Source organism: Longitalea arenae (assembly GCF_016924755.1).
Taxonomy (GTDB): Bacteria; Bacteroidota; Bacteroidia; order Chitinophagales; family Chitinophagaceae; genus Niastella; species Niastella arenae.
In genome coordinates this window covers 1-57,671 of sequence record NZ_JAFFJX010000004.1, presented here as the reverse complement: position 1 = coordinate 57,671, position 57,671 = coordinate 1, and the positions used below count along the sequence as shown (strand labels likewise).

The 57,671-nt window shown below is 45.3% G+C and carries 46 protein-coding genes and 1 tRNA gene (1 of these 47 running past the window's edge); 19 read left to right on the top strand and 28 right to left on the bottom strand.

Going from position 1 to position 57,671, the window contains the following annotated elements; genetic code table 11:
• Positions 1-84, top strand: partial view of a glycosyl hydrolase family 18 protein gene (locus JT717_RS11070; RefSeq protein ID WP_205510535.1) — the final stretch only. It extends 4,002 nt beyond the left edge of the window; the window shows 84 of its 4,086 coding nt (coding positions 4,003-4,086); the start codon falls outside the window, past its left edge; it ends in the stop codon at positions 82-84.
• Between the two features lie 315 nt (positions 85-399).
• On the opposite strand, the gene JT717_RS11065 is transcribed toward JT717_RS11070, so the two are convergent.
• Positions 400-1,554 carry an MFS transporter gene (locus tag JT717_RS11065; protein ID WP_205510534.1) on the bottom strand — a complete coding sequence of 385 codons (1,155 nt, stop codon included), beginning with the start codon at positions 1,552-1,554 and terminating at the stop codon, positions 400-402.
• 112 nt (positions 1,555-1,666) lie between these two features.
• Positions 1,667-2,557: an AraC family transcriptional regulator gene (locus JT717_RS11060; protein WP_205510533.1), complete on the bottom strand. Its 891-nt coding sequence runs from the start codon at positions 2,555-2,557 to the stop codon at positions 1,667-1,669.
• A 314-nt stretch (positions 2,558-2,871) separates the two neighbouring features.
• Between JT717_RS11060 and JT717_RS11055 the strand changes: the two genes are divergently transcribed.
• The 3 genes from JT717_RS11055 to JT717_RS11045 all read left to right on the top strand — a co-directional run bounded on the left by JT717_RS11055 (position 2,872) and on the right by JT717_RS11045 (position 8,896).
• Positions 2,872-4,278 carry a TolC family protein gene (locus tag JT717_RS11055; protein WP_205510532.1) on the top strand — a complete coding sequence of 469 codons (1,407 nt, stop codon included), beginning with the start codon at positions 2,872-2,874 and terminating at the stop codon, positions 4,276-4,278.
• A 121-nt stretch (positions 4,279-4,399) separates the two neighbouring features.
• The gene (locus JT717_RS11050) at positions 4,400-7,627 is read left to right on the top strand and encodes an efflux RND transporter permease subunit (protein ID WP_205510531.1); all 3,228 of its coding nucleotides are present in this window, start codon (positions 4,400-4,402) and stop codon (positions 7,625-7,627) included.
• A gap of 99 nt (positions 7,628-7,726) precedes the next feature.
• Positions 7,727-8,896 (top strand): efflux RND transporter periplasmic adaptor subunit, encoded by a 1,170-nt coding sequence (locus tag JT717_RS11045; RefSeq protein ID WP_205510530.1) that lies wholly within the window; start codon positions 7,727-7,729, stop codon positions 8,894-8,896.
• Between the two features lie 131 nt (positions 8,897-9,027).
• Here the strand turns inward: JT717_RS11045 and JT717_RS11040 are convergent, their stop codons facing one another.
• The 6 genes from JT717_RS11040 to JT717_RS11015 all read right to left on the bottom strand — a co-directional run bounded on the left by JT717_RS11040 (position 9,028) and on the right by JT717_RS11015 (position 14,224).
• Complete coding sequence (locus JT717_RS11040; RefSeq protein ID WP_205510529.1) at positions 9,028-9,651, bottom strand: alpha/beta hydrolase; 624 nt, start codon at positions 9,649-9,651, stop codon at positions 9,028-9,030.
• A 4-nt stretch (positions 9,652-9,655) separates the two neighbouring features.
• Positions 9,656-10,594: a ring-cleaving dioxygenase gene (locus JT717_RS11035; RefSeq protein WP_205510528.1), complete on the bottom strand. Its 939-nt coding sequence runs from the start codon at positions 10,592-10,594 to the stop codon at positions 9,656-9,658.
• Between the two features lie 107 nt (positions 10,595-10,701).
• Positions 10,702-11,238 carry a YceI family protein gene (locus JT717_RS11030; protein ID WP_205510527.1) on the bottom strand — a complete coding sequence of 179 codons (537 nt, stop codon included), beginning with the start codon at positions 11,236-11,238 and terminating at the stop codon, positions 10,702-10,704.
• Positions 11,239-11,506: 268 nt separating this feature from the next.
• Positions 11,507-12,049 (bottom strand): YceI family protein, encoded by a 543-nt coding sequence (locus JT717_RS11025; protein WP_205510526.1) that lies wholly within the window; start codon positions 12,047-12,049, stop codon positions 11,507-11,509.
• 125 nt (positions 12,050-12,174) lie between these two features.
• On the bottom strand, positions 12,175-13,275 hold the full coding sequence (locus JT717_RS11020) for a serine hydrolase domain-containing protein (protein WP_205510525.1): 1,101 nt from the start codon (positions 13,273-13,275) through the stop codon (positions 12,175-12,177).
• A gap of 76 nt (positions 13,276-13,351) precedes the next feature.
• On the bottom strand, positions 13,352-14,224 hold the full coding sequence (locus JT717_RS11015; protein WP_205510524.1) for an AraC family transcriptional regulator: 873 nt from the start codon (positions 14,222-14,224) through the stop codon (positions 13,352-13,354).
• A gap of 193 nt (positions 14,225-14,417) precedes the next feature.
• Between JT717_RS11015 and JT717_RS11010 the strand changes: the two genes are divergently transcribed.
• Positions 14,418-14,996: a dihydrofolate reductase family protein gene (locus tag JT717_RS11010; RefSeq protein ID WP_205510523.1), complete on the top strand. Its 579-nt coding sequence runs from the start codon at positions 14,418-14,420 to the stop codon at positions 14,994-14,996.
• Between the two features lie 65 nt (positions 14,997-15,061).
• On the opposite strand, the gene JT717_RS11005 is transcribed toward JT717_RS11010, so the two are convergent.
• Positions 15,062-16,294, bottom strand: coding sequence for an exo-beta-N-acetylmuramidase NamZ family protein (locus JT717_RS11005; protein WP_205510522.1), 1,233 nt, complete (start codon positions 16,292-16,294; stop codon positions 15,062-15,064).
• Between the two features lie 267 nt (positions 16,295-16,561).
• Between JT717_RS11005 and JT717_RS11000 the strand changes: the two genes are divergently transcribed.
• The 6 genes from JT717_RS11000 (at position 16,562) to JT717_RS10975 (ending at position 24,802) form a co-directional block, all read left to right on the top strand.
• Positions 16,562-17,071 carry a DUF488 domain-containing protein gene (locus JT717_RS11000; RefSeq protein ID WP_240348009.1) on the top strand — a complete coding sequence of 170 codons (510 nt, stop codon included), beginning with the start codon at positions 16,562-16,564 and terminating at the stop codon, positions 17,069-17,071.
• 14 nt (positions 17,072-17,085) lie between these two features.
• The gene (locus JT717_RS10995; protein ID WP_205510520.1) at positions 17,086-17,433 is read left to right on the top strand and encodes a hypothetical protein; all 348 of its coding nucleotides are present in this window, start codon (positions 17,086-17,088) and stop codon (positions 17,431-17,433) included.
• Positions 17,434-17,697: 264 nt separating this feature from the next.
• A complete protein-coding gene (locus JT717_RS10990; RefSeq protein ID WP_205510519.1) occupies positions 17,698-20,637 on the top strand; it encodes a M16 family metallopeptidase in 2,940 nt (979 codons plus the stop codon).
• 206 nt (positions 20,638-20,843) lie between these two features.
• The gene (locus JT717_RS10985; RefSeq protein ID WP_205510518.1) at positions 20,844-22,838 is read left to right on the top strand and encodes an alpha-L-arabinofuranosidase family protein; all 1,995 of its coding nucleotides are present in this window, start codon (positions 20,844-20,846) and stop codon (positions 22,836-22,838) included.
• Positions 22,839-23,029: 191 nt separating this feature from the next.
• Positions 23,030-23,857, top strand: a complete 828-nt coding sequence (locus JT717_RS10980) for an MBL fold metallo-hydrolase (protein WP_205510395.1) — start codon at positions 23,030-23,032, stop codon at positions 23,855-23,857.
• A 201-nt stretch (positions 23,858-24,058) separates the two neighbouring features.
• Positions 24,059-24,802: a class I SAM-dependent methyltransferase gene (locus JT717_RS10975; protein ID WP_205510392.1), complete on the top strand. Its 744-nt coding sequence runs from the start codon at positions 24,059-24,061 to the stop codon at positions 24,800-24,802.
• Here the strand turns inward: JT717_RS10975 and JT717_RS10970 are convergent.
• The 14 genes from JT717_RS10970 to JT717_RS10910 form a co-directional block, all read right to left on the bottom strand.
• A complete protein-coding gene (locus tag JT717_RS10970; RefSeq protein WP_205510390.1) occupies positions 24,796-25,914 on the bottom strand; it encodes a lanthionine synthetase LanC family protein in 1,119 nt (372 codons plus the stop codon). The two genes, JT717_RS10975 and JT717_RS10970, sit on opposite strands and share 7 nt — an antisense overlap.
• Before the next feature lie 7 nt (positions 25,915-25,921).
• The gene (locus JT717_RS10965) at positions 25,922-27,670 is read right to left on the bottom strand and encodes a galactosyltransferase-related protein (protein WP_205510388.1); all 1,749 of its coding nucleotides are present in this window, start codon (positions 27,668-27,670) and stop codon (positions 25,922-25,924) included.
• 18 nt (positions 27,671-27,688) lie between these two features.
• A complete protein-coding gene (locus tag JT717_RS10960; protein WP_205510386.1) occupies positions 27,689-28,174 on the bottom strand; it encodes a hypothetical protein in 486 nt (161 codons plus the stop codon).
• A gap of 6 nt (positions 28,175-28,180) precedes the next feature.
• A complete protein-coding gene (locus JT717_RS10955; RefSeq protein ID WP_240348007.1) occupies positions 28,181-29,959 on the bottom strand; it encodes a peptidase domain-containing ABC transporter in 1,779 nt (592 codons plus the stop codon).
• A gap of 68 nt (positions 29,960-30,027) precedes the next feature.
• On the bottom strand, positions 30,028-30,360 hold the full coding sequence (locus tag JT717_RS28385) for a cysteine peptidase family C39 domain-containing protein (protein WP_240348005.1): 333 nt from the start codon (positions 30,358-30,360) through the stop codon (positions 30,028-30,030).
• On the bottom strand, positions 30,360-31,652 hold the full coding sequence (locus tag JT717_RS10950) for a radical SAM/SPASM domain-containing protein (protein WP_205510384.1): 1,293 nt from the start codon (positions 31,650-31,652) through the stop codon (positions 30,360-30,362). The genes JT717_RS28385 and JT717_RS10950 overlap by 1 nt, the downstream gene beginning before the upstream one ends.
• A 191-nt stretch (positions 31,653-31,843) precedes the next feature.
• Entirely contained in the window at positions 31,844-32,056 is a 213-nt protein-coding gene (locus JT717_RS10945) for a hypothetical protein (RefSeq protein WP_205510376.1), read from the bottom strand.
• Positions 32,057-32,084: 28 nt separating this feature from the next.
• The gene (locus JT717_RS10940; protein WP_205510374.1) at positions 32,085-32,300 is read right to left on the bottom strand and encodes a hypothetical protein; all 216 of its coding nucleotides are present in this window, start codon (positions 32,298-32,300) and stop codon (positions 32,085-32,087) included.
• Between the two features lie 29 nt (positions 32,301-32,329).
• The gene (locus tag JT717_RS10935) at positions 32,330-32,545 is read right to left on the bottom strand and encodes a hypothetical protein (RefSeq protein WP_205510371.1); all 216 of its coding nucleotides are present in this window, start codon (positions 32,543-32,545) and stop codon (positions 32,330-32,332) included.
• 73 nt (positions 32,546-32,618) lie between these two features.
• Positions 32,619-32,828: a hypothetical protein gene (locus JT717_RS10930; protein WP_205510369.1), complete on the bottom strand. Its 210-nt coding sequence runs from the start codon at positions 32,826-32,828 to the stop codon at positions 32,619-32,621.
• A gap of 105 nt (positions 32,829-32,933) precedes the next feature.
• Positions 32,934-33,134, bottom strand: a complete 201-nt coding sequence (locus tag JT717_RS10925; RefSeq protein ID WP_205510367.1) for a hypothetical protein — start codon at positions 33,132-33,134, stop codon at positions 32,934-32,936.
• A 30-nt stretch (positions 33,135-33,164) separates the two neighbouring features.
• Positions 33,165-33,371, bottom strand: a complete 207-nt coding sequence (locus JT717_RS10920; protein WP_205510365.1) for a hypothetical protein — start codon at positions 33,369-33,371, stop codon at positions 33,165-33,167.
• A gap of 58 nt (positions 33,372-33,429) precedes the next feature.
• Entirely contained in the window at positions 33,430-34,305 is an 876-nt protein-coding gene (locus tag JT717_RS10915) for a hypothetical protein (RefSeq protein WP_205510363.1), read from the bottom strand.
• A gap of 14 nt (positions 34,306-34,319) precedes the next feature.
• Positions 34,320-36,710: an outer membrane beta-barrel family protein gene (locus tag JT717_RS10910; protein ID WP_205510361.1), complete on the bottom strand. Its 2,391-nt coding sequence runs from the start codon at positions 36,708-36,710 to the stop codon at positions 34,320-34,322.
• Positions 36,711-36,970: 260 nt separating this feature from the next.
• Between JT717_RS10910 and JT717_RS10905 the strand changes: the two genes are divergently transcribed.
• Together JT717_RS10905 and JT717_RS10900 are read left to right on the top strand one after the other, a co-directional pair.
• Positions 36,971-37,627 carry a response regulator transcription factor gene (locus tag JT717_RS10905; RefSeq protein ID WP_205510359.1) on the top strand — a complete coding sequence of 219 codons (657 nt, stop codon included), beginning with the start codon at positions 36,971-36,973 and terminating at the stop codon, positions 37,625-37,627.
• Positions 37,628-37,643: 16 nt separating this feature from the next.
• Positions 37,644-38,534, top strand: coding sequence for a beta-1,6-N-acetylglucosaminyltransferase (locus JT717_RS10900; RefSeq protein WP_205510357.1), 891 nt, complete (start codon positions 37,644-37,646; stop codon positions 38,532-38,534).
• Between the two features lie 7 nt (positions 38,535-38,541).
• Here the strand turns inward: JT717_RS10900 and JT717_RS10895 are convergent, their stop codons facing one another.
• From JT717_RS10895 to JT717_RS10885, 3 genes are all read right to left on the bottom strand, one after another.
• Positions 38,542-39,318 (bottom strand): hypothetical protein, encoded by a 777-nt coding sequence (locus tag JT717_RS10895; RefSeq protein ID WP_205510356.1) that lies wholly within the window; start codon positions 39,316-39,318, stop codon positions 38,542-38,544.
• Positions 39,319-39,354: 36 nt separating this feature from the next.
• Entirely contained in the window at positions 39,355-40,122 is a 768-nt protein-coding gene (locus tag JT717_RS10890; protein ID WP_205510354.1) for a hypothetical protein, read from the bottom strand.
• A 116-nt stretch (positions 40,123-40,238) separates the two neighbouring features.
• Positions 40,239-40,311: transfer RNA gene (locus JT717_RS10885), tRNA-Lys, on the bottom strand.
• A gap of 1,320 nt (positions 40,312-41,631) precedes the next feature.
• On the opposite strand from JT717_RS10885, the gene JT717_RS10880 reads away from it, so the two are divergent.
• The gene (locus tag JT717_RS10880; RefSeq protein WP_205510352.1) at positions 41,632-43,830 is read left to right on the top strand and encodes a T9SS type A sorting domain-containing protein; all 2,199 of its coding nucleotides are present in this window, start codon (positions 41,632-41,634) and stop codon (positions 43,828-43,830) included.
• Between the two features lie 561 nt (positions 43,831-44,391).
• On the top strand, positions 44,392-46,689 hold the full coding sequence (locus tag JT717_RS10875; RefSeq protein WP_205510350.1) for a family 20 glycosylhydrolase: 2,298 nt from the start codon (positions 44,392-44,394) through the stop codon (positions 46,687-46,689).
• Between the two features lie 68 nt (positions 46,690-46,757).
• Here the strand turns inward: JT717_RS10875 and JT717_RS10870 are convergent, their stop codons facing one another.
• Complete coding sequence (locus tag JT717_RS10870; RefSeq protein WP_205510349.1) at positions 46,758-47,075, bottom strand: peptidase associated/transthyretin-like domain-containing protein; 318 nt, start codon at positions 47,073-47,075, stop codon at positions 46,758-46,760.
• Positions 47,076-47,572: 497 nt separating this feature from the next.
• Between JT717_RS10870 and JT717_RS10865 the strand changes: the two genes are divergently transcribed.
• On the top strand, positions 47,573-49,711 hold the full coding sequence (locus tag JT717_RS10865; RefSeq protein ID WP_205510347.1) for a M43 family zinc metalloprotease: 2,139 nt from the start codon (positions 47,573-47,575) through the stop codon (positions 49,709-49,711).
• A 280-nt stretch (positions 49,712-49,991) separates the two neighbouring features.
• Here JT717_RS10865 and JT717_RS10860 read toward each other — a convergent pair whose 3' ends face one another.
• On the bottom strand, positions 49,992-51,440 hold the full coding sequence (locus JT717_RS10860; protein ID WP_205510345.1) for an ATP-binding cassette domain-containing protein: 1,449 nt from the start codon (positions 51,438-51,440) through the stop codon (positions 49,992-49,994).
• Positions 51,441-51,895: 455 nt separating this feature from the next.
• On the opposite strand from JT717_RS10860, the gene JT717_RS10855 reads away from it, so the two are divergent.
• The 3 genes from JT717_RS10855 (at position 51,896) to JT717_RS10845 (ending at position 57,477) form a co-directional block, all read left to right on the top strand.
• A complete protein-coding gene (locus JT717_RS10855) occupies positions 51,896-53,800 on the top strand; it encodes a DNA topoisomerase IV subunit B (protein ID WP_205510343.1) in 1,905 nt (634 codons plus the stop codon).
• 190 nt (positions 53,801-53,990) lie between these two features.
• Positions 53,991-54,836 (top strand): DUF1835 domain-containing protein, encoded by an 846-nt coding sequence (locus JT717_RS10850; protein ID WP_205510342.1) that lies wholly within the window; start codon positions 53,991-53,993, stop codon positions 54,834-54,836.
• A 115-nt stretch (positions 54,837-54,951) separates the two neighbouring features.
• Complete coding sequence (locus JT717_RS10845; protein ID WP_205510340.1) at positions 54,952-57,477, top strand: DNA gyrase/topoisomerase IV subunit A; 2,526 nt, start codon at positions 54,952-54,954, stop codon at positions 57,475-57,477.
• Positions 57,478-57,671 lie beyond the last annotated feature (194 nt).

Below are 57,671 nucleotides of genomic sequence, written 5' to 3'. Positions count from 1 at the left end.
GGATTGGCTAAAGGCATCTGGATCGTTCGCATTACCAATAAGAACACAGGCAATGTGAGTACAACGCGGTTGGTGAAACTATAGGATCCCGAACTGTGTGTGGCCAAAGCGATGTGTAGTGAAGTATTGGAGTGATTCCTGGTTTCACGCCATAACACAGGTTATTGGAAAACCAAAGTAGAAGGTCCAGGGGTCGGGATCTCAGGTTCAAGCTGAATGCTTGGCCCGGGTCCTGCACCCCGGGCCTTTACTTTTTAATTGTATTGCTGTTGGTTCTACATGCCGCCGCGTGGAGTTCTATTCATTATCCCATTTGCACATTGTCGAATTTGCTATTGGGCTTTTGCTCATTGCTGCCGCGTGGAGGTGTATTCATTATCACATTATCACATTGATCTTCTACTCCTTCATTTCACTCACCAGCCAGGTGATAAGGGCGCCGAATAAAGCGATCAATGCAATGGACCAGCGCAGGTTGAACGCTTCGGCAATAAAACCAACGGCTGGCGGAACAATCAAAAAGCCAAAATAACCAATGGTAGAAACACCTGCAATGGCGGGCCCGCCGCTCATGTGTTTGATCTTACCCGCCATGCTGAAGACCATGGGCACTACACATGAGAGTCCAAAGCCAGTCATCATAAAACCCAATGCGGTTGTAATGGTATAAGGAAAAACAGCCGCCAGCAACAGGCCGGTCAGTATTAACAGACCACTGTATTTGAGCATATTTTTTACGCCGATGGTATTAGACAGTTTATCACCGGTCAAACGGCCGATGGTAATAGCAACCATATAAATAGCATAGCCAGCCGTTGCCATTTCCTTGGAAGCAAACACCGCTTTTCTCAGGTAGATAGCGCTCCAGTCATACATGGTGCCTTCACAGGCCATGGCCGCAAAACAAATGAATCCCAGTTTCAGCAGGGCTTTATCGGGCATCCTGAACTTTGTTTTTTGTAAGCGCTCATGGGGTTGCGGTTGCTGGTGTACAGTGTCTTTAAAGAAATATACACACAAGCTCGTTAATATAACGCACACGCCGAGGAAATGCCAGGAGGGGGGAATGCTATAGCTCACCAGCAGCGAACCGATGGCCGCTGCGGCAAAACCGGCAATACTCCAGATGCCATGAAAGGTGGTAATGATACTGCGCTCATACATGGCCTGTACACCGATGGATTGTGCATTCGCCGAGATATTGAACAGGTTGCGGGAACAGCCGAAGAAGAACAAGACCAGCACGAGCTGCCAGGTTTCTGTAGTAAAACCTACCAGGCATAACATGATGTTGAAAATGACGGCCCCGGTAAACATCGTATACCTGCTGCTGATGCGGCGCAACAGATAACCCGTTACCGGTAATGTGCACATGAGACCGGCAGGCAGGGCGAACAACACGGCGCCCAGTTTACCTTCACTTAAATGTAAATTTTGTTGAATGGTTGGAATACGGGAAGCCCAGGAAGAAAACCCAAAACCCGACACGAAAAAGAATACCGCCGTAGCAATTCTGGATTTTCGGGGGGAAACATTGATCGGTGCACTACTCATAGATAAAACAACGAGATTAATATTCAATCAATTTAGCTGTTGCCGGTTACCGGATGCCGGTTACCCGTTTTCGCGGCAACCGGTAACACCTGACCGGGAACTGGTGACAGTTTTAAGCGGTCGCCGTTACTATCATTTTCCGGTCGAACATAACCTGTTTGCGGTAGCCGGTAGGGCTTACGCCTTTGTACTTTTTAAAGATGCGGTTCAAATGGCTTTCGTCGGTAAAATGTAATTCAAAGGCAATCTCGTTAATGCGCATATCGCTGTGCAGCAATCTTGTTTCTACCAGTTTCAGTTTATAGTTGGTAATATATTGTTGCAGGGTTTCATCGGTATGTTTTTTAAAATACTCGCTGAGGTAGTTCACCGATATCTTGAAGGTGTTGGCAATTTGTTCCGCCTTCAAAAGTTCAGGTTTATAAATATTGGCCTGTACATAATGAATGATCTTATAAATGGTTTCATCGTTGTGAGAATCATACTTCTTTTTTTGGGGCGCCTTTATATACAGGTTGCGGGCAACAATAGAGATCACGGTGTTCACCATTTGATGAATGATCTCCTGGTGATAGGGGTCTTTATTGATATGTTCTTTAATTAAACCTTCTATCAATGCCTTGACTAACACCCGGTCGTTCATCCCTTTTAATATACAGCCGGGTGAATGCGTGGTATTATGGAAAATGAACTCCAGCTTTTTGATCCATTCATTCTGTTGACTGCTGGCCTGCTCATTCTGTGATTTAAAATAAATGTCATTAAAACGGATCAGGAAAAATTTAGTAGTTGTCCTGACCGTCAGCTTATGGGAGTCCTGGGGCGTGAGCAGGAAAAGATGGCCGTTACTGTATTCGAATTTATTCTTGTTAATGCAATGGGTGCCGGCGCCATCGATGATATATACCAGTTCAAAGAAGTTGTGCTTATGGGTTGGTTTGAGGCACTCGTCTGTTTCTTTATAAAGTATCTCAAAAGGCTGATGGAGATTCTCCGTGTTCATGCCTGTAAAAGTACAGAATAAACCCAAAATTGTACAACAGATTATCGAACTGGAATTTGCATTTTTACATTCCTATTATAACTTGTGCAGTCTGGTAAATGCTGATCATTGATTACCTGCTAAATGAACGTTGAGCAAACATACTGTCTCTGCAACGATGCTTTCCATTAAAAACAGATTAAAAAGGTGAAGGGTGAAATCTTCCGGCGGGGAAGGACTGTTTCACCGATAACGTTCAATTAACAACCATGGTCTTACGCGAAAGAATTTACGGGTTATATTTTCTAATTACCGCAAGAACCCCAAAAAGTACTATGCGTGTTACTACACTACCGGTGATCATTATGGTGCTGTTATTGTTTGAATTGTACAATTCTGCAAGGGCCCAGTCTTCTTCACCGCTGTTATTATCCGAAGCGATCAATACCGGATTAAAAAATTATCAAAGCATAAAGGCGAAGAAGAACTACCTCGATGCTTCCGCTGCATTGGTGCAAAATACCCGCAATGAATATTTGCCCAACGTGATTGCTTCGGTGCAACAGGATTATGGCACCATCAACGGACAGTATGGTCCGCTGGGCGCCGTAGGTGTGCCCGGCCTTGCATCCAGTGGTCCGGTCAGTGCTTCACAGAACTGGAATGCGTCCTTTGGTTCCCTGTATTTTATAAATACCAACTGGGAGTTCTTTACATTCGGGCGCCTTCGGTCGAAGATCAACCTGGCCAATGCGCAGGTGCAACGGGATTCCGCTGACCTGGTGCAGGAACAATTCGTTCATAGTGTAAAGATCGCCAGCGCTTACCTGAACTTACTCACTACGCAGAAGCTGGTGCAGAATGCACAGGCCAACCTCGACCGGGCCCTGTCGGTAAAACAGGTGGTGACCGCAAGAACCCGCACCGGATTAAATGCCGGGGTTGACTCTGCCATTGCCAATGCCGAAGTCTCCCGCGCCCGCCTGGCCCTGATCGATGCAAGGAACAACGAATTGCAGGTGCGCAACCAGCTGGCGCAATTCCTGAATGTGGCGCCTGCCGCTTTTGCGCTTGACACCAGCTTTTTTGCAGCCATCCCTGCCGAGACAAAAACGAATGCGGCGGTTACGCAAAATCCGCAAATAAAGTTTTTCCAGTCGCGCATCAATCAAAGCGATGTAACGACAGCCTATTTGAAAAGAAGCATTCTGCCGGGCGTGAATTTGTTTGGTGTTTTTCAAACCCGCGGATCAGGATTCGATCATACCTATTCACCGGCCAACAATCCAAAGTATTCACAAGATTACCTGGATGGTATTAAACCAACCCGCAGCAATTATGTGGCGGGACTGGCCATTACCTGGAATATTACCAGTATCGCTAAAATAAAACAACAGGTAAAGGCACAACAGTTCATTACCGAGGCCTACCGGAATGAGTACGACCAGGTGAACACGCAATTGCAGGATCAACTTATCCTGGCCGATCAGCGCATGGAGAACAGCCTGGAAAGTGTGCAGGAGGTGCCGCAACAATACCAGGCCGCTGCCGATGCCTTTTTACAAAAAAGTGTTTTATACAAGAATGGGTTAACCAATATTGTTGACCTGCAGCAGGCGCTGTTTGCGCTGAACCGGGCTGAGACCGATCGCAGTGTGGCATATATTAATGTGTGGCAGTCATTGTTGTTGAAAGCTGCGGCTTCAGGCGATTTTGATCTGTTTCTAAGACAGGTTAAATAGTTTATAGTTTATGGTTTATGGTTTATAGTTTTTAGTTCTTTATCTCTAAGCCGACAATTAAGCATTTCCGCTAAACTTTTAAGCATCAAGTGTTCAGCGTTTAGCGTTTTAAATAAAATTTATGAATCTGATTCGATTAGCATTACGGAAACCCATAACGATACTGGTGCTGGTAGCCGGTTTGTGTTTTTTTGGGGTAAGCGCAGTGCGCAGCATTAAAATAGACATCTTCCCCAAGCTCGACCTGCCGGTCATTTATATTTCCCATCCCTTTGGTGGTTATACACCTACTCAAATGGAAGCCTTTTTTGGGAAACAGTATGTGAACCTCTTATTGTATGTATCCGGTGTAAAGAGCATTGAAACCAAGAATATCCAGGGGCTAACGTTAATGAAGCTGTCTTTTTATCCAGGCACCAATATGGCCCAGGCAGCAGCGGAGGTCAGCGCCTATTGTAATCGGGCCCAGGCAATATTCCCCCAGGGCTCGCAGCCGCCATTTATTCTACGCTTTGATGCCTCTACGCTGCCGGTGGGGCAGCTGGTATTGAGCAGTGCGGTTCGCAGCAATAACGAACTGATGGACCTGGCCAATGTGTATGTGCGTTCTTCCTTTACTTCCATTCCCGGCCTGGTTTCACCTGCACCTTTTGGTGGTAACGTGCGTACAGTGGTGATCAAAGCCGACCCTGAATTGCTGCGTGCACACAATATGACACCCGATCAGCTGGTAGCGGCCATACGCATCAACAACCAAACCTCTCCTTCCGGTAATGTGCGCATCAACGATAAGAACTATATAACACCTACCAATACGACCATCAAGACCATAAAAGACTTCGAGAATATTCCTTTGTTCAAAGGCGGTGTGCAGAACCTTTACCTGCGGGATGTAGCGACAGTTGAAGATGGCGCCGATATTACTTCAGGTTATGCCTTGGTGAATGGCAAACGGTCGGTATACCTGCCGATCACCAAATCGGCCGATGCCAGTACCTGGGAAGTGGTGCAGAACCTCAAAAAAGCCATTCCAAAATTCCAGGCCCAGTTACCCGATGATGTAAAGCTGTCGTATGAGTTCGACCAGTCGGTATATGTGATCAATGCAGTAAAGAGCCTGATCTCGGAAGGCGCTATTGGCGCTATTCTCACGGGGTTGATGGTGTTGTTGTTCCTGGGTGATGCCAGGGGCGCTTTGATCGTAATATTAACTATTCCTACCTCCATCATTTCAGGTGTTTTGTTCCTGTCGCTGTTCGGGCAAACGATTAATATCATGACCTTAAGCGGTCTTTCATTGGCCATTGGCATCCTGGTCGATGAATCCACGGTAACCATTGAGAATATCCACCAGCACTTTGCGATGGGAAAACCGAAGGCGCTGGCCATCTGGGATGCATGTAAGGAGATCGCTTTTCCCAAGCTGCTTATTCTCTTGTGTATTTTGGCGGTTTTTGCGCCGGCCTTCACCATGGGGGGTATACCCGGCTCATTGTTCCTGCCCCTGGCATTGGCGATCGCATTCTCCATGATCACTTCTTATTTCCTGGCGCAAACCTTTGTACCGATCATGGCCAACTGGATCATGAAGGCGCATCCTGCCAATCATAATACCCTGCAACAGGTAAACGCCACGGTAGCACATGACAAGGATACCTGGGATCAAAAAAAGGTACTCCTGGAAAAAACCGGTAAAAATGCTACCCGCTTTGAAAAAGTACGTGCCCGCTTCCTGCGCTTCCTGCAACGGGTATTGCCCTACCGCAAACCTATAGTAGTGGCCTACCTGGTATTGGTGAGTGGCGCTGCCGTTCTGTTATTGTCGAACATTGGGCGCGACGTATTGCCACGTACCAGTTCCGGCCAATTCCAATTGCGGATAAAAGCGCCTGAGGGAACCCGTATTGAGCGTACCGAAGGGTTTATGCTCAAAACACTGGGGGCATTGGACGAGCTGATCGGTAAAGAGAATATCTCTGTAACCTCTGCTTACGTCGGCCAGCACCCGGCTTTATTCAGCACCAGCCCGATCTACCTCTTCATGCCAGGACCTAATGAGGCGGTGGTGCAGGTTCAGTTAAGCGAAGAGTTTGAAGAAGACCTGGATGAACTGAAGGAAAAGATCAGGGCGAAACTGGCTGCTGCCATGCCCGAAGTAAAATTGTCTTTTGAACCTATTCAACTGACCGATAAGATCCTGAGCCAGGGATCGCCCACGCCGGTGGAGATCCGCATTTCGGGCAGAAATAAAAAGCTGAATGAGGAGTATGCCAACAAGGTGATCGATAAATTGAAAACGATCCCTTACCTGCGGGATGTGCAATTGGGCCAGTCGACCAAATACCCGGCTATCAATATCAATATCGATAGAACCCGGGCTGCGCAGTTGGGGGTCGATATCAATGATATTTCCCGTTCACTGATCACTTCTACTTCTTCATCGCGTTATACCGAGAAGAATGTGTGGGTGGATGAAAAGTCGAACCTCTCGTACAGCGTCATGGTATATGTGCCGGAAAACAAAATGACCAGCCTGGAGAACATCGGCGAAATTCCGATCTTAAGCAATTCACCACGGCCGGTACTGAGCGATGTAGCATCCATTACACCCGATACCACTTATGGCGAGAATGACAACGTAGGTGCCATGCCGATGTTGAGTGTTACAGCCAATCTAAATAATAAAGACCTGGGTACCGCTACGGCGGATATTAAAAAAGCCCTGCAATCGATGGGGGAATTGCCTCGCGGACTCACCGTTGAACCAAAAGGTTTGAGTGAGGTGTTGACCGAAACGCTCGATAGCCTGCAGGGTGGTTTGCTGGTGGCTATTGTGGTGATCTTTTTGATGCTGGCGGCAAATTTCCAGTCATTCAAAGTGTCGGCGGTTATCCTTGCGACAATACCTGCGGTGGTATTCGGGTCGCTGGTGATGTTGAAGCTGACTGGTTCTACCCTGAACCTGCAATCGTATATGGGTATCATTATGTCGGTGGGTGTGTCTATCGCCAACTCGGTGCTGCTCGTTACCAATGCGGAGCAATTGCGCTTACATAATGGCAATGCCTGGGAATCGGCCCGGGAAGCAGCAGCGCTGCGCTTGCGGCCTATCCTGATGACCACTATTGCGATGGTGGCAGGGATGATACCCATGGCTTCGGGTTTTGGCGAAGGCGGCGACCAGGCATCCCCTTTGGGCCGTGCCGTGATTGGCGGTTTGATCGCTTCTACCGTTGCGGCTTTATTCATTCTGCCCCTGGTATTTGCCTGGGTGCAGGGCAAAGCGTCTACCCAATCTGTATCGCTTGATCCGGAGGATAAAGAAAGCAAATATTATCAAGGCGAATAGAAATCATGGTGTGCCGCATTTTCCGCAGCGTCAAAAGCAAATGTGGCATACCTCACAAGACAATAATAATTTTGTAAAGAACATATAGAAAAAGCGCATATGCAACTGAAAAATCTAATACACCGGGATCCTGCACAACAACCGGTTTTCAACCGGCTGATAAAAGCGAGCACCGGATTTGTGCTGGGGGGGCTTGGCCTGCTGGTCTTAATGCAAAGCTGTAAATCAACCAACGGAGAAGAACCAACCAATAAAACCAAAGCTGCTCCGGTGGTTGTATCTACCGAAGTTGTGCCCCTGCAAAAAGGCATGTTATCTACTTCTTTGCAGATACCGGGTGAACTGGTGGCTTTTCAGCAGGTTGACCTGTATGCCAAGGAAAACAGCTTTGTACGCAAGTTGTATGTAGATGTGGGTTCTGAAGTAAAAACGGGCCAGTTACTGGTAACTATGGAAGCGCCTGAGCTGAGCTCATTGGAAGCAGCAGCACAATCGCGCCTGAAATCGCAGGAAGCCCTCTACATTGCCAGCAAATCAAATTATGAACGCCTGCTGGAGACCAGTAAAACGCCCGGCACCATTTCGCAAAACGACCTCGACCAGGCCCTGGCCAAAAAGAATTCAGACTATGCACAATGGGATGCGGCCAAAGCGCAGTCCCGCGAAATTGCTAACAGGCGCGGATACCTGGAGATCAGGGCGCCTTTCAATGGTGTGATCACCGCCCGCAACGTGAATCCTGGTGCTTACGTGGGACCATCAGGAAAAGGTTCCGAGTTTCCCTTATTCACCCTGCAGGAGCAAAAGAAATTGCGTCTTGTGATCTATGTGCCTGAAGCCTATACCGGTTTCCTGAACCAGCAGGACAAAGTGCATTTTGCCGTAAATGCATTTCCAAATGAAAAGTTCTCGGCACAGGTAAAAAGGCTGGCGGGCGCCCTGGACAGCAGGCTGCGCTCGCAGCGGATTGAAATGGATGTAACCAATGCGAACAAGCGATTGTTGCCAGGCATGATCGCCAATGTGATGATCCCTTTGTCAACGAAAGACAGTTCCTTCATTCTGCCCAAAACGGCCGTGGTGAGCTCACAGGAGCGGGTGTTTGTAATAAAGGTAGTGAATAATAAGGCGGAATGGGTAGACGTAAAGAAAGGCCGTGAAAACGATGGCAAAGTGGAAGTGTTTGGTGCATTGAATGCCGGTGACCTGATCGTAAAGCAGGGGAGTGAGGAGCTGAGGGATGGTTCTGCTGTTAATGTAAAACAATAACTCACAGTGCACAGTTAATACTTATAGTTCAAAGTTTGTAGTTTACAGTTAGCATAGAAAAAAGCAGAAAGCCGTGCTGTGAAGCGCGGCTTTTAACATTTATCAACAGTATAAAGCTTTTAACTATTTAACTATGATTTATTAAAGATCAGTTCACGCACCAGGTTGATCTCGTCCTGGTTAATGGTATGACCCATGTTTTTATAGATCTTTTTTGTTACCTGAGCATGTAATCCAGACAATATTTCAGCAGAAGCGTGTACCCTTTCTACCGGCACGTGCGGATCGGGATCGCTGGTGCCAATGAAGATGGGTGTTCCGGCAAAATCGCCTGAATAATTCTGCTCATATATTTTATCGCCGATCAATCCACCGGTAAAGGCAACCGCCCCGCCATAACGGCTGGCGTTGCGGCTTACAAATTCCAGCGTTAAACAGGCGCCTTGTGAAAATCCCAGAAAATAAATATTTTCTTTTTTTATGCCTGTGGCCTCTACATCTGCTACTACTTCTTTCAACAGGTCGAGGGCGCTGGATAACCAGGGCTCATTGTCTTTGGGCACTGCCAGGAAGGAGTAGGGATACCAGGTATTGTTAGTGGCCTGGGGCGCAAACAGCGCGAAGTCGTTCACCGGCAAATACTCCGCAAGCCCCAGAATATCTTCTGCACTGCCGCCTCGTCCATGGATCATAATTAATGCTTTCGTCGCTTCGCCTGTTTGCTTTCCAGTCCGTATAACTTGTTTTGTATGCATGATCTTATTGTATCAGTTTGGGTAATACTCTTTCTATCGTAGCACGTTCCGGTTCGTATTGTACCGGCAGTTTCAAATGGGTACCCAATTCATTGACCGGTTCATCGATGGCAAAACCCGGATTATCGGTCGCCAGTTCAAACAATACACCGCCCGGTTCGCGGAAGTATAATGAGTAGAAATAATTTCGGTCTATTTTCGGTGTTATATTATAACCTTTGCTTTCAATAATTTCGCGGAAATGCATAAGCTGTTCCTCGTTCTTCACGCGGAAGGCTACGTGGTGATTGGTACCGCCAGCTACCAGTCCGTGCGTTACTTCAGGTTCTTCTACCAGGTCAACGATCGCGGCATTTTCAATGGCATCGGTTACAAAACGGTAACGATTGCCTTCCTGCTGCAATAATTTATAACCGAAGATATCGGTAAGGATGCTGGCTGTAGGTTTAATATTCCGCAAGGCCAGTACTACATTGTGAAATCCTTTGATGGCGACATCTTTATTAATATCACTGGTTACCCAGGGTGCGCGGTTATCTGCTTTGGCTGGAACCACCAGTTGAATACGCAAGCCATCGGGGTCTTCAAAACGAAGGATCTGTTCGCCGAACTGTTCGTCTATTTGTCCGAACCGTACCTGGTGTTTTTCAAAATGGTTGCTCCAGAAATCGAGGCTGCCTGCGGGTACCGCATAACCTATGTCGGTAGCCATGCCGGTGCCTACGCGGCCTGGTTTTACATGTGTCCAGGGAAAGAAGGTGAGAATGGTGCCGGGGGTGCCGGTCTCATTGCCAAAATAGAAGTGATAGGTACCCGGATCATCGAAGTTCACGGTTTTCTTTACTAATCTTAATCCAAGCACTTTGGTATAAAAGTCATAATTGCGCTGGGCTTCACCGGCTATCGCCGTAATGTGATGGATGCCCAAAATTTTATCTTCCATAATTGTAAATTCTAATGTGAAGCTGAGATAAGGTTTTGGTTATGTGAGCCGGTCAGGGTATTATACCATGTCCGGCTCTTCGCATGCAAACCGTGCCGGGGCTTACCTTAAGCGGCTTGTTTAATGAGCTGTATTTCTGCAGTGAATTTTATATCATCGCCTACAACTACATTACCAGCTTCGGTCACGGCGTTCCAGGTTAAGCCAAACTCTTTTCTGCTTACCTTACCGGTTACGGTAAAACCCGCTTTTGTTTGTCCGTATGGATCAACTACCACACCACCAACTTCTACATTCAGTACTACGGGTTTGGTAACGCCCTTAATGGTAAGTTCGCCATGTAATTTGCCTTCATCACCATTAACGTCAAGCTTGTTACCTTTAAAGACGATCTGATTATGATTGCTGGCGCCGAAGAAATCATCACTTTTCAGGTGACCATCTCTTTGCTCATTGTTGGTATCGATAGATGATACATCGATAGTTGCTTCCACATGGCCGGGCTGGCTGAAATCGTCACCTGCGGTTTCTGCTACTACATTGAATTTGCGGAACTGTCCTGTAACCGTGCTGATCATCAGGTGTTTTACTTTGAAAGTTATTTCGCTGTGCATTGGGTCGAGTGTCCATTTAACTTGTGCCATTGTTTTATTTTTTTGTTTTGTTACTAATTATTGACATCACAAATGTCGCTCAGAAACCGGGGCCGGGGAATAGTGATATAATGGAATCTGTTGTACATTTTACGGGTAAGGCCAATCTGTTGATCGGCTGAGGTGCTAATATGTTAATTGGAAGGCAGTTAGAAAGTGCGATAAAGCAAAAAGGTCAGTAGAACACGTCTACTGACCTTTTATAATTGTCTTACCTGACTAAATTTCTGCCTTTAGCGTTCGCCTGCTGCCTGAGCCTTTAAGAAAGCTTTAACAATTGCAGGTCGCAATGCACCCTTACCTCGTCGCTAAGTAAGAGGCCGTTCCGGTCGAACAACTGGTTCCAGGTGATATTGAGATCTTTGCGATTTAAGACGGTATTCATTTCAAAACCAGCTTTTGTATTACCCATAGGATCGGCGCACATGCCCAGAAAAGTGGCGGTAAAGCTGAATGGATGTTCAATGCCCTTTACCGTTAATCTGCCGGTTACCCGGATATTCTTTTCCTGCATGGTCACTTCCGTTGAACGGAATTGAATGGTGGGGAAATTTTTCGAATCGAAGAAATCGGGTGACCGTAAATGGTTGTCCCGCTCGTTGTTGCCGGTATTTAACGAATGGGTATATATAGTGAGGTTTATTTCACTGTTACAAAACCCGTCCTGTCCGCTCACTACCGTGCCTTCAAATTCCCTGAACCAGCCTGATACAGACGAGATCAACAGGTATTTGGCATCGAACCGGATGGTCGAGTGGGTGGGGTCGATGGCCCAGGTGGCTTGTTTTACAGTTGTGTTCATACTTATTCAATTAACAAAATAAGTGAAAATCAAATTGCCCCGCAATTGACCTTAGAAGGATGTTGATGTACAATTCATGGATAAAGCGGAAGTGAAATGGGTGGCTGACGCCTGGGTGCTTTGGTTTAAAGTTCTTTGGTCAATTTGTCTATCATTACATGAAGCATTTTAAGTTCTTCGCGGTTACGGTGGGGTCTATCCAGTCTGGTAGCGGCTACGATCACCATTTCGAGGTCGGGCACCACCACAATCAACTGGCCGCAGGCGCCGCTGGCAAAAAAGGTCTGATGACCATTGGTCTTTCTTCGCCACCAAAAATAGCCATATCCGTTGGCATTCGGAAGTATGTCCCAATAGTCGAGCCGGGCCTGTGCTTCGGTTGACGCTTCTACCCATGACCGGGCAATGACCTGTTTGCTGCCTGCTTTGCCTTTATTCAGGTACAGCAATCCAAAACGCATCATGTCGATGGCGGTCATATACATTTCGGAGCCTCCCATCTCACGGCCGACGGGGTCAACATCCCAGCGCCTTATGGTGATGCCTGCCGGATCAAACAGGTTCTTTTTTGCAAAGGACCGCAGATCCGTACCCACGGCTTTAGCCACAGCCGCGCCAACTATCGACGTTGCAGGGGTGCAATACACGAACTTTCTGCCCGGTGTATCGGAAAAGGGCAGGTCCAGACTGAACTTGATCGGATCGGATGAATTGAGGAAGACGCCCGCCATTGTCCCAAAATCATTCCATTCAAACCCATGTTGCATAGTAAGCAGGTGTCTGAGCGTTAGCGTCCTTCTCACTGAGTCATTGTACGCCAGCCATCCGGCAAACAAGACAGGTCCTTTGTTTGAAACACTACGGGGCTTACCATATTCGGGAAGAATGTTCACTACCGGCGTATTGATATCGGCTATGAATTTTTTTTCCAGCGCAATACCTGTCATGGCTGATACCGTGCTTTTGGTAATAGATTTAATATTGAACCACGATTCTGCTGTGGCCCCATGAAAATAATGTTCATAAACTATGCCTTTTTTACGCCATACGATAAATGCGCCCAATGCTTTGCTGCTGTCTTCCAGCTCTTTTGTAAAGGCGTCGAAAAAGCCGGGTTTAAAACCGGCAGAATCGGGCGAAAAATTTTTTAAAGGCTGCGGAACAAATTGGGCGAAGGAAATACTAAAGATGAATAAACTGATAAATAGGGTAGTTAAACGGAACATGGTATTTGTATTAATAGATGTAGCTGCCTGCCGGTCAGCGGTTTCTGAAATAATAACTGAGCTTGTAGAACTTTCGCTATAAACCCTGGTTTTTAGCCCTGAAATCGGAAAAGCTTTCGCCGGATGCATTTTTGAAAAATTTACTGAAATGGGCTGTATCATCGAAACCCAGCTGGTAGGCGATCTCCTTCATGGTAACCCGGGAATATACAGCCTGGCGTTTTGCTTCCAGGATAATGCGTTGCTGAATGTGATGACTGGCCGGGGAACCGGTTATTTTTTTTACTACTTCGTTCAGGTGGTTGGGGGTAACGGCCAGTTCTTCGGCATAATCGGTGACCATTTTTTTGGTGGTGAAATGTTTTTCTACCAGGGCAAAGAATTGTTTTACCAGGTCAATGCTTTTTGATTGTGCTTCGCTTTCCCTTGGCCTGTCGTACTGGCGGGTAAGGTAGATGAGAAAAATCTTCAAAAAACCACGCAGGATCTCTGCCCGCAGGATAAAAAAATTATTGAACTCCTTCTGCATTTTCGTGACGGCGTCCTGCATTTCAATACTCATTTCTTCATTCACCTTAATAACCGGTGAATTGGAAAAGGTATAAAAGAGGCCGGTATTGAATAACAGATCATAATTCTCTTCGGCGCCGCCCAGGAATTCAGCCATGAACGAGATCACATAACCTTCTACAGGACCTGTGGTATTGAGTTGATGTACCTGTCCGGGCGTGATGCAATACACAGCATTATCTTCCAGTTCATATCTTTCCAGGTCGATGAGGTGGGTGCCCCTTCCTTTTTTAACCCAGATGATCACAAAGTAATTATGACGGTGGGGAACGGCATTCTGCTGGAACCGGTTCTGCGCAATCCACTCCATGGTATGTATCTCGAAAGGTACATTTACCACCGATTTGCTCAGTTCCAGTAATGGATTAGTGATGGACATGGTTCTTATTAACAGACTTCAATAATAAATCTTTTTGACGGTAAAAATCGATCTTCCTGCAAAATAGTGAAAGATGATGATCCGCGATTGACGGGATCACCCCTTCAGATTGTCGCATTTCACCCTTTTGAAATTCACCATACGGTAGTAGGTTTGTTGCATCAATCAATTACTTAACTTATAATTCAGAAGTATGCGCCGACTCGTATCATTTATGCACGTTTCATTGGATGGTTTTGTAGCTGGTCCCAATGGAGAAATGGATTGGATAAAGGTAGATGACGAAATTTTCGACTATGTGGGCAAACGCATCGATGGAAGTGATACGGCTTTATACGGCCGGGTGACTTATGAGATGATGGAAGGATACTGGCCAACAGCAGCCGATCAACCGAATGCCTCCAAACATGATATTGAACATGCTGCCTGGTATAAGAAAGTAGATAAGGTGGTTTTGTCGAAAACAATGAAGGGGCAGCAACGGCCCAATACCATGGTGATCAGTGATGATATTGAGCACCGCGTGAAAGCATTGAAACAGCAGGCGGGGAAAGAGATCATCATCTTTGGCAGTCCTCGCGCTTCACATGCGCTTATGCATTACGGATTGATAGATGAGTTCTGGTTATTTTTGAATCCTGTTCTCCTTGGCCAGGGCATTCCTTTATTTAAGAATATACAGGAAATAACCAACCTGAAGCTGGTCACCAACAAAGCCTTTGCGAGTGGGGTAATTTGCTTACAGTACCAAAAAGAAGGGAGTGGGAAGTAGTGAGTTCCTACTTCTTATTTCAGCTTTTTACATTCCCAAAACTCCATTTTCAAGAATACCTGCTTTTATGGGTACAACAGGTACTTCTTGCGCATTTTTTTATATTGAGAAAGGCCGGGTTCCCAGGAAGCCTGGATCTGTTTTACGGTTTTGCCAGCTATGATCTGTTTTTTGAATTCCGGCGTGCCGGCCAGGAAGTCGATATTCCCGATCTGTTTGCTGATGCTGCGGTCAAAAAAGCGTTGTTTGTCGGGGTAGGCTTTATATAATTCAATCACCCATTCGATATTGATCCTTCTGCTTTTGCGCAGCTTCGATACATCATAATTGCGCAGGTCTAACCCGTAACAAACTTCATTCATATACAGCGGTGTTTCGGCCATGCCCGGAATGCTTACCGGCGTATAAGAGAAGCTGTATTTGCCTTTTAATGCCGGGGCGCCCAGTACGGTGAACGGGAACTGGGTACCGCGGCCATGGTTAAGGGCAATGCCCTCAAAGAGGCAGGTGGAAGGATACAGCATGATGCTTTGCTGCGTATTTAAATTGGGCGAAGGTTTTACCGGTAATACATATTCCATGTCATGGTTGTAATTCTGAACCGGGATAACGGTGATCTTACAGGTCATTTTATTGGGCAACCACCCTTCGCCATTGATCATTTTGGCGAATTCGCCTACGGTCATCCCATGGGCGATCGGAATAGGAAATTGTCCGATCCCCGATTTGTAATTCATATCGAGAATAGGGCCATCTACAAGGTAGCCATTGGGATTGGGCCGGTCGAGGATCAATAATTCTTTATTGTTCTCGGCACAGGCTTCCATCACATCGCGCAGGATATTTATGTAGGTATAGAACCGGCAACCTACGTCCTGAATATCATAGATCATGATATCAACATCAGCCAGGTCCTCTGCCGTAGGTTTTCTTTTTTTGCCATATAAGGAAATAATGGGAATGCCGGTTGCAGCATCGGTTTCATCGGTTACTTTTACGCCGGCACTGGCCTTACCCCTGAAGCCATGTTCGGGGCCGAAGGCTTTTACAAATTTGACACCCCGGTTTATGAGGCTGTCTACTACGTGTTTGTTCCCAATGATACTGGTAGGATTGGCCAGGATCCCAACTCTTTTGTTCGTGAGCAGGTGAATGTATTTTTCAGTTTGATCGGCGCCCGGGATAATGGGTGAAGTGGTCACAGGTGAACCGGAAGCGGGTGGCTCATTCTGGAAAGCTCCCGGTTCAGATCTTACCATCAGAGCAAGAAGCAATGCCAGTACGCAATAGATCTTCATGATTGAAATTTGTATGAATGAAGCTTATTTGATTTCTGCAGGCACTAAGATAACTTCTTCAACGATTCATGCTGTTTATGAGGGTGATTTTTTTACATTTTAACCGATGCCTTTCCTGTTTATGCAGAGCCGGGGCCAATAGTTCCGGCTGCGGTAGGAAGTTAAGCAGAAAGACGCACCCGTTTAGAGGTCGGGTATTCCATTCTGCCAGAAATATCGTTACGTGCAGGGCACGTTTTTTTATGGTCATTAAGTAACATGGAGAAGATGCCGCTATATACTATTGGCCATGGCAGGCGGAAATCGGATGATTTTCTTGCCCTGCTGAAAGAGTATGGCATTGAATATCTGGTGGATGTTCGTTCTCAACCCTTTTCGAGGTTCAATCCGCAGTACAACCAGAATGCATTGAAGCGCTTTTTAGAGGAGCATGCCATCACCTATGTTTTTATGGGCGATGAATTGGGGGGCCGGCCAAAAGATGCAAGCTGTTACAGTCACGGAAAAATTGATTACGAAAAAGTGAAAGAAAAAGACTTCTTTAAAAAGGGTATAAACCGCCTGAAAACAGCTTACAATAAAAATATCAGGCTGGCCATCATGTGTAGCGAAAGTAAACCCGGTGAATGCCACCGGGCGCGACTGATCGGCCGCTATTTGGCTAACGATCTTATTAACGTACATCATATAGACGAAAGCGGCAGCATAAAAGATCAGGCAACGGTGATGAGTGAACTTTACAAGGGGTTCCCGCCGGATGATCTATTCAGTAAGTAATAAACTATCCCATCATGAAGCCATTCACCTGGATGAAAAGGATCCTTCTGTTTCAAGGCGTGTACTACATTCTTACCGGCTTGTGGCCTTTGCTGCATCTGCCCTCATTCCTGGCCGTTACAGGTGATAAAACAGATATCTGGCTGGTGAAAATGGTAGGTTGCCTGGCCGCCACTATCGGCATTTATCTGATCTACAGTCTGAGAGAATCACCTGCCAGGCTACTGGCTATCTTATCCGCTTTCAGCTTCGGCATAATTGATGTGTATTACGTTTACCAGGATGTTATATTACCCGTTTATCTCGGCGATGCGATTGTAGAAGCTATCCTGATCCTGCTGCTCTTTATTGTAAAAAAATGACCAGGATCAAAAACTTGCTTCAGACCGGCTGATTGATCTCTGTTTTTGGCTTTTGTTCCTGGCAGTGACCGTTCGTCTCTGATATTAACCAGTTATACAGATTCATACAAAAAAGTTTTCCCCGCGGGGGATACTTTGCCGCCGCTGGTGCGTCTTTATAAAAGGTATTTAATATTATTGTTTATTCTGCTGACCTGAGGCCTGTTTTACTACATGATCATGCCCCTTTTCAGTATAACTCAAGAAGTAAACCAACGTATCATTATGCAATTCAACAAGGTTTTTGCACTATTACTGCTCCTTTCGGCAGCCTGCCAAAGTATTGCCCAAAACAAATATCAGTGGAAACAGGCATCCGCTGGCGGTTACACGTATAAATATGTAACCAACGATCCTATTCAGACCAGGTTCTATACCCTTAAGAACGGGATGACTGTTATTCTGACTGTTAATCACAAAGAACCGCGCATTGTATACCGCATGGCGGTACGCGCCGGCAGCAATAACGATCCCAAAGACCATACCGGCCTGGCCCATTATCTCGAACACCTGTTATTCAAGGGCACCAATAAATATGGTACGCTCGACTGGGCAAAAGAAAAGCCCTATTTAGATAAGATCGATGCTTTGTACGAGCAATATGGCGCTACCAAAGACGCCGCTGCCCGTAAAGCGATCTATAAACAAATAGACAGCATTTCCGGTATCGCTTCCCGTTTTGCCATCGCCAATGAGTACGATAAAATGATGAATAATATCGGTTCCCAAAAGACCAATGCGCATACCTGGGTGGAAGAAACGGTGTATGAGGAAGACATTCCCGCCAATGCCGTTGATAAATTCCTGACTATTCAGGCCGAACGTTTCCGGCAACCGGTGTTACGATTGTTCCATACCGAGCTGGAAGCGGTATATGAAGAAAAGAACCGCTGGCTCGATAATGATGCTGCCAAAGTACAGGAAGCCATGATGGCCGGATTGTTTCCCACGCATAACTATGGACAGCAAACAACCATCGGTACCGTTGAACATTTAAAGAATCCTTCCCTGATTGCTATCAGGAACTACTACAATAAATATTATGTACCCAACAACATGGGTATTATCCTGTCGGGCGATTTTGATCCGGATCTGATGATCAAAAAAGTGGATCAGGCATTTTCCTATATGCAACCAAAACCGGTGCAGGAGTATAAATCTGCGCCTGAGAAACCGATTACAGCACCGATCGTGAAAGAGATCTTCGGACCCTCTGCCGAGAACATGCGCATTTGTTTTCGTACACCCGCTGCCAGCGCCCACGAAGCGATGGTGCTTGACCTGGCTTCGTCTATCCTGTCAAATGGAAAAGCCGGTTTGTTCGACCTGAACCTGAACAAACAGCAAAAGGCGCAAATGACACAGGCCGGTTTGCAACAGTATAAAGATTATGGCATATTCATGTTGATAGGCACCCCTAAACAAGGCCAGCAACTGGAAGAAGTAAAAGGCCTGCTGATGGAACAACTGGCATTATTGAAGAAAGGAGAGTTTGAGGAAGGGATGATCAAAGCCATTGTGGCCAATACCAAATTATCCCTTCTGCAAAGGCTTGACAACAGTACCCATTGCGCACAACAACTGATGGATGCCTTTATCAAGAACCGTTGCACATTGTGGGATAAAGATGTAAGCTACCTCGATGATATGGCAAAGGTTACAAAGGCCGAACTGGTCACTACGGCAAATAAATACCTGAACGATAATAATTATGTGCTGATCTATAAAAGAAAAGGGGAGGACAAAAATATCGTAAAGGTCGAAAAGCCGGCCATTACGCCCATAGAGACCAATGCTGGCAAATCTTCTGGCTTTCTGAAAAAGATGGAAGCGATCGCGGTATCGGATATTCAACCCCTGTGGCTCGACTATGATAAAGATATCACACTTTCCAAATCCGGTATTGCCGATGTATTATATGTACAGAATAAAAGCAACGAGCTGTTCTCCCTGTACTATCAGTTCGACATGGGCACCTGGAATAATAAACTGCTGCCACTGGCTGCCCAATACCTCCAGTTCTTAAGCACGGATAAATATTCAGCTGAACAGATCAGCAAATTGTTTTACAATATCGCCTGTAACTTCAATATCAATACCACCAATGAAATGACTACGGTGACCATTAATGGTCTGCAGGAGAATTTCGATAAAGCGGTTGGTTTGTTTGAAGAGATCCTTGCCAATTGCAAAGCCGATGAAGCCGCATTGACAGCATTGAAATCGAGGCTGATGAAAGCCCGCGCGAATGCCAAGGCCGACAAACAAAGCATTATGCAGGGGCTGGTTTCCTATGCACGGTATGGTGCAAAGAACCCATTCAATACAGGGCTTACGGATGCCGAGATCCAACAGTTGAAAGCGGCTGACCTCGTACAGGTCTTACACAGCCTGATGCAGTATAAACACCGCATTATGTATTATGGTCCGCAAACAGATGCGGCTTTCAAAACATCCATTGCAAAACTGCATGCGGTACCGGCTGCCTTTACCAATTATCCTGAACGGGTAAATTTTGCGCCGGCCGTTCAAACTGCCAATCAATTATTGTTTACGAACTACGACATGGTGCAAAGTGAAATTGCCTGGGTTAGAAACGATGTGGCTTATGATGCCACTAAAGAAGCGGTGGTGAACGTATTCAATAATTATTTCGGCGGCGGCATGGGCTCTGTGGTCTTTCAAACGATCAGGGAATCCAAAGCACTGGCCTATTCAACATATGCTTTTTATAATACACCTGCCCGCAAGGAATATCCCTTCTATATGGTGGCCTATGTAGGTTGCCAGGCCGATAAAATGAATGAAGCGATCAAAGGCATGAATGAATTATTGACGGAGCTGCCTGTTTCGGAACAGCGTTTTGAGCTGGCCAGAACAGGATTTAAAAAAGACCTGGAAACCCAACGCATCACCAAGGAGGGCATTATTGCTTCGTATTTGTCGGCCCAGCAAAAAGGCTGGAAAGGCGATTTCCGGAAAGAAGAATATGCATCCCTGTCTTCGCTGACTATTCAGGATGTGCAGAAAATGCATAAAGAGCAGATCAGTGGCAAGCCTTATACCTATTGTGTAGTGGCATCTGATAAGAAGATCAAGGTTGATGATTTGAAAGCAATTGGAGAAGTAAAGACCCTGACCTTAGAGGAGCTTTTTGGATATTAAGTTCACGGTTCACAAGTTTATAGAGTATAAAGGTGGGTTCCTTCAGGGGAGCTCACCTTTTTGCTTATGCCATATGTTATTCGTGCAGCGTCACTAAGAACTAGGAACTGTGAACTTTGAACTGTGAACTTAGACTGTGAGTTTGGAACTGTGAATATTTCGTACATTTAGTGTCTAATTTACGTTTATAACCAACATTGCTGCGTATGAAAAAACTTGCCTGCTTTTTTGTATATGTTTTTGTTTGTATGGGAATGCATGCAGAGGCCCAAACAGCCCGGAAAGTGAAACCCAAACTGCCCGCCGGCAGTAAAGCCATCAGCCCCCATCTGTTTGGAATTTTCTTTGAAGACATCAACTATGCCGCAGATGGCGGCCTCTATGCCGAATTAATTCAAAACCGTTCCTTTGAATATACCGCCAGTGATAACCGCGAATGGCATCCATTAACCGCCTGGCGCTATACTACAGAAGGTTTTGGTTATGGAACGATTTCCGTTGAAACAAATGCCCCCATACACGCCAACAACCCGCATTATGCAGTGCTTAATGTAGAAGACGAGGGTAGGGAAGGCGTGGGGCTCACCAATACGGGATTTGATGGTATTGCTATAAAAGCCGGTGAACAATATGATCTTTCCGTTTTCCTGAAACAGCTTAGTGATAATGCCATTCCTGTCACTGTTTATCTGAAAAGCAGAAAGGGAAAACTTTCCAACGAAGCTGCTTTTAGTACGCAGTCAAAGGACTGGAAAAAATATACCGCAACTATAACGGCCACGGAAACGAATGACAGCGCCATGCTGGTGATCGTGGCGAAAACGAAAGGCAAACTGGCGCTGGATATGATCTCCCTTTTTCCGCAAAAGACATTTAAGAACAGGCCGAACGGCTTAAGGGCCGATCTGGCGCAAGCCATTGCCGACCTGCAACCGAAGTTCATGCGTTTTCCCGGTGGCTGCCTGGTGCATGGCGATGGATTGGGTAATATTTATCATTGGAAGCATACGATCGGGCCGGTTGAACAACGCATTGGCCAGCGTAATATCTGGAATTATCACCAGTCAGTGGGATTGGGCTATTTTGAGTATTTCCAGTTTTGTGAAGATATCGGCGCTAAACCGCTGCCGGTAGTAGCCGCCGGTGTAAGTTGTCAGAATTCAGGCGGCACCTGGCGCATTGGCGGCACCGGACAAAAAGGATTTACGCAGGAGGAAATGAAAGCGTATATCCAGGACATACTCGACCTCATAGAATACGCGAACGGGTCGCCGGCAACAACGTGGGGGGCTAAACGCGCCGCTGCGGGTCACCCCGAACCATTTCACCTGGAGTATATAGGCATTGGCAACGAAGATAAGATCACCCCGGTTTTCAGGGAACGGTTCAGGATGATCTATGATGTGGTGCATGCCAAACATCCGGAGATCACGATCATTGGCACTACCGGCCCTTTTCATTCGGGCGAAGATTACGACCTGGGCTGGCAATTTGCAAATGAAATTAAAGTAGATATGGTTGATGAACATTATTATGAAAAACCCGAATGGTTTATCAACAACCTGAAGCGATACGATAACTATTCCCGAGCTGCGTCCAAAGTATATGTAGGCGAGTATGCCGCGCATGATGCAGGCCGTAAAAACACGCTGCGGTCGTCATTGGCAGAAGCTTTATACATGACCTCACTCGAAAGGAACGGAGATGTGGTACAGTTCTCTTCCTATGCTCCTTTACTGGGGCGCCGGGGACATACTCAATGGAATCCCAACCTCATCTACTTTACCGGAACCCAGGTATGCCCTACTATCAATTACTATGTGCAAAAGCTTTTTGCCAATAATGAAGGGGATCTGTACTATTCAAATATCATTACCGCCAATGTACCGGATACCGCTAAAACTTTTGCAGCTTCTTGTGTGAAGGACAGTAAAACAGGCGATATCATTTTGAAGATAGTGAACAGGGACTCTGTGGTTGTACCAGCGAAAATAAACCTCGGAAGCCTCGGTTCGCTGAATGGAAAAGCAACCGTTACTACCCTAAGTGGCGATCCAATGGCAGAAAACCGGTGCGATGCTGCACAAAATATACTACCCAAAACATCAAATATTACGATCAGCAAGTCGTTTTTATACCAGGCGCCTGCATTTTCGTTGTCTGTCATCCGGATTCAAAACAGGTCAATGGGTAAAAAATGAAATGTGGAGAAAAAATAAACGTTCTTAGAACAATAAATAAGCCTGAGCTCTTATTATCTTAATATAAGTTGTAACATTAGTCCCGGCATACCGGGACTCTTTTTTTACTTATTGGTGTATTTATTAAATTTGCTTTCCGTAACCATCAATGGGCATTGGTGCCCACCCTTTAAAAGCAATTAATCAGTACTATGAAAAAGATTTCCATGATGCTGGCCTGGCTCTTCTTCTCCTGCCTGGCATTTTCCCAAACCACACCATATGAAGTGTATGCCATTAAATATGGATCGCTCGTCCACGACTCACTGGCCGTTAAAAAAGAAAATGACAGTGTAAGTATCGACTTTATGGTGTGGCTGGTCAGAGGCAACGGAAAAAGCATTCTGATGGATGCCGGTTATTTATACAGTTTTGTTTCCGCCAGGGATTTTGACATGATCGATGATTTCAGGCCCGATTCTACTTTACAAAAGCTGACCGTTCGTAACGAAGATATTACCGACATCATTTTAAGTTATCAGCACCTCGCTAACGTGAACAATGCCGATCAATTCCCCAACGCGCAGGTATGGGTTCAGAAAGATGATTACAATTACTTTACCACTACCGCCTGGCAGAAAGGCGGTGTGAACAGCGAGTTCAACCGCAGGGAAGTGCGTAAGCTGATAGAGCTCCATACCAATGGGCGGGTAACGCTGATAGAAGGTTATAACAAGGAAATTATACCGGGTGTAAAAATGTTTCCAGGCGCAAGGCAGCCCGTGTTACCGCAGTGTGCATTGGTGAAGACCGACCTGGGCAATATGGCGCTCGCATCGGACAATGTCTGGATATATTACAATTCAAGTTTTGTAACGCCTGCGCCTACCTTCAGCAGTTTCGATGCCAACGGCTATGTAAAGTCGATGCAAAAAATGCAGATGCTGGTTGCCGACGAGAAATTCATTTTGCCGGGCTATGATTCTGCGAGTTTTTCCAAATTTCCTGTGATCACGGAAGGCGTCATCAGAGTGCGGTAAGCACTAACAATATTAATAAACATAAAGTCTGCATATACAAGATACCCCGGCGATACCGCCGGGGTTTTTTTATGTAAAATCCAGCACAACGCTTATTGGTGGTATTTATTTTCTACTTAAATTCGGTTACAGGCCCGCCTTCTATAATATCATTCCTTTTTTGACAGCTTAACTGAATTTATTAAATAAAAATTCAATACTATGCCGCGGAAAGAATCAAATGATGTGGAGAAGTTGATATCATTGCTGGAATATATGGCTAATGGTATTAACCAAAACGAACGCAGAACGGAAGACGTATACAGTCTGGGCTTACTGCAGCCGCTTATGCAAGGATATCCATATTTGGGGTTTACAGGTTTTTCCATGCGGCCTTATTGTATTAACCATATAATAAACGATATTATTATTAATGGCCGGCAATGTATCATAGAGTTCGGTGCAGGTATATCTACTATATTGATCTCGCGGCTTATTAAAAAGAATGGCCTGAATACGACCGTCATTTCTGTTGACCACGAAGACGCCTGGGCGAAACTGATAAACGAACAACTTAAAAATGAGCAATTGTGCGAGGTTGCCACCGTTATTTCCATACCATTAAGACCCTGCGATCTCGCTTTGGACGGAAGTTTATGGTATGCTGTTGATCTTTTGAACCTTGCACTGAAAGACCGGCAATTCGATATGGCGATCATTGACGGACCTCCCGCCTGGGAGCCATCAAAAGAAAGGGCGAGATACCCCGCTCTCCCTTATTTGATCGATAGATTACAATCCAGATCATCGGTATATCTGGATGATGTGAACCGCAAGGGAGAACAGGATATCATTGAACGCTGGAAAAAGGAATTCGGGCTGGCGTTCAATATTGCCGGTTCAAGCCTCGCCTGGTGTACGCTTGGTCAGGCATTTCATACGGCGCCCATAAGAAGCCATTATTGAGGATCCCTTTTATACGGCTGCCTTGAAAAAAACATCACTTCATACCAGTTGTCGATTAGCCCCGGATTCAGCAAACATAATTCCACTATCGCCAGTGTTCCATAACCATTTAACAGGGCCGGAGGCAGCTCCAGAAAAGAAAGATGGGTGAGCAGATCTTCAATCACAATGCGGTATTGCTGTGCCGGATGATAAAAATTGAGCAGGCTGAACAAGACCAGTTTCTGGAATTGTTGTTCAGTGGTGAGGCCTGAGTTATCATCAGCAAATGGAATGATACGTGCTATGTAATCTGCAGCCTGCGATTCCCAGAATTTATTGTTATTCAACCGGGCCGCGATCAAATAGCTGGTGGCCACATAAAGCAGGTCAAGCCATTCATCCGGTTGCCGGGCAGCTCTTTCATCATTCATCACTGATCCCGATAAAATATATTCCGCGTAATTTATAGCGTCATACATGAGTTTTCCGGTGACGGGGGAATTTACCTGCACTTTAATTCCTGAAATGATATAAAGTATTTCAGCAAGATTACAAAGGTGCATGCGCCTGTTGTTGGCGTTTGAATCCTGCTGGTCTGGAATCGTCAGCGCATCCGCGGTTTTTTCCGCCAGATCGTCGAGTGACAAGATCAGGCATTCCAGGTGGCCGATGGTTTTATACCGGTTGGTCGCGGCGTTCCTGCTTTGTGCTCTTTGTATAAAATAAGCGATCTTTCCCAGGGTTCCATGCGATAAGGATGGGTTCTCGTCCCGGCTGTAACAAACTGCATTATAAAGCATGCTGTCAATAGGCTCCAGCACTTCATCTGTATTGATATCTTCCATCAATTCATTTTGTGCCAGCCATTCTATGGCCCAGCCTACCCCGGTGAGGCCATTGGCAAAACTGAGGTCACCGCCCGGTACGCCGGTCTCACTTACCGAGTCTAATAGTTGCAATCCTTTTTCGGCAAATGAGGCATCAGCGCTGTGCCTGGCCAATAAATAGTAAACAATAGCCATGCCTGTATGGCCATTCCATAAACCAGTATCGGTAATACCATCCGGCTCTTTGTTGGCTTCTCTTATAAAGTTCTCTGTGTTTTTTAATAATTCGATTGTTGTGAGCATCGTTGTATTATTTTAAGTTACACCATTCCCAGGTATCAATATAAGTTTCCAGCTGTTGTTTGTTCATATCGCTGATCCTGAAATACTCTTCCATAAAATGCACATAATAGTCACTGTTGGGATAACCGGAGTTAATGTTGCGCGCATGCGGCAAATGAAATAAAGGTCCTTGTATCCGTTTCACCTTGTAACCAAGATTTTTCATTCGTTTAGGCCGTTCAATATCTTCGGGCCCCCAACTGGTAAAATGTTCATTCTCCATTCCCGCTGCGATATATGCTGTACGATTGAGAAATGCAGCACCGCCATAAGACCGCCGGGATACAAGATGAAATTTTTTAAGATTCAAACTAAGCAATTCCGGATCGAGTATTTTCTCCATCATACTCTTGAATATATTGGTAATGCCCACAAAATCTCCATCATAAGGAGAGACCATGGCGGCTGATCCCTGCCTGATCAATTGAACACTCTGCACGATCTGATCGATCGGGAATACCACGTCGGTATCGTAGATGGCGATTATCTCCGTGCTGGCATTTTTAATAAGAATATTATTCACCTTGGTTCTGTGAAGAAATACATCGCTGTCTTCAATAAATATACATTTACAGCATGCCGGCAACTGTGAAACATCAATTTTTGAACCGGTATCTGATTCTCCTATAAGGATATTCGTTTTAAAGTATTTATTGAGGCAGGCCGTTACAATATAAAGGTTCTTTAGCCTGCTTTCACCGTCAATGCGAACCGGTATCAGGAAGGTGACATCGCGCAGGTCGATCCGGTCTTCGTCTAATTTTTGTCTGTATTCTTTAATAAGTTTTACGAGGTGGAAACTGGCTGTTTTTGAATAATCTATCGTTTCCAGCTCCTGGTCATAATAAGGAACGAAATGCCGGTAATTGATCTTCCTGAACAAGGGGCCGGGACTGTTTACCGCTTCCCCTGAATAGTGTAATATTTTAGTTGTGGCCCATTCTTCAACGGGGCTTTTCGCAATCAGGAAATTCAGGTCGGGGTGAATACGGCATTGCACTCCCTGTAACAAAGCGTTCCAGAATACAACCCACATGTCGGCGCACCAGCTTTGAACGCCTATAAAGGTCGCCTGGGGTTTTCCAAACTTTCTGTAAAAAAGTTCCGCCTGCCGGTGATTGTGGTCTTCCATCAAGGTATACAGGGCTTCACAATCGCGTTCTACCTTGTTCCAGAAGGCCACTGTTGTTCTCTTTAAAAGATACTGGGCGCCGCCGCAGTTGACATCATTTTGCACAACCACTTCCGGGTCGATGCCCACAACGGCACACATCGCTTTAAAGGTCACTTCTCCGCCATTCTGAATAATAAACTCACTGCCGGTATAAGCCCTGGTGTCGGAGAGGTACCATACTTCATCCCTTACCATTTCTTCAAAATCGGGCAACTCGCGGAATATGATATCCGCATCGTGATAGAATATAGCTTCCTGTTCAATGTGTGGATTTGCCTGCAGGTGTTTTTGAATAATATGTGGCCGGATAGAAGACAGGTAGTTGTTTTGTTTTCTTGTATCGGCGTAAGTAAAAAAGCAGGCTTTATCGCTGTTCTGTGCTATCAGGTCCTGAAAATAATGTTGCAGCCCTTTTTTAGGATCGTAGCCGATCAGCACATGAATATTTTCCGCAGGTATGCCTAACTGGTTAAAATTATACAATTGTAATTCCAGTTGCCAGGTAAAATAATAATCATCTGGTTGAGCTGAAAGAAAGATCATAATACCTATTTTGAATTTTTACAGTTGAAACCGGTCTACCAGCATGGATAGAAAGGTTCTTTCTTTAATAATGATTTCGAGGTTCCCGATCATTCCTTTTTTGGTGTTTATAGCTGTGCGATCACATTTAACATACAGTACCGGTGCATTGTATTGGGTATGGTCAATACGGCAGATCTTACCATTCATGTGTTCTTTATCATTAAACTTCAGGTTGTTTACAGCTATCTTTGCTGCCTGATCGGGTTTTACTTCTTTTGAAATGCTGTTGTTCAATGCAAGCACCAGCACAACAGAATCATTTTCATGGCCGGCTGTTTCGATGCCGGCAATTTGGAAATGGGTTGTTTCCCGCATATACAGCGGAAACCTGTTAAGCAGGTAAAATGCTACAAGCAGGATGAAAAGCATTACCCTGTTGCCGTATGCAATAAATGAATGCGGTGGTTTACACATTATTTCCTGCACCTCATTATTCCTGATCTCGTATTTATTGTCTGGCATGTTCTTTTATCCTCCCAATTCAAGTTGGTTTTTTACCAGTTCAAAATATCTTCCTTTTAATCGTGTGAGCGATTCATGATTGCCCTGCTCTGCTATTTTCCCGTTTTTCAGCACAATGATCTGGTCTGCATTTTTTACGGTGCTCAGCCTGTGTGCAATGATCAAAACGGTTCGTCCTTTGAAAAAGTCATTCAGGTTATCGATGATGATGCGCTCATTGTTAGCATCCAGGCTGCTGGTAGCTTCGTCGAAAAAAAGATAGTTTGGGTTTTTGTAAATGGCGCGCGCAATCAGGATCCGTTGCTTTTGCCCGCCGCTTAATCCAATTCCTGATGGGCCGATCTTGGTCGTATAGCCCAGTGGCAGCTTTTCTATAAATTCCTTTATATTGGCAGTGACCACTGCATTATCCATTTTCTGAGGATCGATCTCTTTTCCGTCCATTGCAATATTTCTGGCAATGGTGTCGGAAAAGATATATCCATCCTGCATGACCGAACCGGTTTCCCTGCGCCATAATCGGGGTGAAATGGTGCGCAGTTCCCTGTCGCCGATAAGTATTTCACCGGCAACCGGGTTGTAAAAGCCCAGCAGCAATTTCATTAGTGTGGTTTTTCCGCTACCGCTGGCCCCTACGATGGCAGTCACCTTACCTCTTGGGATGGTCAACGATACATTATTCAGTACAAGGGGCGATTTAGGGCCTTCATACTGAAAGGAAACGTTTTTCAGGTGGATATCTTCGTGGCTGATCGTTTGATTCGGTTCAATGTTTTCGTTTTTCTCTTCCTCTTTTTTGTTATGGATCTCCTGCAGCCGGCTCATGCTCAGCCGGGCATCCTGTGCCGATTTTACAAACGATACCAATTGTTCTATGGGCCCGTTCGTTTGTCCAACGATATAAGAGATGCTTAACAGCACACCCAGGGTTATATGCCCGTTTATAGCTTCATTGGCGGCAATAAATGAAATGACGATATTTTTCAAAGTGGTGAAAAAAGTAAAGCCTGTTTGCTGGTATTGCTCGAGCGCGAGGCTTTTAATATTGAGCCTGAAGTACTTTAATTGCAATTGCTCCCATTCCCAGCGTTTGGGCGTTTCACTGCCATAGAGTTTTATTTCCTGCATGCCAGTGATCATTTCATATAACTTGTCCTGGTTTTCCCGGTTCCTGGCGAAACGTTTATAATCCAGTTGTTTTCTCCTTTTTTGAAAAAGCAGGATCCACATAACACCAACAGTGCTTAATACAATGAAGATCGAAAAGATGGTTACACTGTAAAAAGCAATGACGAATGTAAAAAAGACAATGTTTATGATCGAGAATACGGAATTGAGCACCGAACCGGTCAGAAAATTTTCAATGCGGTGATGATCATTAATACGCTGCGAGATATCGCCCACGGTTTTGCTATCAAAGAATTTGATGGGTAACCTGAGCAGTTTTATTAGAAAATCTGAAATAATGTTGAAACTGATCCGCGTATTCATATGTAATATCAGCCAGCTTCTGATGATGTCAATTACTGTTTTTCCGATGAACAAAAAGAGCTGTGAGAGAAGAACGAGAAAGACAACCGATTTGCTTTTGTTGTTCACTCCCTCATCGATCATCATTTGCATTAAAAAGGGAAAGGCCAGCGAAATGAGTGTGGTGATCATCATGCCGGTCAGCAACTGCACAATATATTTTTTAAATGGCAAAAGATACCGGAACAGGAACCAGGCGCCGGTGGTGTTTTCTTTAACTGTGTCCCTTATATAAAAATCCGGTGCAGGTTCCAATAATAACACGGTGCCCTTGCCGTCTGCAGTGGAGATCCAGGCCTTTAAAAAAGTTTCCTTATCAACTTTTACGATCCCGTGGGCGGGATCGGCAATGACAAAGCTTTTTTTTTTACTTTATGCAAAACGATAAAATGGTCCTGGTTCCAATGCAAAATACAGGGTAATGGACTATCATTTACCAGCCGGTCGAAAGATAAATACGCCATCATGGTCCTGAAGCCAAGGTTTTCGGCTGCATCGTTGATGCTTAAAAGGCTTACACCTTCGCGGGTCAGGAAACAAAGCTCGCGCAGGTATTGCAGTGAATAATCCTTGCCATAATATTTGGCGATCATCTTCAGGCAGGTAGGGCCACAATCAATGATATCATGCTGGGCATAAAAAGGGAATGTCCTCATCAGTATGCTGCTAAAGTTTCCAGAAATTTATTGATAACGATCTTGCGCTTTTTGGTTTCATCGAAGTCATTCACGCAATAATCCACACCTTCGTGTTCAACCGCCTGCTGGGTGCAGCCCCCGCCACAGATAGGCAGTATCGCGCATTCAAGACAGGGTTTGTTTTTAAACTTGCTGTTGAGTCTTTTTTCCAGTTTTTCATTCCAGTTAATGGTACCGTTGTCAGCCAGGAGGCCTTCACTGTTTTGGGTAGTGAAGTCGCGGGCGGTGCACTTGAATACCTCTCCATTGTAATTGATGGTCGCATGATTTCTGTGATCACCGTAGCAGGAATTCAAAACGGAATTCAGGGAGCCGCTTTCCACGGCAAAACCCTGTTGCCTGAAGTAAACCCTGGTTTCGTACAATTGATCGAAGAGATCCTCGTTTTCCTGCCATACAGCGTGGAAGTCGAAGGTCATAAATCGCCTTGCTTCTTCTTCTACATGAGAAAAATCGGCAGCTATGTCGTTTATACCGTTAAGCGTGTCTGCCGAGCAGTTGATCCTCACAACGACTGTTAAACCTGCACGGGCGAGTGAAACGATGTTTGCGGTGATCTGGTCATATGAGCCTCTTCCTTCTGAAATAAAACGTACTTTATTGTGCTTTTCGCGGTTGCCATCCAGGGTGATCTGGAAAAAATTAAGCCCATATTTTTTGGCGGTTTCGATGGTTTCATCGTTAATGAGCAACCCATTGGTCGTCATGGACGAAAAGAAGGTAATTCCCCGCTCGCTGGCAAGCGCAGACACCGCTTCGAGTATGGGTAAAACCACCTTTTTATAGTATAACAAAGGCTCTCCACCAAACCAGCCGATCGAGAACTGCTGCAGTTGCTTCTTTTGTTCAAATACATTGTTTACGTATTTGAGGGTATGATCGATCGTCTGCTGGTCCATTTTCGAATCTTTTATATGCGTTTCATAACAGTACCAGCATTTGAAGTTACAGTTCATGGTAGGGTTGATATGCAGTTCATACCGGGTTTCGTCATTATCAATTTTATACGAATACTCTTTTACCCGTTGAATTTCATCTAATGTTTCATCTACCAAAAACTCTTTTTCACAGAGAAAAGAATAAAATGCCGGATGCACTTCGCCCAGGTCATCGAAACTATTCTGTTTAAAACAGGCATCGTACATTTCGTACAGCATTGGTTCAAGTACGATATATTCAGACGTATAGCTGTTGAACCCTACTATTTTATCCTCGTGCGGGAAGAATATATTGAATTTACTCGCTTTCATTGTTATTAATTAAACTGGTGAGCAAACTAAAACTGGTTGAGCAGTTGATATAAATGAGGGCAGGGGGCGAACACAACCCTGCACAAGCAGATCATGTACCTGGTTATGCAACGCCCTGTTTTTCCTGCCAGCGATGGATAATGCAATCAACCGTGGAACTATCATCCATTCATTCATTTACCTGGCAATCTTTAAAAGAAGCAGGTCCCTGAGTTGACGCAAGTTGGGGTGCCCGTATTAGTGGTTCTGGTACAATCGCCCGAGTTCGTGCAATTGGACTTGTTCTCACTATCATAAGTTACATTGAATCCTCCTTTAATGGAAGCAAAACCACCCTGTAGCGTGCCATCCTTTTCTTGCAACTTGTCCATTTTCTCCAGCAGGATCTTGATTGTCTTTTTCATTTTTTAAAAGTTTAAATTTTAGCTTTTTTTACATGTAACAGAATCCTGAATTGGTACAGCCGAGGCCTGTATTGGTTTCTTTTCTGCAGTTACCTGTGTTAGTGCAGTGCATTGTATCATTAGTACTGCTAACTGCTGCATGAAAACCACCTTTGATGGATCCAAAACCGCCCTGCAGGGTGCCATCTTTTTGTTCCTGCAGTTTGTCCATTTTCTCCAGCAGGATCTTGATTGTCTTTTTCATGATTTACATTTTTAGTTAATAAATAATTGCTACATTAAACAGATCATACTGTTGCTACAGGAGTATACGTTGGTTGATTTTGAGCAGTCAAAGGTGTTTGAGCAACCGGCTGGCGTATCATTTACCCCAAAACTGGTTGCGCTAAAACCACCTTTAACAGATGCAAAACCGCCCTGTAACGAGCCATCGCTTTTTTCCTGTAGTTTGTCCATTTTCTCCAACAGGATCTTGATTGTTTTTTTCATTTTTTGAAATTTATGGTTAATGAAAGAAAAACGGTATTGGTTAGCCCGGTAAAAGGTGGGGATGATATAGCTACTACATTAAACAGGTATTGTAGTTCGTGCACGTAGGCGTACCGGTATTGGTCGATTTGGTGCAGTCTTTTGTATTGGAACAGCTTTGATTGGTACTATCTGAAAAGCTGAACCCACCTCTTATGGAGGCAAAACCGCCCTGTAATGTGCCATCATTCTTTTCCTGCAGCTTTTCCATTTCAGCTGCCAGGATCTTAATTGTTTTTTTCATTTTTTAATTTTTATTAGTGAAAGTATCGGGCAAAAAAGTACAGACCTGGCATGCGATGCCAGCGCGAGGTTACATAAAGCAGGATGTAATGAGTGCGCAGGAGAGCTATATAACGCACACACCGGGGTTACCGGGGCAGAAATTAGTGTACTGTGTACAATTACCTGTGTTGGAGCAGTACTCGTTTACGGTATTTGAATAATTGTACCCACCTTTAATAGAGGCAAATCCACCCTCTAGATGACCGTCTTTTTTCTCCTGCAGTTTGTTCATTTTTACTGTCAGGATCTTGATTGTCTTTTTCATATTGCTGGATGAAGGTTTGTGAAAGGCTGATTACATAAAACACTGTACATTGGTACAGGTAGGTGTACCGGTATTGGTAGATTTTGAGCAGTCTTTTACGTTTGTACAACTTTGGTTGGTGCTGTCATTAAAGTTAAGGCCGCCCCTGATGGAGGAAAACCCGCCCTGAAGCGTTCCATCTTTACTTTCCTGCAGCTTGTCCATCTTTTCGAGAAGGATCTTGATCGTTTTTTTCATTTTTTAAATGTTTATGGTTATTGAATAAGGAATCATAGCACATTTTTTACATTCGATGTTAAGGGCTGCCGTCTAATACATTTGCCATGGCTATGTAATTGTTTAAAACCATCAGCATTTTTTTATCGGCATACGGGCTATTCATAAAGTAAAGAATATCGCTATCCTGGAGCTCACGGTAGCCCGTCAATCCACCAAGCAATGAAAGGAACTTATTGATGCCCGTATATTTTAAATCGTTAGAAATGCTGCTGAAATCCAGGTCAATCAGCGGTGTTATAAGCGTTATAGTTGCTTTCTCAACCTGGCCGGCATCTTCTTTTGAGCTTGACAGGATCCTGTTGCAGGCATCGGTCAGCACTTCCACCATCATTCCATATTGTGTGATCTCGAGCAGCTCATTTTCCGGAACGTCATTGATGAACTGTTGGCTATGGAAAGCGCCCGATTTATGATACATATCGATTACACTTTCTGTACATAATGAAATGGCCTTTTCTACTTTATGCTGCGCAAAGTAGATCCTGCTGAGATTAAGCCTTTGTTGGATGTCGACAAAGAACATGATTTGATGGCCATTTTCATAAAGCCTATTAACTGATTTGCTTATCTGCTTTGTTAAGCTGGCTCCTGCTTCGTAATTTTTACTTTTATAATGGTAGTAACAGAGCCGCTGGCCATAAAATGCCATTACCCAGTCGAGTAATGAAGGGGCGAGTGTGCTGCTGATGCTGTTGCATGCTGAGTATGCAAAAACAGCTTCCTCCAGTCTATTTTGTTTGGCCAGCTGAAAGCAGTGATCAAATGCTGTAACAGCCTCCACATATTGCGCCTGTTCTTCTTTTTGAAAAAGCGCATTTACCATTGCCGTTATATAAAAACCGCCAGGATCTTGCCGGTAGTTAAAGCTTGTTCCGCTGCTAGCCAGTTGCATGTTGAACACATTTATTAAAATGCTCTGTTATTGTTTGAGTCGCCCGAATGCGCCTCGCCTTTTTTTAGTTTTGAATTGCCAAATGTATACCGGGCCGAAATGTAAAACCTCCTGCTGTCATTGTTCACCATATTCGTGGTCACTATGTTGTTTACCGTGCTGCTGAACGGCAGGTTCAATGTTTTGAATATATCCGATATCCGGAAGCTTAGCTGCAATTTATTGTTCAGCAGTAAGTATTTGCCAGACACATCGAGATAATACCAGCTTTTGAATTTGTTGATACCAATGATCTCCGGAAACTGATAATAGAAATTGAGGCCGCCGATGATCGTTCTTGCTTTATTGAAAAAAATGCTATTGTCACTTCGAATGCTGCCTGCCCATCCGGCAATGGTAGGGGTTAAGCTGGATCTGGAAATAGATTTATTCCAGTACACATCCACCTCATTCATGCTCTGCAGCCACTTTATCTTATTAAACGTGTAATAGGTGCTAACGACAAAAGACCTGGTCGATAAAAAGTTTGATGGTCTGGTGATCGTAATATTGGTTGCGGAATCTACTTCTCCGATCCTGCCCACCTGTTCATTGCTAAAGCTGTATTGGGCAGATAAGTCAAGATCTCCAATGGTTTGATTCAGCTCAAAATTGTTGGAGATGGAAGGCAGCAAATAGGGATTCCCCTCAGAATACATGTATTGGGAAGAATATTGGGGGTAAGGATTAAAACTGTTAAAACCCGGCCGGTTTATTCTTCGGCCATAGTTGGCAGATATGGAATATTTATCACTTACCCGGTGCGACAAATAAGCCGTTGGAAACAGCTCGAAATAGGTATTTTTATTGATACTGTCATGCCCCAGATAAGAGGCTTCACCGCGGGTTTGCGTATTCTCTGCTCTTAAACCGGTCTGGAAAGACCATTTTTTACCAAGATCCCTTTTGTAATTTATGAATAGCGCCTGCGTATTCTCCGTAAAGGAGAAAGCATTGGACGTGTTCAGCTCTTCAACGTTCCTGCCAATATTATTAATGATCAGGCTTACATCGTTGCTGCTTTTTATAAAGTTTATTTTTCCGCCAATATTTACTTCGTATTTTTTGGTCGGCAGCGTGGCAACCGCATTTAAGGAGTAGATAGTGGACGCCAGGGTATTATTGGAAAAGGTTTCCGATGTTCTGTCGGGCATAGCAACACCATCGGCTCCTGTCATTGTGCTCTTTATTTTATTGGGAAAATCAAATCCATTGGAGAACCAGTCGGCATCAACTACCAGTTTCTTTTTGCGAACTGTGTCGAAGTATTTTACATAATGAATATTGGAAGATTTGGAACGGTAGGCGATCTTGTTTTTGTTCTGTTGTTCTGAAATGGAATCAGTTTTCTTTGTTTTGTTATTGGTAAAGACCGTACGGATATTATTGGTTTGGTAAGGGAAGGAATAAAAGATATTAAATGAAATGCCCAGTGAGGCCGTCTTTGTGAGGTCTGCATCAAAACCGAGCTGGCCGCCCGCAAACTGCGATTCTTCTTTCTCTTTCATTTTTGCATCCTGTGTTCGATCGGGATACAGGATAGTGGTGGTAAATGCCGGATTTTGATAACCCCTCGCAGCATTTATACTGCCATAATACCTGATATTTTTTTTATTGTAATTTATATTGAGGTTGGGATTGACTCTTGGCGATGGTGGTGTGGTGAGGTTGAGATTCACTGTTCCTGTGTATCCCGGCTCCCTTTTCTTTTTAAGTACTATATTCACCAGGCCGCTACTCCCCTCTGCGCTATACATCGCTGGCGGGTTCGAGATCACTTCAATGCTCTCAACAGATTCGGCGGGTATCGATTTTAGATAGGCGGCCAGCGATTCAGACGGCATTTGTAAGATCTTATCGTTTATCATTACCCGTACCGATCCTTTGCCGATCATGGAGATGGCGTCTTTGTCTACTCTTATCTGCGGTGTTTTGCCCAGCAGTTCCAACGCATCGGTACCAACGACATTTACATTGTTTGCCACGTTAAAGATCAGGCGGTCGGCTTTTCTTTCTATCAGCGGTTTTCGGGCAGTGAGTGTTACCTCCTTTAACTGGCCTGGTAAAGGAGTCAGGGCAATGGTCTTAAGCAGGGTGTCATGTGTAAGAAAGACAGACATAGTTGCTTTTTGATAATTGATGAACGAAAACTCGATGCTATAGTTACCGCCGGCCAGATCGGTTATTGAGTAAATGCCCAGGCTGTCTGTTATAGCTGTTCTGTAAACAACGGTATCTTTTTTAATAACAATGGTGGCATAGGGTAAGGCCTTTTCACTGTTTTTATCTATTATTTTCCCCTTTATTGTTTGTGTATACACTTCCGTAAAAAAAAGTGTAGAAATAAGGAGGATCGCAATTCTCATAGCAACATTAATTAATTGAATATTTACAGTGACGGGCAGTCGACTTACCCGGTGTTTGGGTATCGGTTATCACTTTCCTTTCTGGCCCTATATGGAAGATAACTAAAGTCCGGGGAAACACATTAGCAAAACAGAATATTTGTTATCTGTACGCTTATGTGGCAAAAGAGAGTCTGTTCACTTAATTATCCTATCTGTAAATTATGGTAAAATCTTTATTTTTATATTGTGGGAAACCACAATAATTAAACCTTATTTGAATGATGCTTGCCAAAAAGTATTTAATTCCCGTTGCTATTTCCGATGACCATGCCATGGTTCGACAGGCTTTAAAATGCGCTTTTCTTTACCAGGGAAAGATCAAGATAGTGGTTGAAGCCTCCAGCTATTCCGAATTACTTCAAAAGCTTGCTGTTTCTAAAGTAAAGATCATTATAATGGATCTGGTCCTGCCCGATCTGAACAGCACTGTAGAGGCAATTCGTCAAATTCAACAGCTCATACCTGATTCAAAAATACTCATATTGACCATGCACAATGACGATCGCATTAAAAGAGAGTTATTGGCCGTCGGTGTATTTGCATTTATCCATAAGGGTGATGAGTTTGAGCTGCTTATTGATCAGATCTTGATGGCTTCGAGAGCTATTACGTCTCTGGAATGCCGTTCGGGCAAAGACATTGACGATAGTGATAGAAAACCGAAACAGGGATCTGAGGATGCTTTGTTTTCTCAAAGGGAAAAATTGATCCTGAAGCTGATCGCTGATGGGTATACTAATATGGAGATCTCCAGGATCGTATTTCTCAGTGTACGTTCTATTGAACAGATCAGGCATAAAATGAAAGAACGCGCCAATGTGACAAACACCGCCAGCCTGATAGATTTTGCCATCAGAAATGATTTGATACAGTAAGGAATAAAATAGCCATATGAAACTTTTCTATTTAATACTTGCCCATAAAAATCTGCCGCAGGTAAACCGGATGATCAATGCTTTAAGGCATGAGCAGGCTGAATTTTTTATCCATTTTGATGCACGCATACCCCTGGAAGAGATCCGGAGATATCCCTTTTTCAATACACCCGGAATAACTGTCATGCGAAACCGTCACAAGATTAACTGGGGTGGCTATAATATGGTACGGGCAACCCTTGGGCTGATACGCGCCGCCTGCAGGAAAAAGGAAGCCGGTTATCTTATTTTACTAAGTGGCCAGGATTTTCCGATCAAGTCACCAGCATACATTTATGACTTTCTGAAGGAGAACAACGGACGCGAATACCTGGAGTATTTTGCCCTGCCCAACGATAACTGGGGATTGAATAATGGTCTCGACAGGATCCAATATCTATGGTTTGTTGATACCATCGACATCGAAAGCTGTTACAAACTCTACGAGATGCAGAAGTATAATGGAATGCAAAGGCTTTATTTTCGCGAAGTGCCACCCTACGGCGGTTCACAATGGTGGTGTATTACTACTGAATGTGCTGACTATGTGTTGCGGTTTTTGCGAAACAATCCGGTGTATGAAGCGTATTTTCAATATTGCTTTATTCCGGATGAAACTTTTTTCAATACGATCATACTGAATTCGCCCTTCAAAGAGCACACAATAAATAACAACCTGAAGCATATCGAGTGGGTGGGGGGAGGTGCGCATCCGCGTACCTTCACCATGAATGAGTGGGATGACCTGGTGCAATCTGACAGGTTATGGGCCAGAAAATTCGTGGACGAAGGCAATTCACCGGTGCTAGACCGGCTGGAAGCACATATCAAACAGGTAAGTACTGCTGCGAACGGCCATGCAAAATAGTATACCATTAGTCTTTTACAGGATGATATAATTTACCGGCATATTCAAGCCGGTTTATGAAAGGCCTGTATCGCATGGTGCCGGTGTTTATAGAACCACTCTGGTCCGGATCATCATCCAGGTAAAATTTATTCTGCTGACCTTGCGGTACAAATTGCCCTGTACCGCCGAAATCTGCTATCTGGTATCCTTCCAGTGAAAGGATGGTCGGCAACAGTACCTCATGATGTCCGCGCCATTTATCGACGCTTAAAATAAAATCAATACAACTTAATGCAGCATATGAGATGCGGTAAAGAGGATTGAATGACCTGATACGCAGGTTATGCGGTATCCTGGTATTGAAGTGAAACAAGGTATCCCACCAGTACCAGGATGGCTCTTCCTTGAAGGTCCTTAGGTGTGAACTGATAAAATCAGGCGGTTCAGGTTGCAAGGTGAAATAATTAAAAAGGTCTTGCCAGGGACCATTGAAACGAACATCGTCCTCGATAAACCAGTAAAAATCATATACCGGGTTTTTCCGATAAAAATCCAGCAGCGGAAAATGATTATTACCTGGTATCAGTTTATGGGATATAGGGATATAATGCAGATCGGTGAGAAGATTGTCAGAAAAACAGCTGGTGTTGATACCGTTGAGCGCTTCCGGAAGAACAGCTGTTGTTTGATGATATAACAGGAACAGGTCACCCAGCGCCTTTGTAGCCTGTTTTAGCTGTTGATAAAGTGTGGTAATTGGAGATGAGCATTTGTTGCTAAGTAACAGGAATGCTTGTTTCATTTTGGAAAAGGTTTATCGATGAGCATAGCTGATCATTCAGTTTTTTACAGTTTCAGCTTGCGCGCTTTTTTTAATGTAATATTCCAGCCTGGTGACCAGCGAAACGCTTAAGCCAAGCTGTTTTATGACCGAATATAAAGTGCTGCGGCAGAAGGCCGGCAATCGATGTTCCGGAATGCTTCGCAAGATCATTTCATAGCCGGCTAACCATGGCGGTAACCAAGAAGGCAGCACGGCAAATTGATTGCCTTCCAGGTGGCTTTTTATCTCATGCAAAAATTCGCAGTTGGCAATATATTCTTCTTCCAACTGGCTTGCACATAGGAAGCGGTCATCTATAAAGATGGCTGTACCTGCAAAGGACGATAAAATGGTCTTGGCAGCCTTTTTGTCTTTCAGGAGCGCGAACTGCAGGTAAAGGGCCACGGTTAATAATGTTTCATCATTCACAGGTTCGGTGCAGAAGGCTTTTATCATCAAATCTGATAACAATACCCGGATCATCAGCATCTCCCTGTTACCGGCAGGTGTTTGGCCATGCCTGCCCGGGATGATCTGCAGCGGAAAGTTGTTTGCAAAAAAAGCTTGCAATTCTGCTAGGAGCAGAGGGCTTTGGCCGGCAGTTGCCTGTACAAAAAGCCGGATATTGCTGCCATACAACTGACTAAATTTAATTATGCGCATGGCCATTAACGGCTTGATGGCGCCTGAATTCAAAAAGCCATCCAGCACGTCGAGGAAACGTGGCCATTCTTGCTGTGGGGAGAAGAAGGAAAAAGCCAACCAATCGTTTTCAGGCAGCATAGTGAATGAATGTAAGGTAAATTTTTTTTACTACTGTCTGGTACATGCCTGCCTTCGTCTTTCAGTCTGCTGAATGAAAAAGGGCTTCAATCACTTGAAGCCCTTGCTGACCTGGGTGTCCCCGCAGAGACTCGAACTCTGGACCCATTGATTAAGAGTCAATTGCTCTACCAACTGAGCTACGGAGACGAAAAACCTTTATGCCTTATTGTCGCATACAGGAGTGCAAAAATAAGGGGTTAATTCATTCCTGCCAAGATTCGCGGTCTTAAAATATGAAATATTGCAACTGCAACACGCTGGTTTGCAGAATGTAATTCCATTCATTCCTGCCAGGGATATGCACCTGCGATGGAGGCCGGCAGCAAGAGAGGCGGCGAAGGCTGCGTTATTATGCAAGCAAGATAACTCTGTTTTTAAGGTGAAGGCAGAAGCTTTGAACTTATCTTTTCACGATACCTTTTCTAATAGATATATATTAAGGGTAAGTAGGTAACGTCGAATTATAAGTTAATAGAAAGTTATTAAGCTGCCCTTGAAAGAAACGGATTTTAACACGCTGAATAAGCAGATAAGTGTTGATATGTTAGTGATAGCTGCCCCGGCGTTTCCGTCGGGGGCAGCTTGCGTTATAAAATGTTTGTTTGATATCTATCAAAAAAACAGAAAAATGATATTATTTATTTTAACAATGCGTTGTTCTGATCATTTTCTAATTTACCTTCGGGATCGAATCAGCATTCATCTTTATCAGGCAGTTTAATTCTTCACTGCATAATTCGCCCCCTCGTTAATCCTCCGTTTACTTCTTAGTTGTATCCGGCAAACCATTCTTTCACAGTCCGTGCCAGAATTTAATGGCTATCTTTTATGTAAGTGCACTACACTAATTATTCCAATCTCCAGCTCGATGTAGGCTTTATCAAGCCGCACGCTTATTTAAGGTTGTCTCAACTTTTTCTCCGGTTCGCAATAGCTATTCGTGTACAAAAAAGCATGAAGGGCTAAACGGTATCGGCTTGTCTGTAAAACTTGAGATCATGATAAACTATACATATGAATTAGAACGATGCAATGATCATTTTGGATCTGCTTTTCCCAATGTCTTATTCACTATAATACCTCGTTTTTATAAATCGTTCAATAAGTGCCATTGCAGCCTGCAATTGCATATGTTGAAGATCCACTGTGCCCGGGCGCCATGCGCTACATTCCTCGTATAACGGGATTCTTCATGACCATGCTTTGCTGTTTCCCCGAAGCAGCAACCGGGTAACCCATGCCATTATTTTAAAGCATTTTCTTAATCCTCAATTATTTTTTATGAGAATAGTAACCCTGCCATATCAGCGTGGAAGGGGTAGTTATTTGAAAATACTATCCTTTTTTCTGTTAAGTCTATTTCTTATCCCAACAAAAATATTCAGTCAATCGGGTAATATTGACCAGATACGAAACGGGCCCGCGAGTGCCCCGAGCAAAAATTTCTGGGACAGCTTTGCTAATCCAATGCATGTAAACGGTAATGCCGGCGAATCGAATGCACACTATGTAGAAGGGCATTCTATCTCTTACAGAAGCCTTATAACAGGTGTTACCGTCAATCAGCAATATGAATACACCATAGAATATGACACCAAACACAGCGGAAGAATGGCAATTGATTATCTCACGCAATTTCAACGCCTGCTGCCACACCAGCAGTTTGGCCATGCGGCCGAAGTGATCAATCCAAGGATCCTGGAAAGTGGCAGCAATGAGTTTTTATTGCGTTTGGTTGATTCCAATACATTCCCTATTCCGGCGCCACAACAGGACAGTACTCCGGTAACTGGGCAACCCCAAACAAGTTTCAACGCATTAACAGCCAATGAAAGATTATTTACAATTTACAATGGAGTTATCACCAGTATCCAATACGTTAGAGAAGAACCCCTTACCACTTCTGCAACTGAGGCGAAGACTTCGGTAAGGATCAGGTTCACAGCCCATGACGATTCTGTATTACTGGCCTGGGGCGGGCATATCGCCAGCCAGCTTGACTGGGGATTTTTAAACCCCACCACGCCTCGATCGGCGGCCGGTATCAGTGGATCGCCCTATCATATGCGGCAGCTTTCCATGCGAACTTTCCCTGGTTTGGTAAACATCTCAGGTGTAGGTAACCAGGACAGGTCATTATCTGCCAAAGCGGTAATAGCCCCGCCAACCTGCGGTATCAGTGCGGCCCAGTTAGCTTGCCCCGAAACAGATACGCTCACATTCAGGTATCAAAACGGCGCAACTACCGGCATTACTTTCCAGTGGTCGATCACAGGTACCAATACAGCAGGAGCACAGATAGCAGTTGGTGGCACCGATAGCGTTGTAAAGATCGTTCCAACAGGAACCGACTTTGTAGCAGGAGGTACATTTGACCTGAAACTGAAAGTAACCAGGAATGGTATATCCGATTCGTGTACACGATCACCGGCGGCTACCATTCAGAATGTACAGGTAACAGCTTCGGCCAGCCCAACCACTATTAATCTGGCTTCAGGCAATACCTCGCAGCTAACGGCAACGGCTACGCCGTCACCGAATACCTTGTACACTTTCTCATGGACACAAAGTCCGGCTACAGGTGGTTCACTAAGTGCTACGAATATCTCTAATCCGGTATTCACGGCAACCGCGCAGGATACTTACCGCTTCATCGTTACAGCCACCCAGATCGCAGCGCCGAATTGCGTGGCGAAAGATACAGTAGACATCATTGTAATAAATCCGCCTGCTCCATGCGGTATCAGCGGACCAGATCCGGTTTGTCCGAACACGACGAATACCTACAAGTATGATCCGGATAACAATGGTGTCGCCGACACAATTCCGGCTAATTTCACCTTAACCTGGAGCTTCTCCGGCAACAGCAACAATGCCACCTTCAATGGACCGTTAAATGATACAACCGTGTCGGTAACTGCCGGTGCAGATTGTGAGACCAGCTACAGGTTGAAGATCTTGCTTGTTTCCACATCAGGATTGTTAAGGGATAGCTGCTTCAAGACAGTAAATGTAAACGTGAATGCCCACCTCGTGCAGGTGTGCCCGGGAGATACAACGCTGGCATGTGGTGCATCTACAGATCCTGAAACCAGTACCGGAACGCCAGCAGTACAGGATAATGGTTGCGGTATTAAGGTTTATTACACCGATGTGATCACCAGGACCTGGATCTCCGTAGACGCTTGCGGAAACAGGGATACCTGCACACAAATCATCAGGGTGGATTCCTGTATAACCACCAATACGATCCCGAACGGTTCGGCAAGGATGATCACGAGCAGCAATACGGCGCCTGCAACACAAGGCACTGTAAAAGCTGGTGGTTCCGGTCAAATTAAGAGCTCGGCCGGGAAGACACCAGCAATGAGTCCTAAGACCACTACCCTGAACACAGCTAATAAAGATCTGCAGATCCAGGCTTTCCCCAATCCTTTCAGTAATACAGTTAACTTTCGCTTTACTTCACCTGTAAGCGGCCGGGCTGTACTGGAAGTATACAACACACAGGGACAACGCGTGGCTATAGCGTTTGATGGAAGAGTAGATGCCGGTGCTGTTAAAACTGTACAATACAGTACGCGTTTAAATAACCAGGCACTAATTTATAAACTTAAGGTAGGAGATAAAACGGTAAGAGGCACCGTATTGGAACTGAAGAGGTAAACGTTCCCTGGGATTTTTTAAAATGAACCAGGGCTGCTTCATCAAAGGCAGCCCTGGTTTTTTATACAGTAAAGCGGCCTATAACGACATTACGTAGGTATAATAAGAGGCGGCAACCGGAAATAAATCATAGTCTATCCAGATATATCTGCTATCACCCCAGTTGGTGCACAGGCTGGTAACAGCACGATCAGTCATGCCATATACACTTGTAATGGCACTGTAATAAGGCATGCATCAGCGCCTTTACAAATGATAATGGAAGGAAGAGATTGCAGTAAATGGATCGGAAAAAAACACGCCGCGCTAATGTGTTTGTAATTGTTCTTCTGCTAGTGTAACCGGATCTTTTCTTGGATCTATAACGAGGAGTAAGGCAAATCAACAGGCCTTTTATGCACAATCATTATGCCATTAATGATTTTCTATACTATTCAGTGATTTGATCAGCGCATTGAATGCTATATGATTATATTTGAAAAATCTATTACAGCTATTGAAATGGCGAATAAGCCGTTCCTTTTAATTGGAACCGGCTGCCAAACGTTTAACATTATGATCATGAATACAATAAAGCGTATGGGAAATTTTACCCGCCTGGTAATTACCGGTTTTATTACGTTGTTAATGGTAAATACAAAGGCGCAAACAACAACCATACCCTCCCTCATCCCTTACCCGGCTTCACTCACAACCGGCAAAGGAGAATTTATTATTACACCCGGTACTGCTATCGTCTATGAGCCTAAAGATGGGTTTGATAAGCCGTTGGCCGAATTGTCACGGCTCATTCCATCGGGCAGATCATTACCACGGCCCTCAACCAAAGTGATCGAATTGCAGAAAGATGCTGCTATTGCATCGGCCGAGGGATATAATATTGTTATCACTGAGCAGAAGGTGCTGCTGAAAGCGGCTACAACGGCCGGAATGTTCCGTGCCGTACAAACCATCCGGCAATTGCTGCCGCCGGCTGCAGAGAAAAAGACAAGCAGCACCGAAAACTTGACGCTTCCGGCGCTTTCCATTACCGATGCGCCTGCTTACGCCTGGCGCGGCATTCACCTCGATGTGGCCCGTCACTTCTTTAGTATCGAATACCTGCAGAAGCTCATAGATAGAATGGCCCTGTACAAGCTCAATAAACTGCATTTGCACCTCACCGACGACCAGGGCTGGCGTGTAGAGATCAAAAAATACCCTGCCCTCACCGAACAGGGCGCCTGGCGAACATTCGATAAAAACGATTCTTTCTGCATGCGCCAGCAAAAAGACAATCCCGATATGGCCATTGAACCGAAACATATCGTTCAACGCAATGGCAAAACCATGTACGGTGGTTTTTATACGCAGCAGCAATTGAAAGACCTGGTGCAGTATGCTGCTGACCGCTTTATCGACATTATTCCCGAGGTTGATATGCCCGGGCATATGATGGCTGCCATTCATGCTTTTCCTGACCTGTCGTGCGAAGGCGGAAGCCAGTGGGGTGAACTGTTCTCTACGCCTGTTTGTCCGTGCAAGGAAAGCACTTTTGAATTTGCACAGAACGTTTTTAGCGAGATCATGAACATTTTTCCTTCTGAATATATTCACCTTGGCGCCGATGAAGTGGATCGCAAAAGCTGGGAACAAAGTTCCCTTTGCAAACAGTTGATGGAAAAAGAAGGATTAAAGAACTCGGCAGAACTGCAAAGTTATTTTGTAAGAAGAATGGAAAAGTTCTTTCAATCGAAAGGCAGAAAGCTGATCGGTTGGGATGAGATCCTCGAAGGGGGCATCAGCCCTACGGCACATGTTATGTACTGGAGAAGCTGGGTGCCTGAAGCACCTATTTCGGCTGCCCGTAATGGTAACCAGGTTATTATGAGCCCCGGCAATCCCCTGTATTTTGATAACCTGCCCGATGCACATTCCCTGGCAAATATTTACAACTTTAAGGTAGTGCCCGAAAAGCTTACGGCTGCAGAAGCGAAGTACATCATTGGGGCCCAGGCCAACCTGTGGACAGAACGGGTTCCTTCCGAGAACCGCGCCGATTACTTATATTTTCCCCGGATGCTGGCATTGGCGGAAAGAGTTTGGAGCCAGCGGCTCGACTTTACTGCCTTTGAACATCGCCTGCCGGCCCATTATAACCGGTTGGAAGCACTGGGCGTTCACTACCGCTTGCCCGACCTGGGTGGTTTTGCCGGACAAAATGTGTTTGTCGACCAGGCTATATTAGCCATCAAAAAACCCCTGCCCAACCTGGTGTTACGTTATACCACCGATGGCAGCTTGCCGCTTACCAAATCACCCGTACTGGGTAAGTCGCTGGTCATTAAACAACCGGCAACAATTAAAGTGGCTGCTTTTACACCCGGTGGTTTGCGGGGAGATATCTATACCCTCGAGTATAAAAAAGAAAAGTACCGCGAGCCGGTCGCTACCCTGGTTAGCAGGCCGGGATTGAAATGCAATTATTTTAAAAAATATTTTCTGAATACCGGTGGTATGAGATCGCTTCAGCCCGATAGCCACTTTGTTGCGCAAAATATTGTAGTGCCGGCAACTGTTAATGCACCTTCTTTTGGTTTGCAATACCAGGGTTATATCGATATTCCTGAGACCGGCATTTACAGTTTTTACCTGCTTTGCGATGATGGAGGCACATTGACCATTGCAAATAAAGAAGTGGTGAATAATGATGGCCAGCATGCGCCACAGGAGAAAAGCGGACAAATTGCATTGCGGAAAGGATTGCATCCGTTTGCCCTGCACTTTATTGAAGGCGGTGGCGGGTTTACCTTGCAGCTGAAGTACAGTAAAGGCAACGGTCCGGTAATGAATGTTCCCGACAGCTTCTTTAAACACTAATAAAACGGTCCCGGCTCAACCGGGACCATTTTTCTGAATGCTAATATCTAAACTAAATCGGAAACGCTTTATTGCTCCAGTTTAATCTCGCCGATATCAGTTGCCTGACCATCAGTTATAGTAACGCCGTCTTTTGCGGCATTTTTATAAGGAGGCTTGGCCTCAATGATCACGCGGTAAGTGCCTGGTTTAGCATCTGTAATTTCAAAAGCTCCCTTATTGATATCAGCTCTTAATGTGTCAGTGGAAGACAGTGCCCATGCTCTAACTGCAGCATCTGCCGGATTCACTGTTCCTTTGATGGAACCAGTTCTAACAGCATTGAAAGCAAACAAACCGGCAGCAGCAAATGCGAACGCTACCAAACTCATCTTGGCATTTTTCATAACTCAACAAATTATAGGTTTAATAAATAATGATTGCCTAATCTTCTGCTACAAAATTCGCGGCGATAACAAGGGTGGAATTATATAAGATCATCGACGTTCATCAGATAATCGTCAATGGGAAAGACAAGTACTATGCCAGAAAACGCGAGTTGAATATGAAAATATTTTAACATTTTTTAACCGGCCTGTGGCATAATAAAATGTTTAAAGCCCGTGTGGAATTTTTTCAACACAACTTGTATCTTCGTTTGTGTACCATAGTTAGTGTGTTCATCTTTTTATAATACAATGTAATAACGAAGTGATGCAGGTAGTGAAGGCAACAAAGGTGCTGAACGGCTTACATGTGAATGATCTTATTGGGTGCCGGGACCTTACAGGCGGCTGAAACCGTTTTCGGGTCTTTTACCGTAAAACATGGCCATATAGCTATTTTTAATGAAAACCAACATTTTTTAAGGATATTACGTACCTAATACGTACGATCAACCAATATGATGAATAAAAATCTACAAAGCCTGATCACCTGCTTTGCGTTTATATTGGGATGCCTGGTTACCGGTAAAGCGCAGGACAGGTGCGGAACCATGCCCGCGTTGGAACATACTTTTAAAAAGAATCCCACCCTCAGATCGCGTTTTGAGGTGCAAACCCGTAATATCCAACAGGCTGCAAGGGAAAGAAAGGCCCGTCAGCAGGCGCTTCGCATAACAGGTGCCACCATGTATATACCGGTTGTATTCCATGTCGTATTAACCAACCAGGCATGGGTTACAGACGCCCAGATCCAGAGCCAGCTTGATCAGTTGAACCGCGATTTTGCCGGCCTTAACCCCGATTCTACCCGCATTCCGGCGGCCTTCAAACCGCTATTTGCGAAAACAAATATCCAGTTCAAACTGGCCCAGCGAACCCCCGGTAATGAGCCGTCGACCGGTATTGAGCGGGTAACCACTTTTCAGCAGGATTTCGATATAAACGACTCCCGGGTGAAATACAATTCAACGGGCGGCGCCGATGCCTGGGACAACACCCGCTTCTTTAACGTATGGATCACCAATCTTTCGGGCGGCTACCTGGGATATGCCACGATGCCTGGCGGCGCCATTGCCAGTGAGGAAGGAGTGGTGATCAAATACACCGCCTTACCGGGTGGTATCGATCCATACGATGTAGGCCGCACCCTGGTGCATGAATCCGGCCATTATTTTGGCCTGAACCATATCTGGGCAGATGAGAATTTCTGCAACGCCGACGACGGTATTGACGATACCCCCAGGCAGGGAACCTATACATCCGGTTGCTGGAATGGGGTGAAACTGGATACTTGCGCCAAAGCTTCGCCCGGCATCATGTACCAGAATTACATGGATTATACCAATGATGCCTGTATGGTGATGTTTACCGAGGATCAGAAGATCCGGATGGAAACCACGGTAAGTATGTACCGGGCTTCCCTGCTCACTTCGAATGGCGCCGACCCGGTAATTGCATACAATCTCGATGCTTCGGCCAAAAGCATTACCACGCCGTTACAGCGTATCTGCAGCCCGGCTTTCGCCCCGGTAATCACTTTGCGGAACAACGGGGCAATGACTTTAACCAGCGCTACGATTATTGCCACCCTCGATGGTGGAGCGGCAGCTTCCACTACCAGCTGGACCGGCTCACTGCCGGCATTATCAGAAACGCCGGTTACCCTGAATGGGCTAACGGTGGCCGAGCCAGGCGCCCATGTACTCACGGTCGTCATCGCATCGCCCAACGGCAGTACCGATGAAAATGCGGGCAACAATACGATCACTCTTAATTTCCTGTATCAATTGCCGGTATCGCCCCCTTTAACGGAAAGTTTTGAAGGCAGCGCTTTCCCGCCCACAGGCTGGGATATTCTAAATCCCGACCAAAATATCGGCTGGTCAAGAACGACGGCTGCAGCCAGAACCGGTACTTCAAGTGTGGTGATCCGTAATTTCGATTATGCATTCAATGGCCAGAAAGATTATCTCCGGCTGCCGCTGATCAATATTCCCAGTGGCGATTCTGCATTCATGACCTTCCAGGTGGCGGCGGCTGTAATAACAGACCCGAAAGACTCCCTTAATGCCTTCGATACGCTGGAGGTACTGGCGAGTAGGGATTGCGGCGCTACCTATACCTCCTTGTATAAAAAAGGAGGTAGTAATTTAATAACCCGGGCGGCTGCTACCACCACATCCTTCGTGCCCACATTCAATGAATGGCGTAAAGATTCGGTGAATCTGACACCTTTCATCAATAACGGAGAAATACTTCTGGCTTTTGCCAATACCAATCAACATGAAAATAATATTTACCTCGATGATATCAATGTATACAGCCTCAGCATAAGCCCGGTGCTTAAAACAAAAGGCTTTTTGATAACGCCGAATCCTACCACAGGCAGGATCACCGTGCAGTTCTATCCCTATCCGGCATTTATTAAAGGCATAAATATCTTCAGCAGCACCGGTCAAAAGCTGGCATCGCAACGGTTGAACAGCACCGGCAGCAGCGGCTACAGTTTCGATCTGAGTATGTTTGCCAGCGGCGTTTATATTTTACAGGTAGTGCTGGGCGATAAAGTGATCACACAGAAGGTGATTAAGCGCTAGGGTATGCAGGTTGCAGGTTACAAGTTTCAGGTTGCAGGGAATACCGTTGCCGGCTACCATTAATCAGGTTGCAGGTTACAAGTTTCAGGTTGCAGGGAATACAGTTGCCGGCTACCATTGATCAGGTTACAGATTACAAGTTTTAGGTTGCCAGGGAGAATGCCGGCGTTTTTGTTAAGCCCCTCAAAGGAAAACTGTGCACGGGACACCTGCCACCTGTAAAACCAGAGAACCATTGGGAGCTCAATTTCCGATACAATGGTGCATGTAAGCCGCACGACTATAATTTTCTACTCTCCAAGCGTCCATCTTCCAATACAGCCGCATGGGTTATACAGGAAGGCAGATCCTTGCTGTAATGACTTACATACAGCAGCGTGGTGTGAAAGGTTTCACACAATTGATTGATGAGTGTTTTAAAATAACCGGTCTGTTCCTCATCCAGCCCCTGGCAGGGTTCATCCAGGATCAGCAGGGGCGGATTCTTTACCAGCGCCCGGGCCAGCAATACCATGCGTTGCTGCCCCAGCGAAAGTTGAAACAGCGGCCGCCGTTGTACGGTCTCCAATTTCAGTAAAGCGATCCAATGCCGTACCTGCTCCTGCTGAGCCGCATTTATTTGCCTGAAGAGGCCGATGGTGTCGAACAGACCCGAGGCAATTACATCGAAACAGGAAGTGCCGCGGTCAAAGTACAGGTGCAGTTCAGGAGAAACAAAACCGATGCGGCGTTTGATGTCCCAGATGCTTTCGCCGCTTCCCCGCCGCTGGTCGAAGAGGTATAACTCATTGGCATAGGCTTGCGGATTATCGGCTGTTACCAGGCTTAACAATGTGCTTTTACCGGCGCCATTTGGTCCGGAAATACTCCAGCATTCACCTTTCTTCACTTCCCAGTGAACGTTTTGCAGAATTGTTTTTTCGCCGTAGCGGATGTTTACGTTCACCATTTTAACTGCCGTATTGAAGTGATTGGCATCACCCGTGGCTTTTAATGTTTTAATGATCTCGGCAGGCAGGGCAGGCGCAGTTATAATGGACTGCACAGGCATAACCGATCGTTTTCCTGCTTTAACCAGTTCGCCTTTTTCGAGCAGGGCCACATGGGTAATGCAATCGGGCAGTTCCTGCGGCGGCGTCACCAGAATGATGGTGATGCCGCTGGCAGCGATGTTATCGATGATCCGGTGCAGGGTCTGCCGGCCTTCCACGTCCAGCCCCACAAATGGATTATCCATAATAAGTACGGCCGGATCGAGGAAAAGGGCTTTGGCCAGCTGTAGCCGTTTATTTTCGCCGTTTGAGAGCTGGATCAGCGGTTCGTCCAGCACATGCCCAAGGTGAAGTTGCTCGATCCAGTTGCTCGCTGGTGATGCGCTGAGAAAGGGTGCGAGGGCTTCCTGCACGGTGAGGGTGTCTTCCGAATCGGCCGAATTATAGCGCTGCTGGTAATAGAAATCGCTGGTATTTGACCGGTTTTTGAAATGGTGCTGTTGTTCAATGAGTAAAATGCGGTTTGCATGGGTATGGTTGGGCAAATGGTACGAAATGGCGCCGCTGTGAAAAATGGTACCGGCCATAACATGGGCCAGGGTGGTTTTACCGCTGCCCGACCTGCCCACAATGGCCCATTGTTCTCCGGGTTGAATGGTTAGATTGATATTTTTTAATATATTGATGCCATTGGCAGTAACCGAAACATCGTTCAATTGGGCCAGTGCTGTACTCATGAATTAACTATTTGTGGATCAGGCTGCAACTTACAAAGAGAAATGATCTTTGCACCTTATAAACCAATTAAAGCCAGGGGCCGGCCCAATCAAATCTTCGGCCACATAGCCAATCAACTTTAATTTTCCACACTAAGTTAATAACTCGATAAAAAAACGGTTGCCGTCATTTGGCTATATTTGCCCGTTCAGGCGTTTTTGGTGTACGATTTGCACACAGGGTGCGGCTGCGCCTTTTTTTGCCTGCATATGGCAGTTATAGATTGATAATGAATTACATAATAGGTTGGGGCAGATATGATAAATAGATGAATAACGAACCGGACGTACAAGTGAGTGACACAACTGTAGCCCAAAGCAGCACCGATGCTGGCCATATAATGGAAAAATGACATTTGAGCGGTAAAAAGCAGCAATACTCAAAACTCAGAACATAGAAGAATATCCGTATAAACATGGCAAAAACAGAAAAAAACGACTTGTTTGATTATACCGAAGACTCGATACGATCGCTTGATTGGCGGGAACACATCCGGCTGCGCCCGGGTATGTACATCGGTAAGCTGGGCGATGGTTCAAGCCCCGATGACGGTATTTACGTATTGATCAAGGAGGTGATCGATAACTGTATCGATGAATATACCATGGGTTATGGTAAACAGATAGATATTACCATTAACGAAAAATCGGTTACTGTACGGGACTATGGCCGCGGAATTCCCCTGGGTAAAGTGGTGGAAGTAGTGAGCAAGATCAATACCGGCGCCAAATACGATAGCAAGGCCTTTCAGAAAAGCGTGGGTTTGAACGGGGTAGGTACCAAAGCGGTGAACGCCCTGAGTACCTATTTTAAAGTGACCGCTTACCGCGAAGGCCGGGAAAAAACGGCTGAGTTTGAACGCGGCGTGCTTACAAAAGACCACAAAGAAAATAAAACAACGGAAAGCAACGGAACCCTCGTTACTTTCATTCCCGATGAAACGGTATTCAAGAACTTCCATTACATTCATGAGTACCTCGACAGCCAGTTGTGGAACTATTGTTACCTCAATGCCGGTCTGGTCATTAATTTCAATGGTAAGAAATACGTTAGTAAGAACGGTCTGCTCGACCTGTTGCAACGCAAAACAAATGAAGACGAGCTGCGCTATCCCATTATTCACCTCAAGGGAGAAGATATTGAAGTAGCTCTTACCCATGAGAATCAGTACGGCGAAGAATACTATTCATTCGTAAACGGACAGTATACGACCCAGGGCGGAACCCACCTGGCGGCCTTCCGCGAGGCGGTTGTAAAAACCCTGCGTGACTTTTATAAAAAGGATTATGATGCGGCCGATATCAGGGCCAGCATTTGCGCCGCTGTATCGGTGCGCGTGCAGGAGCCGGTATTTGAGTCGCAGACAAAGACCAAATTGGGCTCACAGGTAGTGTATGAAGGCGGTCCCTCCATGCGCAATTTCGTGGGCGATTTCATGTCGAAGGAGTTGGACAATTACCTGCACCGCAACCCTTCCGTAGCTGATGCCATGAAAAAACGCATCGAGCAAAGCGAACGGGAGCGCAAGGAACTGGCCGGTATCAAGAAGCTGGCCAACGAACGTGCTAAAAAGGCCAACCTGCACAACCGCAAATTGCGCGATTGCCGCTACCACCTGAACGATGAGCCAACCGGCCGCGATAAGGAAATGATCATTGAGAAGGCAAAAGAAAGTACCATCTTCATTACAGAAGGTGATTCGGCCAGCGGATCTATTACCAAATCACGGAATGTGGAAACCCAGGCAGTCTTCAGCTTGCGTGGTAAACCGTTGAACTGTTTTTCACTGACCAAAAAAGTGGTGTATGAAAATGAAGAGTTCAACCTGCTGCAACACGCGTTGAATATTGAAGAAGGTTATGAGGGTTTACGCTATAACAATATCATCATTGCTACCGATGCCGATGTGGATGGTATGCACATCCGCCTGTTGATGATGACCTTCTTCCTGCAGTTCTTCCCCGACCTGGTAAAGAATGGTCACGTGTACATCCTGGAAACACCGCTCTTCCGCGTGCGCGATAAAAAGCAAACATTCTATTGTTATGATGAAGCCGAAAAACAGGCGGCTATAAAAAAGCTGGGTGGCAAACCCGAGATCACCCGCTTTAAAGGATTGGGTGAGATCTCACCCGAAGAGTTTGCCCGTTTTATTGGTCCGGAAATGCGTAAGCAACCGGTGATCATCGAGCAGGGCGAGCACGTGCAGCAGTTGCTGGAATACTATATGGGTAAGAATACCCAGGAAAGACAGGAGTTTATCATTGACAACCTGCGGGTAGAGCTGGATCTGGTGGAAGAAGAGGAGGAGAAGAAATAAGAGTTACCGGTTGCCGGGTCCCGGTTACCGGTAAAAATTCGGAGCGCCTGATCACAGGTATATTGATCGACATTCAAGGCGCTGCAACTGGTAACCGGTAACTGGTAACCGGCAACTGGCAACCGGCAACCTGCAACACAAAACAGTTAACCAGGCCATCTTTTTATAGAAAGAATAAAGTTATATGTAAATGATCCATATAGTTTTTAACGAAGCTGATGTAGAGGTTTTGAAAAAAGCCATCGAGCTCGATGAAACATTACAGGGCGATGTGATCCAGATAAAAGACGATTATGCGGTTGGTCCCATAAAAGACATATACTCCGAGGAAGGCATTGAGGCCCGTAAGCAATGGTGGCGCGAAGTGCTGGCCGGCGGTGATTACGACGGTAAAGTAGATACCGGCGAGGTAGATGATATGAAAACCGTCGTTGACCTTATTGTTCAGTTAGCGCGTAATCCCGACGAGAAAGTATATATCTGGGCCGCCCAGAACAAACACGATGTAAGCGGTTACTACTGGCTCATGAGCCAGCTAAAGGACTTTCAGGGAAGATTGTTCATACTTTATTTGAACAACCTGCCCTTTATCAATGAAAAGGGATTGATCTTCTATCCCGAATGGCTGAGCCAGATCCCACCCAGAGAATTCCTGAAGGCCAAAAAACTGGCCCGTCCCATCACGCTCAGTGAATTTGAAGTAGACCCCGATGAATGGACGCGTTTGCAAAACGAAGACAAAGGCGTGCGGTTGCTGGAAGGCGGCAAGAAACTGGCCCAGAAGGACTATGATTATTACGACGAGGAACTGAAGAAATACATTACCACCGACTGGCAGAAAGCCAGCAAGATCATTCATAATTTCCTGAACAAAAGCAAGCAAACGACCGGCGACGCCTATATGCTCTGGCGTTTAAAGCAATTGCTGGCTGGCGGCAATTACGATGTACAGGGAGAATTGAAGGGAATGAAGGATTTTGAGGTGAAAGGTAAATCGGCTCAGGCTGCTGCAGTAACGGAAGAAGTACCGCAGTAGTAATCAGGAACAAGGAATGAAGAATGAGCCTTGAATGACGATCAATGAAGTAAGTTAATGTCTATGGTTCCGGAACGATAACCATAGACTACAAACCAGAAACTATAAACTTATAATGGCAAAAAGCAAAGACAATAGTTTTTTACAGCAACACAACGATTCAGGGGTAACCGGCCAGTATAAGAACTGGTTCCTTGATTATGCTTCGTATGTGATCCTCGAAAGAGCCGTGCCGGCTGTTGAAGACGGATTGAAACCCGTGCAACGCCGGATCCTCTATGCTATGAAAGAAATGGATGATGGCCGTTTTAACAAGGTGGCCAACATCATCGGGCAGAGCATGCAATACCACCCGCATGGCGACGCCAGTATTGGGGATGCCCTGGTGAACATGGGACAAAAAGACCTGCTGATCGAGACCCAGGGTAACTGGGGTGATGTACGTACCGGCGATGAAGCAGCAGCCCCCCGTTACATAGAGGCCCGCCTGAGCCGTTTTGCGCTGGAGGTTGCTTTTAATGCCAAAACCACCGAATGGGCGGTAAGTTACGACGGCCGTAAGAACGAACCGGTAACGCTGCCGATGAAATTCCCCTTGCTGCTCGCACATGGCGCGGAAGGTATTGCCGTGGGTTTGGCTACCAAAATATTGCCACACAACTTTTGTGAGCTTATTGAAGCGGCTATCAAATACCTGCGTGGAAAGAAATTTGAGCTCTATCCCGATTTCCAGACGGCCGGCATGATAGACATTACCAACTACAATGAAGGTAAACGTGGTGGTAAAGTACGCGTACGGGCGCATATTGAAGAAGTTGATAAAAAAACACTGGCGATCCGCGACGTTCCTTATGGCGTTACCACAACGCAGCTGATGGATTCCATTGTAAAAGCCAATGAGCAGGGCAAGATCAAGATCAAAAAAGTAACCGATAACACGGCCGCCGAAGTAGAAGTGCTGATCGATCTGGCGCCGGGCATTTCACCGGATATTACGATCGATGCGCTGTATGCGTTCACCGATTGTGAAGTGAGCATTTCTCCCAATGCCTGCGTGATCGTTGATCAAAAGCCAACCTTCATCAGTGTACATGAGTTGCTGCGCATTTCAACCGACAAGACCAAGGACCTGCTGAAGCGCGAGTTGGAGATCAAACTGGCCGAGCTGCAGGAAAAATGGCATTACACCTCACTGGAAAAAATATTCTTCGAAGAGAAGATCTATAAAGAGCTTGAAAAACGCTATTCAACCTGGGAAAAAGTATTGGATGGTATTACCGAAGCCTTCAAGCCCTATCGCAAACAGCTTCGCCGCGATATCACCCGCGAAGATATTGTTAAGCTTACGGAGAAGCCGGTACGCCGCATTTACAAGCTCGACATTGATGAGCTGAACGAGCAGATCAAAGGGCTCGATAAAGACATTAAACAGGTAAAACACGACCTGAACAACCTGGTTGATTTTGCCGTTGCTTATTATGAGGGATTACTCCAGAAGTATGGTAAAGGCCGGGAGCGCAAGACCGAGATCAAACTGTTTGAAGCCATTCAGGCCAAGCAGGTAGCTATTGCCAATACGAAACTCTATGTGAACCGGGCCGATGGATTCGTAGGTAGCGGTTTGAAAAAAGATGAATTTGTAGTGGATTGTTCTTCACTAGATGATATCATTGCCTTTACCAAGTCGGGCAAAATGAAGATCGTGAAAGTATCTGAAAAAGCCTTTATCGGCAAGGATATCATTCATGTGGCTGTTTTCCAGAAGAACGATGAGCGCACTACCTATAATATGATGTATGTTGATTCCAAGACGGGCATCACCTACGCCAAACGCTTTAATGTAACGGGTATTACGCGCGATAAAGAATATGATCTTACCAATAAAGGTGCTGAGAAATCAAAAGTACATTACTTCAGCGCCAACCCGAATGGCGAGGCGGAAGTGGTAAGGGTTATATTAGACCCGAACAGTACGGCCCGTAAGAAGGAATTTGATTTCTATTTTGAAGAGCTGGAGATCAAGAGCCGTCAAAGCCTGGGTAACCAGGTAACCAAGTTCAGGGTTAAATCGGTTAAATTCAAAGAAGCCGGTAAATCAACGCTGGGGGGTAAAAAGCTGTGGTTCGACGATCAGTTCGGCCGCTTGAATACCGAATCGAAAGGGGAGTACCTGGGCAGCTTCCAGCCAGAAGATAAGATCCTGGTGGTTTACAGCGATGGCAACTACGAGATCACCGACCAGGAACTGACCCAGAAATTTGATATCGAGAAGGTGATCGAGATCGAAAAATTCGATCCGGAGAAGATCCTGACCGCCATTTACCTGGATAATGACAAACAGCAGTTCAATGCAAAACGGTTCAAGATCGAGACCACAACCTTGCGCAATAAGTTTATGCTCATTAAAGAAGGGGAAGGCAATTACCTGGAAGCGGTGACCACGCATCCTGAACCGATCGTTCAAATTAAAACGGGCAGGGGAGCACAGGTTCGCACCCAGAAGATCAAGATCGCTGACATGGTAGAGGTCATGGGCTGGAAAGCGGTTGGTACCAAACTGGCCGACTTCAGCAAGAGCACCGAATTTGAATGGGTAATGAAAGAGCAGAAAGAAGATCCGGAGCAACCGGAGTTGTTTTAAATATTAAAGCCGTCTTAACGTAAATAAAAAATGCCTTCCGTTCGCCGGAAGGCATTTTTCTATAGTAGTGCGCCCGGCACGGGCGCAAACTCTAGGGTGGAAGTCCCGAACGCACCTTGATAGTGGGAAGCGTTAACCAAAGGCAAGGGTGTCCTTCGTGAGGGGGAATCTAAAGGAAGCCGGCGGTAAATCTC

Excerpts from the sequence above, each read along its gene's own strand:
- JT717_RS11065 (WP_205510534.1), bottom strand. The coding sequence starts at position 1,554 with ATGAGTAGTGCACCGATCAATGTTTCCCCCCGAAAATCCAGAATTGCT.
- JT717_RS11060 (WP_205510533.1), bottom strand. The coding sequence starts at position 2,557 with ATGAACACGGAGAATCTCCATCAGCCTTTTGAGATACTTTATAAAGAA.
- JT717_RS11055 (WP_205510532.1), top strand. The coding sequence starts at position 2,872 with ATGCGTGTTACTACACTACCGGTGATCATTATGGTGCTGTTATTGTTT.
- JT717_RS11050 (WP_205510531.1), top strand. The coding sequence starts at position 4,400 with ATGAATCTGATTCGATTAGCATTACGGAAACCCATAACGATACTGGTG.
- JT717_RS11045 (WP_205510530.1), top strand. The coding sequence starts at position 7,727 with ATGCAACTGAAAAATCTAATACACCGGGATCCTGCACAACAACCGGTT.
- JT717_RS11040 (WP_205510529.1), bottom strand. The coding sequence starts at position 9,651 with ATGCATACAAAACAAGTTATACGGACTGGAAAGCAAACAGGCGAAGCG.
- JT717_RS11035 (WP_205510528.1), bottom strand. The coding sequence starts at position 10,594 with ATGGAAGATAAAATTTTGGGCATCCATCACATTACGGCGATAGCCGGT.
- JT717_RS11030 (WP_205510527.1), bottom strand. The coding sequence starts at position 11,238 with ATGGCACAAGTTAAATGGACACTCGACCCAATGCACAGCGAAATAACT.
- JT717_RS11025 (WP_205510526.1), bottom strand. The coding sequence starts at position 12,049 with ATGAACACAACTGTAAAACAAGCCACCTGGGCCATCGACCCCACCCAC.
- JT717_RS11020 (WP_205510525.1), bottom strand. The coding sequence starts at position 13,275 with ATGTTCCGTTTAACTACCCTATTTATCAGTTTATTCATCTTTAGTATT.
- JT717_RS11015 (WP_205510524.1), bottom strand. The coding sequence starts at position 14,224 with ATGTCCATCACTAATCCATTACTGGAACTGAGCAAATCGGTGGTAAAT.
- JT717_RS11010 (WP_205510523.1), top strand. The coding sequence starts at position 14,418 with ATGCGCCGACTCGTATCATTTATGCACGTTTCATTGGATGGTTTTGTA.
- JT717_RS11005 (WP_205510522.1), bottom strand. The coding sequence starts at position 16,294 with ATGAAGATCTATTGCGTACTGGCATTGCTTCTTGCTCTGATGGTAAGA.
- JT717_RS11000 (WP_240348009.1), top strand. The coding sequence starts at position 16,562 with ATGCCGCTATATACTATTGGCCATGGCAGGCGGAAATCGGATGATTTT.
- JT717_RS10995 (WP_205510520.1), top strand. The coding sequence starts at position 17,086 with ATGAAGCCATTCACCTGGATGAAAAGGATCCTTCTGTTTCAAGGCGTG.
- JT717_RS10990 (WP_205510519.1), top strand. The coding sequence starts at position 17,698 with ATGCAATTCAACAAGGTTTTTGCACTATTACTGCTCCTTTCGGCAGCC.
- JT717_RS10985 (WP_205510518.1), top strand. The coding sequence starts at position 20,844 with ATGAAAAAACTTGCCTGCTTTTTTGTATATGTTTTTGTTTGTATGGGA.
- JT717_RS10980 (WP_205510395.1), top strand. The coding sequence starts at position 23,030 with ATGAAAAAGATTTCCATGATGCTGGCCTGGCTCTTCTTCTCCTGCCTG.
- JT717_RS10975 (WP_205510392.1), top strand. The coding sequence starts at position 24,059 with ATGCCGCGGAAAGAATCAAATGATGTGGAGAAGTTGATATCATTGCTG.
- JT717_RS10970 (WP_205510390.1), bottom strand. The coding sequence starts at position 25,914 with ATGCTCACAACAATCGAATTATTAAAAAACACAGAGAACTTTATAAGA.
- JT717_RS10965 (WP_205510388.1), bottom strand. The coding sequence starts at position 27,670 with ATGATCTTTCTTTCAGCTCAACCAGATGATTATTATTTTACCTGGCAA.
- JT717_RS10960 (WP_205510386.1), bottom strand. The coding sequence starts at position 28,174 with ATGCCAGACAATAAATACGAGATCAGGAATAATGAGGTGCAGGAAATA.
- JT717_RS28385 (WP_240348005.1), bottom strand. The coding sequence starts at position 30,360 with ATGAGGACATTCCCTTTTTATGCCCAGCATGATATCATTGATTGTGGC.
- JT717_RS10950 (WP_205510384.1), bottom strand. The coding sequence starts at position 31,652 with ATGAAAGCGAGTAAATTCAATATATTCTTCCCGCACGAGGATAAAATA.
- JT717_RS10945 (WP_205510376.1), bottom strand. The coding sequence starts at position 32,056 with ATGAAAAAGACAATCAAGATCCTGCTGGAGAAAATGGACAAGTTGCAA.
- JT717_RS10940 (WP_205510374.1), bottom strand. The coding sequence starts at position 32,300 with ATGAAAAAGACAATCAAGATCCTGCTGGAGAAAATGGACAAACTGCAG.
- JT717_RS10935 (WP_205510371.1), bottom strand. The coding sequence starts at position 32,545 with ATGAAAAAAACAATCAAGATCCTGTTGGAGAAAATGGACAAACTACAG.
- JT717_RS10930 (WP_205510369.1), bottom strand. The coding sequence starts at position 32,828 with ATGAAAAAAACAATTAAGATCCTGGCAGCTGAAATGGAAAAGCTGCAG.
- JT717_RS10925 (WP_205510367.1), bottom strand. The coding sequence starts at position 33,134 with ATGAAAAAGACAATCAAGATCCTGACAGTAAAAATGAACAAACTGCAG.
- JT717_RS10920 (WP_205510365.1), bottom strand. The coding sequence starts at position 33,371 with ATGAAAAAAACGATCAAGATCCTTCTCGAAAAGATGGACAAGCTGCAG.
- JT717_RS10915 (WP_205510363.1), bottom strand. The coding sequence starts at position 34,305 with ATGCAACTGGCTAGCAGCGGAACAAGCTTTAACTACCGGCAAGATCCT.
- JT717_RS10910 (WP_205510361.1), bottom strand. The coding sequence starts at position 36,710 with ATGAGAATTGCGATCCTCCTTATTTCTACACTTTTTTTTACGGAAGTG.
- JT717_RS10905 (WP_205510359.1), top strand. The coding sequence starts at position 36,971 with ATGATGCTTGCCAAAAAGTATTTAATTCCCGTTGCTATTTCCGATGAC.
- JT717_RS10900 (WP_205510357.1), top strand. The coding sequence starts at position 37,644 with ATGAAACTTTTCTATTTAATACTTGCCCATAAAAATCTGCCGCAGGTA.
- JT717_RS10895 (WP_205510356.1), bottom strand. The coding sequence starts at position 39,318 with ATGAAACAAGCATTCCTGTTACTTAGCAACAAATGCTCATCTCCAATT.
- JT717_RS10890 (WP_205510354.1), bottom strand. The coding sequence starts at position 40,122 with ATGCTGCCTGAAAACGATTGGTTGGCTTTTTCCTTCTTCTCCCCACAG.
- JT717_RS10880 (WP_205510352.1), top strand. The coding sequence starts at position 41,632 with ATGCATGTAAACGGTAATGCCGGCGAATCGAATGCACACTATGTAGAA.
- JT717_RS10875 (WP_205510350.1), top strand. The coding sequence starts at position 44,392 with ATGAATACAATAAAGCGTATGGGAAATTTTACCCGCCTGGTAATTACC.
- JT717_RS10870 (WP_205510349.1), bottom strand. The coding sequence starts at position 47,075 with ATGAAAAATGCCAAGATGAGTTTGGTAGCGTTCGCATTTGCTGCTGCC.
- JT717_RS10865 (WP_205510347.1), top strand. The coding sequence starts at position 47,573 with ATGATGAATAAAAATCTACAAAGCCTGATCACCTGCTTTGCGTTTATA.
- JT717_RS10860 (WP_205510345.1), bottom strand. The coding sequence starts at position 51,440 with ATGAGTACAGCACTGGCCCAATTGAACGATGTTTCGGTTACTGCCAAT.
- JT717_RS10855 (WP_205510343.1), top strand. The coding sequence starts at position 51,896 with ATGGCAAAAACAGAAAAAAACGACTTGTTTGATTATACCGAAGACTCG.
- JT717_RS10850 (WP_205510342.1), top strand. The coding sequence starts at position 53,991 with ATGATCCATATAGTTTTTAACGAAGCTGATGTAGAGGTTTTGAAAAAA.
- JT717_RS10845 (WP_205510340.1), top strand. The coding sequence starts at position 54,952 with ATGGCAAAAAGCAAAGACAATAGTTTTTTACAGCAACACAACGATTCA.